Genomic DNA, 56391 nt, shown 5'->3' with positions numbered 1-56391 from the left:
TTCGATCGCCATCGCCGGCAGCTCTTGATCTCCGAGCTCGTCGACGGCCCGGGCCGCAGCTTCCAGCTCGCGCTGCAGCTCGGCTTTGCCGAATGCGGCGCGAGCATCGATGCGATCGTCGGCCGCGCCGGCCCGCTCGACGACACCGCGCGCAGGCTCTACCGCATCACGCTCGCCAATTATTTCGCGGCCGCCGCGATGATGCCCTACCAGGCATTCCATTCCGCGGCCGAGGCGCTCAGCTACGACGTCCATGTGCTGGCGCAGCGCTTCAACGCCGGTTTCGAGCAGGTCTGCCACCGCCTCACCACCTTGCAGCGGCCGAACGCGCGCGGCGTGCCGTTCTTCATGCTGCGCGTCGACAATGCCGGCAATGTCTCGAAGCGCTTCTCCTCGGGCACCTTCCCGTTTTCGAAATTCGGCGGCACCTGCCCGCTCTGGAACGTGCATTCGACCTTCGACATGCCCGACCGCCTGCTGAGCCAGGTGATCGAATTGCCCGACGGCACGCGCTATTTCTCGATCGCGCAGATGGTGCGCCGGCCGGTCGCCCCCTATCCGCAGCCGCAGCCGCGCTTTGCGATCGGATTGGGATGCGAAATCCGCCACGCGTCGAAGCTCGTCTACGCCGCCGGCATGGATCTTGAGAAGGTCGAGGGCACGCCGATCGGCGTCAACTGCCGGCTCTGCGAGCGCGAGAACTGCAGCCAGCGCGCCGAGCCGCCGATCACGCGCAGCCTGATCCTGGACGAAACCACGCGGCGGGTGTCGTCGTTCGCGTTCTCGAACGCGCGGGAGCTCTAGTCTGATCCTCCCCTGGACGGGTGAGATCAATCCACCGTCGCGAAGGCCTTGCACCAGCCGTCCTTGCTGATCTCGCCTTCGATCACCTTGCAAGCATTCGGCGCCACGAACAGTGTGCACAGGCCGCAGGAGTAGATGCCGTTCGGCGTGTCCTGATAGGCGACTTGCGGCTTGGTCATCTTGTCGGAGGCTGCGGCGGTTCGGCATAACATCGTCGTGGGGATCGCGACGATCGCCGCAACGATCTCGCGTCGAGAACGGCGCCCTTGTTGCTCGGTCATTGCGCCTCCATCTGCTGCCGCTCGCAATTGTAGCCGTCATTGCGCGCGAAGCGAAGCAATCCATTCCGCAACTTGCCGCGACAATGGATTGCCGCGGCGCTACGCGCCTCGCAATGACGGGGACAGCTCCGAGTTCACATTTCAAACAGCGCGCTGTCATGCCCCGCACATGCGGCGTATCCAGTACGCCGCGCTTCCCGGTTCAATCACTGACACTCTGGAATACTGGATCGCCCGCTTTCGCGGGCAATGACAGTTGATGAGGGTATGGCTTCGCGTTCTCGCGGCGCGCTGCGTCCGAGCTTTGCCTCTCGTTTCGCCCTCTCATCGAGCAGAGGGCGCAGGGAAAGCCGGGTGCCGATCGCACCCATGGGCCCGGTGCAACAAAAAAAGCACCGGGGTAGGACCACAGGTGAAACCGGAGCAATCCCGGCTTTCCCTGCGCGATGGTTTTACGGCTTATACGTGCTCTCCCCGGCGAGACTGGGCTTTGTTGTCACCGTCACCAGCGAGAGAATTTGACTCTCCTGCTGATGAGACACCTGCCACTAGGCAGTGTGGACACTTATCGCATCCATAGGACGATGGCAGCGAGAGTGACGACGGCTCGGTAATTTCGGGCGGTTTTTTCGAAGCGGGTAGCGACGCGACGGAACTGCTTGAGTTTGGAGAAGCAGCATTCCACGAGATGGCGCTGGGCATAGAGATGCTTGTCGAGCGGATATTTGAGCGCGCGTGACGGGTTGTTGGGGATGACGGCGAGCGCGTTTTTGGCGGCGATGTGTTTGCGCAAATGATCGGCGTCATAGGCCGTGTCGGCGATGACGACCTCGGCAGGCAGTCCCTCGATTAACGCAGCGGCTTGCGGTGCATCGCCCTTCTGGCCTGCGGTGAGCGTGAACCGGACAGGACATCCCAAGCCGCGAACGGCCATATGGATCTTCGTGCTCAGGCCGCCGCGCGAGCGGCCAAGCGCCTGATCTTCAGGCCCCCTTTTTTCGCGCCGGCGGCGTGCTGATGCGCCCGGACGATGGTGGAATCGACGATCAGGTATTCGAAGTCCGGATCATCGGACATCGCCTCGAAGATCCGCCACCAAACACCCTTGGCGCTCCATCGGCTGAAGCGCCGGAACACACTGTTCCAGTCCCCGAACACCTCCGGAAGATCACGCCAGGGAGAGCCCGTGCGCACGATCCAAAGCACACCTTCCACGAACATCCGGTTGTCTCGCCCGGTCGAGCCCTTCTGGTCGGGCCGGCCGATGATCAGCGGCGCCATGCGCTCCCAGGCCGCGTCGCTCAATACCAAACGATCCATCACACCCAAGACTGCCTCCCCAAAAGCAGACTTGAATCTGATTTGCTCTCAAAAGGGAATCCTTAGAGTCCACACTGCCTAGGGCGTCAGGCCTGTACGACTTCACCGTCCGCCTCACGCGCACTCGTCAGTTGCGCAATCGGCGTCCACCGCATCTCGACCCAGCACTCGTGACGATCGCGAAGCGCCCCTCAAGCGGGTGAGACAGGCCATTCATACACTGAGTTACAATTCCGATAAACAGAAATATTTTTGCTGCGAGGGCTTGCCACGTCGGGCAACTCAGTGATTGGCAAGTCAGGGACGCACCGGCGGAAGGGTTCCCTCTCCCCTTGCGGGAGAGGGTTAGGGAGAGGGGTGCCACACGACGTGCGGTCTCCGTATCGCTACGACGACAAGCAAACAAAATTGCGAGAGCAATGCGCTCATCGAACAACTCAATCCGCGGCTTACCCCTCTCCCCGCCCCTCCCCCGCAAGGGGGGAGGGAGCCTGAACAGTGTGCTCACCTTACCGTCAATCCGGGCTCGCGCTGCTTGCGTCACGAAAGGACGTGGAGAGACGAACACAGCAAACCGCCGCCTCTCACGCCGGATTGGGGACGGCGTCCCTCTCCGCTTGACCTTGCCCCTGCGGCTGCCTCCATAAGGGCAGCGGTCAGACGATGCGAGGTGATTCGATGAATGCTGCCGCAAGATTCCTGAGCCCGTCCGAAGCTGCGAGGCAGCTCGGCATTTCCGCAAAGGCGCTGCGCCTCTACGAGGAGCGCGGCCTGATCGCGCCTCACCGCACGCCGGCGGGATGGCGCGCCTATGGTCCGGCCGAGATCGCCCGCTGCACCGAGATCGTCGAGTTGCGCGCGCTCGGTCTCAGCATCAGCGAGGTGGCGCGGATCCTGAACGGCGATGCCGACATCCTCACCCGCGTGCTGACCGCGCACGAGGCCGCGCTGGAGGAGCGCATTCGTCAATCCGGCAGCAGCATCGTCAAGGTTCGCCGCCTGCGCGCCGAGCTTGGCCGCGGCAAGCTGCCGGCCACCCGCGACGTCATTGGCGCGGTCAGGCCGCGGCCGGCCGTCAGCATTGCGTTCGATCTGCCGTGGCCGTGGGGCGGCGAACGCTTCGAGCTGCGCGACATCAGGCTGCTGAACTACATCGTCGGGCCGCTCGGCAGCGGCAAGACACGCTTCGCGCAGCGTCTGGCCGAAGCGCTGCCCGATGCCGCTTTCGTGGGACTGGACCGTGCGGCAGACGGCGGTGCCGCAATTGCCGCGCGCCTCGATGCCGACGCGGCCCTGAAGGCGAAGGTCGACGAGATCCTGGCCGCGCTCGCGGATGACGGCGCCGCGGCATCGCCGGCACTGACCGCCCTGCTCGCCATGTTGCTGGCGGACGGCCCTGCGATCCTCGTGATCGACTTGCTGGAACAGGGGCTCGACGCGCCCACCCAGGAGGCCCTGATCGCCTATCTGCGCCGCCGCGGGCCATGCGCGCGGCCGCTGTTCCTCCTCACGCGGTCCAACGCGATCCTGGATCTCGACGCGGTCGGCGCGGACGAGGCGATCATCCTCTGCCCCGCCAATCACAGCCTGCCGACCTGCGTCACGCCCGTTGCCGGCGCCCCCGGCTACGAGGCGGTCGCGACCTGCCTCGCCTCGCCGGAGGTTCGCGCACGCACCGAGGGGGTGATCGCATGCCGGGCCTGACCACTTCAGGTTTCGTTTTCAACAATCTGCGACCTTAACGCCCGGTTCCGGTCGGATATATCGCTGGAAGTGTGCTATAAACCCGCCAAATGAGCGAGCTCCCCCGCACCCAGGCCTTGCGCTGCTTCATCACTGTTGCCCGTGAAGGCACCGTGTCGCGCGCGGCGTCGGTGCTGAAGCTGACCCAGCCGGCCGTCAGCCTGCAACTGAAGGCGCTGGAGGAAAGCACCGGCCTGCAGCTTTTCAACCGCACCCCGGGCGGCTTCACCCTGACGGAAGCCGGCGTCGCGCTGCTGCCCCTGGCGCACAAGGCCGTGGCTGCGGCCTCCGACTTCAAGGCGACGGCGGACTCGCTGAAGGAGACCCAGCGCGGAACGCTCCGCGTCGGCACTATCCTCGATGCCGAATTCACCAGGCTCGGACCGTTCGTGCGCACCCTCGCCACCTCGGCGCAGCGGACCGAGGTGTTCTTGCGCCATGGCGTGAGCGACGACGTGCTGGCGCAGATCGGCCGCAGCGAGCTCGACGTCGGCTACTATGTCGACGCGACGCCGGCGGACCAGATCGCACGCCACAGGTTCGCCGAGCGCACCATCGCCGATGGACGCTACCAGCTGGCGCCGCTGCTCTGCTACGACTACCGCGTCATCGCGCCGATCGGCTGGAGCGACCGGGTGATGGGCAGGGACTGGGCGGAGCTCGCTCGCCTGCCCTGGCTCGCGACACCGACGCATTCCGGCCACCGCCGGCTGCTCGACGACATCTTCCGCCCGCTCGGCGCATTGCCGAAACGTGTCGCCTATACCGATCAGGAAGAGGCGATGATCGACTTCGTCGAGTCAGGCATCTGCCTCAGCCTCGCGCGCGACAGCGTGCTCGCGCCGCGACTGTCGCGCCCACACAAGTTCGTGGTCGCCGACAAGGTGAAGCTCACCTGCGACTTGAGCTTCGCCTGCCTCGCCGCACGGCGCCAGGAACCCGCGATCGCGCGCGCCTTCACCGTCGTGCGGGCGCTGTGGGATATCAAGCCCACGATCGCGGGCGCCGGCCCGTCACGCTCGCGGAAGGTGGCGAAGAACGTCTAGCGGAGGGGAGCACGATCCGCGGTGATGGATCGAGGTGGCGGCCACCCCACGAAGCGCATGGACTACTCCGGACGCGCAATCAGTTGATGGTGGGCGTCGATGCCGATCCGGCCACGTTCGAGACCGTGTGGCTGGCCGCCGCTGTTGTAGATCAGAAGGACGGCGTTGGCGTGCGTCGGCATGCTGGGCATCGTCACCGAAACGCTCGCACTGCCATCCGGTTTGGTCGTGAAGCTGTTTGTCTTTCCGGTCCCGTCAACCGGAGTGAAGGAGATCGGTGTCGTGTCGAAGTGGTTTTCGAACAGACTGTAGCTCGCGTTCGGCTGCAATCCCTTGAAAGTCGCCTCGAGAGTCACTTTGCCGTCCTGATCAGCGATCGTGACGGTGCCGCTGGCCGAGAGCCAGGACTGCAGATCGAAACCGAGCGGCCTGTGATCAGCGCTGAACAGCTTGGACGTCTTGGCGTCCTGGTCGATCAGGGCCGGGCGGACCCCGGCATCATGCCTGATGCCCTGCGGGCCGGTGGCCGCTTGCGCGGAGGCGTCTTCGACGAAGACTTGCGGATCGATGGCCTTCGGTTGCTTGGTCTCGGCCGAGAAGAAGGCCGCATGCGTCATGAACGTCACCTTTAAGGGCGACGCCGAGAACCCGTTCTCGACCGAGGTAAGGAGCAATCCGGCGGCGGCCGCCAGGACCACGAGGCGTCGATTGAAGTGACTATTCATTTGAATATCCAGTTAGCTGTTGCGTGTGGTGTTCGCGGCGCGGGCAGCGGACAACGCCGATCGGGCTCGGAATCCCGAACACAAGTTCGCTCGAACCTGGCTCGATGTTACGTTCGGGTGCCAAATTTAGAACATCGGACGCCTGGAAAGCAGGGCCGAAGCTCGCTTGGACGGCGCCAACGGCGGAAACGTGCCGTTCGCGCTCTAACCGCCCTTCTTGGCCGTCACGATCGCATAGCCGAGCTTGCCCGCCTTCGCCGCGGCAAGAGCGTGCCGCACGATGTCCTTGACGATCGACAGGTCGACGCCCGGCAATTCGACCTTCTTCAATCCGACCATGATTTCCGCCGCGAAGAGCCGTGAGCGGATCCGCTCGACGAATTCGATCAGTGCATGGTCGTGTTCTTCCGTGATGCCCACGATCAGGCCGGCACCGGCGAGCAGCGCGAGATAGTCCTCGATGCGCCGCGCATCCGCGACGCAGGCGATCCAGGCCGCGAACCCCTCGAGTTCGCCAGCCAGGGGGCCTCGGCGCGTCAAGTCGCTCAGACCGACCCACCCGCCCGGTCTCAGCACGCGGGAGAATTCCGCGACCGCAGCCGGCTTGTCCGGAAACATGCACAACGCGCACTCGCAGACGATCGCGTCGAACTGCCCGTCGGCGAACGGCAGCCTCTCGGCGTCGCCGCAGTAGAACGCGACCCTGTCGGCGAGCCCTCGTTCCGCGGCCTGATGTCGCGCCGATTCTACGTTTCTGCGCCCGGAGTCGAGGCCGACCACTTGGCACCCGAAGCGCGCAGCCAGCTCCAGCGCGCTGGTGCCCTGACCTGCGGCGACATCCAGGACGCGCGTGCCCGGTCCCAGGTTCAGGATCCGGCCCAGTCGCTCCGTAAGCCGGGCGCCGCCGGGGTGAAGCTGATCGCCGGCCAGGATCCTCACGGCGTCATGGTCATAGGCGGCTGCGCAGCACCGCTTGATGATCGTCGGCGAAGCTTCGGGGTCGTCCGCGCGCATCGGCTTGGTCTCTCTCATCGAGCCCGTCGGTCTCCGAATTCGAAGATGACAGGCTTCGGTTCGTAGGGCCGCCCCTCCCTCCTGGCCTGCCGCCGTTCCGGCTCCATGGCGTTGAGCTGCTCGCGCGCCTGCTCCCGGTAGCCGACCGAATTGTAGGCGCAGAACGGGATCTGCTTGCCGCCCGGCAGCAAGAACTCCTTGCAACATTTCATGAGGTTCTTCTGGTTGAAGGTCCAGGGATCCATAAAATCCTGCAACATGATCATGATCATGCTCTTCGCGATGCTCTTGATCGCCAGACCGTCCGGAAGCTCGCAAGCCTGGCATGAGATCGCGACCTGGCGCTGTGCCGCATCTGAGCCGGCCACGGAGGACGAGGACCAGAGGCCTTCCAGCGCGGCCCTGACCTCTCGGCTGAAATCCGGAACGATGCGGTTCGTGATGTAGTCGAGGTAATCGCCGACATCGACGATGCGCGGCAAGGGGGTGACCTTGTCTCCCTCGATGAAGGCGTAGGTCACGGAATTGCACGTGGGAAAGCAGCACGGCACCGGCACGAAATCCGAGGCCACGAACTTGCCGCCGGTCTGTTGCTCGATCAGCCGCACGATCTCGGGGATCGTCATCCGCTTCATCGGGTCGTGAGAGAAGTGCCGGCCTGCATGAAACGCCGGTTGGAATGTGATGCCACGAACGGCCGGATGCTCAATCGCGAATTCGACGATCCGCCCGATCTCATGTTCGTTAACGCCGCGTTCGATCGCCGGAACGATGGTCACGTCCAGGCCGATTTCGGCGAGGCGGTCCAGGGCGAAGAGCTTCTCTTCAAGAAGGTCGGGCTCGCCGCGGATCACCCGATAGGTCTCGCGTTCGAAACCGTCGAACTGGAAGTACAGCGAAGGCCGCACCTGCTCAAGTTGCTTCAGGAACCCATCGTCGCGAGCGATGCGCTTGCCGTTGGTGTTGATCATCACGAAGCGGATATCGCGGGCGTGCGCGGCCCGGACGAAGTCGATGATCCGAGGATGCATCGTCGGTTCGCCGCCCGAGAACTGCACGACCTCGGGGCGCCCCTCAGTCCGGACGTAGTCGTCGAGCATCTGCTCGACTTCCTCCATGCTCAGACTGAAGCCGGGCGCCGCGTCCGCGAAACAAAGCGGGCAATCCATGTCGCACGCGCTGTTGACCTCGACGATGCCGAGGCAGGCGTGCTGTTCGTGGTCCGGGCAAAGGCCGCAATCGTGCGGGCAACCCCGATCGCGAGACGTGCCGTAAGCGAGAGGTATCGTGCCCGGCTTGTTGTAACGTGCGAACGACAAGTAGGCCTGCGCATCGTCGTACACAAGCGACATGAACGGTCCGCATTGCGGGCAGCGCTTGCTCATGTAGACCTTGTTGTCGCGAAACAGGATCTTGGCGTCGATCACGGCCTTGCACGAGGGACAGATGCTGCGGGTGAGTTCGTGGAACACGTAGTCCGAGTCGGCGCGCCGGCGGTCGTCGGGTCCATCCAGAGCCACCTCGCGGCCGGACGCGGCAGGGCTTTTGGTATCCATACTCGACTCCTGCATCTCACCCGAGCTTCCAGACCGACCAAAGCAGCACCGGAGACAGTACCGCGGTCGTCAAGCAATAGAAGCAATAACCGCCGAAGTTCATCATGTCGCGGAGGCCGAGGACGTTCGCCACAGTCGCCACGCCGGCAAGGGCGAGCAATGCGATCCAGATCCAGCGGGCGGGCGGCACGATCAACAGCACAAGGATCGTGATGTAGAGGACGGCGCCGATATAACCGTCGGGAATTCCGAAGGGACGCGCAAAGGGGGCGTCAGCGACCCCCTCGCACTCACGGCCGAAGAATGGGCAGATCAGGCGACCCACCAGGCGGCTCTGATAGAGCCCGACATAGATCATCGCGGCGGCGCTGGCCGCCGAGACGGCGAAGGCGAGGTAGCGAAAGGCATTCATCGTCGATGCGACCTTCTGATACCCTCTATCGCCGCCGCGGTTCGACGGATGGCGCGGCATTATATCCGACCGCGAGTGCCTGCAAGCAACGCTTATGAACAGTTCGATCCGGCGGCGAAAAGGTTACCGTCGCCGGCGCCGATTTCGCCCGTCTTCGGGCAGGCATTCCGGATCGCGTAGCCGATCTCGTCCACCGCAGCGTGCCAAGAGCGAAGCTGCGGCCCTACCTATCTCGCGCCTCAACCAGCCACAGATGGAAAAGGCCACCACGTGGGTGGCCCTTTTGTTTATTTCTTGAGGTCGGCGGCAAAGAACTTGGCAGCTTCGGCCTTCGATTCCTGATCAGCCTTGGCGTCGTATCTGAGCGGCAGGTTGAACTTCTTGCCGAGTTCGGTGGCCTCGGGGTTCGTGAACGCGTGCACGGCGCCGGGATACTCGATGATCCGGTAGTCGGCTTTCGCTGCGTCGAAATCCTTCTTGAGCGCATCGTACTGCTCGCGCTTCACGAAGGGGTCGTCCGCGCCGTTCAGAATGAGGATTTTCGCCTTGACCGTTCCCGGCGCCGGCGCGGGGGTGTTGAGACCGAGTGATGCGTGAAAGCCCGCAACGGCGGCGAGATCAGCGCCGGCGCGCGCCATGTTCAGCACCACCGCGCCGCCGAAGCAGTAGCCAACGGCGCCGATCCGCTGGGGATTGACCGAGGCCTGCTTGGCGAGTTGCTCGCGCGCCGCGTTGAAGCGCGACTCCATCGCCTTCGGGTTCTTCATCACTGCCCCCGAGAGCGCGCTGGCGTCCTTCGGGTTGTCGGCGGTCTTGGCGTCGCCATACATGTCGGCAATGAAGGCTGTGTAGCCCTGCTCTGCGAACTTCCGCGCCTCGTTATGCATATGCTTGGAGATGCCCCACCATTCGTGCACCATCACGATGCCGGGCCGCTTGACCTGGGTCGCGTCATCGTAGACGACGAAGCCCTTCATCGTGGTCTCGCCGTCCGTATAGGTGACCGGCTCTTCCTTGACCGCTGCGTTTGCGCTCGCGACCATCGCGATGGCGCAAAGTGCTCCCACTATGTTCGTTCGCATGCTGACCTCCTGCGGGTTTGGCACAACGTTACATTGGCATGCCGGTGGGTCCTGCGCTAGGCCGTGAAAGCGGTACCGGTGCCCGCGCAGGCTGCGCGTCATCCATTCTTCAAGTGCTCGGGCGTCGAGCACCTTCGCCCCGACTGCCACCGTCCTTCGCAGTTGCTCGATGTCCCCAATCAGGGGGACAGACACATGGTCCACAATCAATATGATGCGAAAGCCGACCGTGTTCCGGCTATCGTCGGTTACACATCATAAAAAGAGCTTTCCAGGGAGGTATTTGCAATGAAGCTGGCTCTTGCCGCACTTTGGATTTTCGCCGGCTCGGTTCTGATGGCCCCGGATGCCAACGCGGACATCAAGGTCGGGATCGTGGTCTCGGCGTCCGGACCTGGCTCGGCACTCGGCCAGCCGCAGATGCGGACGATCGCGGCGCTGCCGAAGGAGATCGACGGCGAGAAGGTCGTCTACATCGCGCTCGACGACGAATCGGACCCCACCAAGGGGACGCAGAACGCCCGGCGCCTCGTCATCCAGGACGGCGTCGACATCCTGATCGGCTCCTCGCTGACGCCCGTGACCATGCCGATGCTCGACGTCGCGCTGGAATCCAGGACGCCGATCATCTCGCTCGCGGCTGCAACCGCGATCGTGCAGCCGATCGACGACCGCCGCAGATGGGCGTTCAAGGTGGTGCCTAACGACGACCTGATGGCCGGAGCGATCCTCAAGCACATCGCGAAATCCGGGATCAAGACGCTCGGCTATATCGGCGTATCGGACGGCTATGGCGAAGGCTACTACAAGGAGATCAGCCGGCTCGCACCGACGCTGGGCTTGACCGTCACGACGCATGAGGTCTACGCGCGCGCCGACACCAGCGCCACCGGCCAGGCGCTGAAGGTGATCGCGACCAACCCGGAGGCCGTGTTCATCGCATCCGCCGGCACGCCCGCCGTGCTGCCGCAGGAGGCGCTGCGCGGGCGCGGCTATGCCGGCAAGATCTTCCAGACCCACGGCGTCGCGTCGGAGGAATTCATCAAGCTCGGCGGCGCCAATGTCGAGGGCGCGGTGTTTACCGGCGAGGCCTTCACCATCGCCGACGATCTGCCGGCGAACGATCCGTTCCGGCAGGTGCGTGACGCGTTCGTCTCGTCCTATGAGAAGGTGAACGGACAGAAGCCGAACATCTTCGGCGCGCATCTGTGGGACGCCATCGCCCTGTTGAAGCGGGCGGTGCCAAACGCATTGAAAGTGGCAAAACCCGGCACGCCGGAGTTTCGCGCCGCGCTGCGCGACGAGCTGGAGCGCGGCAAGGACGTCTACCTCAACAACGGCCTCTCGACCATGAGCGCGACCGACCACAATGGCTACGACGAACGGTCGGCGTTCCTCATCAAAGTGGAAGGCGGCAAATTCCGACTGATGAAGTAGGCGCGTCGGACCACGAGCCAGCCGTACGGGATTGACGCGCGGCCTCGTTCCTTTTGCCGGGGCTGCGCGTCACGCAATGCGTGGCGTGGCGGCGCTGCCTATTCACCGCCCCATCGCCATCGCGGCGGCTCGCCCTTCCACCAGCACACGCCGAAGAGCAGGCCGCTCAACACCAGAACATAGGTAATGAAGCCCGGCGGCGAGTGCCGAGGTATCAACACGGCCCCGATGGCAATGAGAACCAGGAAGGCTACGAAGACCGCCCAACCTTGCCAGGTGATCGGGAGCCCCCAACCCCAGCCGTAGCGCTTGGCGGGAAACCAGTATCCGGCATCACGCGGCATGGGGCTCCTCCAACAGCCGGTCTCGAAATGCTTGGCCTCAATGCTTGGCCTCGATCCTCGATCTCAAACCCTGGCCTCACACCTTCCCCGCCCGGCAAATCCCCTTCAGTGCCTGCCATTCGGTCGCCGACAGCAGCGGCGCGCCGGTGACCGCGGCGCCGCCGTCCGCCTTGCTCATGCGCGCGAGGCGGTCCTCGGTGAGCGGATGATTCGAAACGAGCGACAGCCCCTTGCCGCCTTCCTTGCCGGTGACGCGCAGCATCAATTCGCCCATCGGCTGCGCCGGACGGCCGAGCCGGTGCATGGTCTCGATCGCGAAGGTGTCGGCATTGCTCTCGGCGTCGCGCGAATAGGATGACGTCACCAGCGTGCGCGAGGTGAAGATCAGCGCGCCGGAGCCGGAGATGTCGCCGAACAACAGCCCGATCAGGAACGAGGTGCCACCATTGTGGATCAGTTCGCGCATGCTGTCGCGATGCCTGACATGGCCGAGCTCGTGGGCCAGCACACCGGCGACCTCGTCCGCGTTCTCGGCCTTCGCCAGCAATCCCTCGAACAGGTAGACCTTGCCGCCGGGTAGCGCGAAAGCGTTGGGGACCGACGTCGCCAGCACGGCGGACTGCACAGCATTGTCGAGGCCGGCGGACTGCCTGAGCGCGCCGACCAGCTTCTCGAACGCGGCCTGGCCCTCGGCATTGTCGCAATGCTTGGCCTTGAACATCACCTCGACCTGCGCGTCCGCGACGTCGCCAAGCCGCCGCTCGAAGGAATCCGGCACCAGCGGCGTCAGCCTTTCGGCGGCGCGCGGTACGCCGAACAGCACCACCAGCACGATCGACGCCGCGGCCGCGAGCGACCAGCCGACGATCGCGGCGACGCCCTTGCGGTTCGGCAGGTTCTCCTCCAGCCGGCCGCAGCGCGCGACGAGCTCGGCGGCGAGCTGCGGATCGCGGATCTCGAGCCGCGCCGGCGCGGCAAGGCAGCTCAGCCGCAACAAGCCCGACGGGCTGTCGGCACGGCGGATGTCGCCAAAGGCCCAGGTCGCGAGTACCGCGCCGTCTGCGACCAGCTCGAGCGCATCGCCGAGCCGCAGCATCACGCTATGCCGCTTGCTCGACGTCCCGTCGAAATAGATCGCCGTGACCCCCTGCGGGGGCCGCGCGGCGCCGGTTGCGTCATCGTTCATCGTCATGGTCAGAAGCCCGCGACATCGAGGCCGTCGGCGAAGCCTTCGCCGAGCGCGTTGGCGAGCCCGCCGCGCGCCGTGACATTGGCCGCCGCCTCGACATTGTGCACGATCGTCGACGACAGCACGCGGACCCAGAGATCGCGCAGCAGATAGACCCGCATCACCACATTCATCGCCAGCGCGAAGGCCAGGTAGCCGATGCCGGCGAAGGCGATCAGCGGAATGCTCTTGGCGAATGCCTCGGTCTTGAAGAAATCCTCGATCGAGGAGCCATCCATGCTGGCGACCAGGAACGCGCACAGCACCAGATAGGCCGAGAATGCGACGCCGAGCAGCATGATCCAGCCGATCACCTTCCAGTACAGCCCGATCAGCGCACTGCGCCGCAGGGTGGATTCCAGCCTGACCTCGCCGAAGCGGATGCCCGACAACCACCAGCGCCACTCGACCGCCTTGAACGCGCCGTAGACAAACGGTGCAAAGATCACCAGATACAGCGCAAACGGCGTCAGCAGCCACAGCCACCAGCCACGCTTGAAGAACTCCCAGCCGCTGCCTTCGAAGCTGCTCTGCAAATCGCCGTAATAGGAATGGCGCATCTTGTAGCGCTCGAGCGCCGCCTCGCGCCACGGCAGCGCAAGGCCGAGCGTGATCATGACCAGAAGCCCCCACAGCGAGGCCTTGAGCGCGTAGATCCAGCCCGAGCCGCTCATCCAGAACCCGACACCGCGCCACACCGTGCGGGTCAGCCGATAGCGCCGCGCGCGGTAGATCGCGAACTGGCCGAAGACATAGAAGAAGGCAACCAGCGGCAGCGAGGCGAACGCCTTGACATGCTCGGCCTCGAGACCCGCGAGGAAATAGGCGAGATAGACCGGCACCAGGATCGCGAGCGCGATCAGGAAGCCGATCAGGAGCTCCTTGCCGCGGCCGGTATATTCCGCCCCGTCGCCGTCGACCAGCGTGTTGGACCAGAGATGGCGGCGGATGTCGGTCGCGAGCCAGAACCGGTAGAAGCCGACGGTGACGAGCTCGAGCCCGGCGCCGCGGACGATCAAATGGAAGAACTCCCTCCGCTTCCCGGAGAACGCCACCGGCATCGGCGGCGGAATCGGCTCCGGTTGTGGCGGCCCAATCGGGGTCCAGCTCATGTCGTTCACGGATCAGCTCCAGGCGGGACAATCTCTGCGGATCAAAAGCACAGGTTAGTCGCACCGAGTGTGATCCAGGTTTCATAGAACGTCGAGAGCGCGGCATGGCTTCGGCACTGCGGCGAAAGCTTTGCATCAACGGGGGGTTGCCTGGAACGTGAAATCGACAGCCGCGATGGCGTTGTTGATGCCGTCGCGATGTCACATCCGCCATCGTCTGTCGCTTGCCCTCCTCACACCGTGTTCGCGAACAGCTCGCGGTCGCCATGCAGCGGATCTCGCTCTGTCGCTTCGTCCTGCAGATCGCGTCCGGGATTTGCGGACCTTGCCCTCCGCTTGCATCAAAACCGGCGCTAGCTTTTTGTTTTGACGCGCTTTCTTCGTACGAACCACAAAACGGGCCGTGATCAGTCCCTTATCCTCAGCCGTCGACAATGCGGCCAAATGCGCGTCGAGAGCTCTTGCCTAAACGTCAGAATGGGAATGTAATTCGGTAAAACATCACCGCGCCGGCAATGCCCCGGCGCGAACCTTTGAGGAGCCGCCCATGCACGGGACCATCGATCTCGTCAAAGACGTGAACCTGGATGCCGCGCGCGAGCGCGCTCAAACACTTTCCCTGTCAGACTACGATCCCGGCCATCCCGAACTGTTCAAGACCGATACCTTCTGGCCGTATTTCGACCGGCTGCGCAAGGAAGACCCGGTGCACTACTGCAAGGACTCGATGTTCGGGCCGTACTGGTCGATCACCAGGTACAACGACATCATGGACATCGAGACCAACCATTCGGTGTTCTCCTCGGCAGCAGCTCTCGGCGGCATCACCATCCGCGACGTGCCGCCCGACCTGCGCCGCGAGAGCTTCATCGCGATGGACCAGCCGCGCCACTCGGCGCAGCGCAAGACCGTGGCGCCGATGTTCACGCCGACCCATCTCGACGAGCTCGCGATCAACATCCGCAAGCGCTCGACCGAATGCCTCGACAATCTGCCGCGCGGCGAGGTGTTCGACTGGGTCGACAAGGTCTCGATCGAACTGACCACGCAGATGCTCGCGGTGCTGTTCGACTTCCCCTGGGAAGACCGCCGCAAGCTGACGCGCTGGTCCGATGTTGCGACCACCCTGCCCGGCGCCGGCGGCCTCGTCGCCACAGAGGACGAGCGGCAGGCCGAGCTGTTGGAATGCGCCAGCTATTTTGCGCATCTCTGGAAGGAGCGGAGCAATCAGCCGCCGAAGAGCGATCTGCTCTCGATGATGGCGCACAGCGACGCCACGCGGAACATGGACCCGAAGAACTTCCTCGGCAATCTGATCCTCTTGATCGTCGGCGGCAACGACACCACGCGCAACACACTGTCGGGCAGCATCTATGCGCTGAACAAGCATCCCGATCAGTACCGCAAGCTGAAGGAGAACCCGGCGCTGATCGACTCGTTCGTGCCCGAGGTGATCCGCTGGCAGACCCCGCTCGCCCACATGCGGCGCACCGCACTCGCCGATTACGAATTCCGCGGCCGGCAGATCAGGAAGGGCGACAAGGTCGTGATGTGGTACGTCTCGGGCAACCGCGACGAGGAGGCGATCGAGCGGCCTTACGAGTTCGACATCGAGCGCGCGCGGCCGCGCACCCACATCTCGTTCGGCTTCGGCATCCATCGCTGCGTCGGCCTGCGGCTTGCCGAGCTGCAGCTCAAGATCATCTGGGAGGAGATCCTCAAGCGCTTCGACACGATCGAGCTGGTGGAGGAACCGCAGCGGGTGTATTCCAGCTTCATCAAGGGCTACGAGACGCTGCCGGTGCGCATTGCCGCGTGACGTCTGCCGAGCCAACCGGGATCAACAGCGATGAACGTTCAGACCCCAATCCACGCAGACAAAGCCGAGCTGCTGCGTCAGGCGCGCGAGGAAGCCTATGCGACGCCGCTGAAGGATTTCCATCCGGGCGCGCCACGACTGTTCCAGAACGACACGCTGTGGCCGTGGTTCGAGCGGCTGCGCAAGGAAGAGCCGGTGCACTACTGCACCAACGCGCCGATCGAGCCCTATTGGTCGGTCGTCAAATACAACGACATCATGCATGTCGACACCAGCCACGGCATCTTCTCCTCCGACTCCACGCTCGGCGGCATCTCGATCCGCGACGTGCCGCCGGGCTACGACTATCCGAGCTTCATCGCGATGGATCAGCCGAAGCATGCCCATCAGCGCAAGACCGTGTCGCCGATGTTCACGCCGACGCATCTGGACGAGCTGGCGAAGCTGATCCGCCAGCGCTCGGCGAGCGTGCTGGACAATTTGCCGCGCAACGAGACCTTCAACTTCGTCGACCGCGTCTCGATCGAATTGACCACGCAGATGCTGGCAACGCTGTTCGACTTCCCCTGGGAAGAACGGCGCAAGCTGACGCGCTGGTCCGACGTCTCGACCGCGCTGCCGAAGAGCGGCATCGTGGAGTCGCCGGAGCAGCGGCGCCGCGAGATGGACGAATGCTACGCCTATTTCTCCAGGCTGTGGAACGAGCGCGTCAATGCGCCGCCGAAGAACGACCTGTTGTCGATGATGGCGCATAGCGACGCCACGCGGCATATGGATCCCGACAATCTGATGGGCAACATCATCCTGCTCATCGTCGGCGGCAACGACACCACCCGCAACACCATGAGCGGATCGGTGCTGGCACTCCACGAGCATCCGGATCAGTTCCGCAAGCTGAAGGAAAACCCGGCACTGATCGACACCATGGTGCCGGAGGTGATCCGCTGGCAGACGCCGTTGGCGCATATGCGGCGCACCGCGCTTGTCGATGCCGAGATCGGCGGCAAGAGGATCAGGAAGGGCGACCGCGTCGTGATGTGGTACGTCTCGGGCAACCGCGACGACGAGGTGATCGACCGGCCCAACGAGTTCATCATCGACCGCGCGCGGCCGCGCATCCATCTGTCGTTCGGCTTCGGCATCCATCGCTGCGTCGGCATGCGCCTCGCCGAGCTGCAGCTCAGGATCGTCTGGGAGGAGATGCTGAAGCGCTTCGACCGCATCGAGGTGGTCGGCGAGCCGAAGCGGGTCTATTCCAGCTTCGTCCGCGGCATCGAGAACTTGCCGGTGCGGATCCCGGGCTAGCAGTCAACCCCTATTGGACATTTTGCAAATCCGACCAAAGCGAAGACGCGTGCTACAAGGTAGGCGCCTTGTCGCTCAACTCGTGATACAAGATTCCGTGGATATTATTCTAACTCATTTTTCCAGGCCGGCCGCAGCTTGATCGCTCGCCTGACGAGGCTAGCCCGTGTCGCACCTTCCAAAGCCCAACCCCGTTCGTCCCGGCACAGGCCCCGAACGGCGGCTGCGTGACTTACAGCGTCGTTTTCGCGCGGTATCGGCGCGCCTTGATCGTGCTAGCAAGCTGCGCAGTGTTTTGAAGGCGGCGATCGCGATCGTTGCCGTTGCGGTTTCCTTCGCAATTGTGTGGGGCTTGGTATCAAGCCCCTGGCCCGTCACGACAATGATGCGGCATATAGCGTCCGTCCCGAACTGTGGGTTCGCCCGTCTGGTCGGCTTGGCACCCGCGAGACGGGGAGGACCCGGCTATTGGAAACATCACGATCGCGACGGGGATGGCATTGCCTGCGAGCAATGGCCGCACCGCCAGTGAGAAGTTTCGCCGCCACGTCGCGCAGCAGCAATGTCCAACTCAGATTGAGTGCCCGCCCTAAGGTTTGTACTCAATCAGATGTATAATTTTACGTGGAGATATGATTCAAGCTCTGCATTTGCGGGGCTTGGATCATGGCGGGCGAGTTTTGGTTGAATGATCGGCAGTGGGCAGCAATCGAGCCCTTGCTGCCGCAAAATCAGCCCGGCGCTCGTCGAGTCGATGATCGCCGCGTGATCAGTGGCATCATCCATGTGTTGAAGTCCGGCTGCCGCTGGCGCGATTGCCCGGCAGTGTTCGGCCCTTACACGACCGTCTACAATCGCTGGAACCGCTGGTCGCGGCGCGAGGTCTGGCGCAATCTGTTCGAAGCACTTCGGGGCCTGTCGCCCGATGACGACTTCCAGGCCATCGATTCCACGACCGCCAAGGCGCACCGTGCGGCGGCCGGTGGAAAAGGGGGGCGGAGGCTCAGGCCATCGGTCGTTCCCGCGGTGGCAGGACCACCAAGATCCACGCCGTCTGCGACAGTCTCGGACGCGCCATCGCGCTCGAAGTAACGCCAGGTCAGCGTGGTGACATCCGCGCGGCGCTGCCCCTGCTCAGCTCTCTGCCACCACCGCGTTGCTGTGCGGCCGACACGGCCTATGACGCGAACGAACTGCGGCAATTCCTCATCGAACGGGGAACAACCCCGGTCATCCCAAACAATCCCACCCGAAAACGCTTCCATCCGTTCGACCGCGCCGCATACAAGCGGCGCAACCTCGTCGAGCGCATGTTTTGCAGGCTCAAGGACTGGCGGCGCATTGCAACCCGCTATGACAAGCTCGCCAGAAACTTCCTCTCGGCCGTCAATCTTGCTGCCGCTATCATTTGGTGGACCTGATTGAGTCCGGACCTTAAAGCCAATGCGTGGAAGCGCGTTGTCTTGACTGCGCTTCCGAACTGATCGGTTTCTGCTGCGAAGCGCTTATCTGTATCTGACGTGCGGCCGGTCTTGGACCAAGTCGCTGAGTCGAAGCGCATCTAGCAACGGTGGGGCTATAAAATTCCGGCATAGCTGCGCGAGCCAGATGCGAAGAGAATAAAGCCTGCGCCTGCCCTAAGCCTCTCGGTGTGACGACGCGCCACTGCGCATCCCATAGCCGAGGCCATGATGGACCAGATTGCCGTTCACCACGACAATGCGACCGGCACCGACTGGCCGGTTGCGATCTACCGCACACTGAAGGATTTCGGCGTAGCGCAGGTGTCCTACGTCCCCGATGCGGGGCATTCCAAGCTGATCAAACTGTCGCACGCGGATGCCGACATCAAGACCACGGTGCTGACCACCGAGGAGGAAGGCGTGGCGCTGGCTGCCGGCGCCTGGCTCGGCGGCGAGCGCGCGGTGCTCTTGATGCAATCGAGCGGCGTCGGCAACTGCATCAACATGCTGTCGCTGATGGCAAGCTGCCGCTTTCCGTTGCTGACGCTGGTGACGATGCGCGGCGAGTGGGCCGAGTTCAATCCCTGGCAGATCCCCATGGGCAGGGCGACGCCGCAGACGCTCGAGGCCATGGGCGCCACCGTGCTGCGGCTGGAAAACCCTGACGACGCCGAGGAGGTGATCTCCGCCGCCGCATCGCTCGCGTTTGACGGCGACCAGCAGGTCGCGGTGCTGATCTCGCAGCGGATGATCGGCCGCAAGAAGTGGAAGGAGACGCACTGATGTCTGCTGCTGTCGGCACAATCGATCGCCGCGCCGCCGTGAAGGCCCTGCTTACCGATCGCGGCGACCTGCTCGTGATCTCCGGGCTCGGCTCCTCGACCTACGACGTGTTCGCTGCCGGCGAGCATCCCGGCAATTTCTATCTCTGGGGCGCGATGGGCGGCGCCGCGATGATCGGCCTCGGCCTCGCTTTGGCGCAGCCGAAGCGGCCCGTGCTCGTCGTCACCGGCGACGGCGAGCAGCTGATGGGGATCGGCAGCCTGCTGACAATCGCGGCCAAGCAACCCGGCAACCTTTCGATCGCCGTGCTCGACAACGGCCAGTACGGCGAGACCGGGATGCAGCTCAGCCATTCCGGCCTGGGGGCGAAGCTCGACGTGATCGCGCGCGGCGCGGGGATCGCTGATATCACCGAGATCGCTGATATGGCCGGGATCGAAAGCTTCCGCGCGAGCCTGCACGACCTCAATGGCGGCCCGCGGCTGGCACGGATCAGGATCGCGACCGGCGAGCTCGAACGCGCGCTGCCGCCGCGCGACGGCAGCTATCTCAAGAACCGTTTCCGCGGCCATCTCGGCTTCGCGGTGCCTTGATGCCAAAGACGCGCTCAGGTGAGCTGGATATCCCAGAGCCCTTCGGCGCGGCATGCGGCGACCTCGTCGCGCAACAGCTTCGCGATCAGCGTGATCGCGTTCGAGCCGGGATGCTCGACCGGCGAGGCCAGCGTCAGCTCGCGCCGCGGCGCGGGCCGTGCGATCGGCGCGGTCTCGAGCCGTCCGTCGGCGACCTCGCCGCGCACCGAAGACGGCGGCAACAGCGTGTATCCGAGCCCCTCCTCGACCAGGCTGGTCAGCACGCGGAACGAATCCGCCTCAAGCCTGACGTCGAGATCGAGCTTCCTCTTCGCCGCCGCATGCTCGATCAGCGCGCGGAGCCCGTGCGAATGACTTGGCAGCACCAGGCGCTGGCGCATCAGCCAGCCGAGCTCGACCTGCTTCTTCTGCTTCAGCCCGCTGCCGGGCGGCCCGACCGCGACGATCGAGTCACGGCCGAGGCTTTGCACCGCCAGATGCAGATCGACCGACGGGCCATAGATCACGGCAAGGTCCATCTCGCCGCGGTGCAGCCACTCGATCAGATGGCCGCTGTAGCTCTCGACGATGCAGAGCGAGATGCCGGGATAGCGCTCCATCGTGCGCCGCGCCAGCCGCGCCGACAGCACGCAGCTCACCGTCGGCACCAGCCCGAGCACCACGCGCCCCGACGGCGCGCCGCCGGCGGACTGGATGTCGTCTCGGATCTGATCGATCTGCCTCACGATACCGCTGGTGCGCGCCAGCAGCAGCCGGCCGGCATCGGTCAGCACCATGCCGCGGCCGTTGCGCGTGAACAATTCGGTGCGCAGCTCGTGCTCGAGCAGCTTGATCTGGCGGCTCAGCGCAGGCTGAGCGACCCGCAAAGTATCGGATGCTTTGCTCAGGCTCCCGAGTTCCGCTACGCATGCAAAGGTCCTAAGCTGGCGGAAATCCATACTTGCCAATCCTGGAAGGCAGGTTCATACGCTATAACAAAACAGCATAGGGAGTTTACCGGGGCCCCACAACAGCGGGCGCATTGCCCGCAGCTAGAGCCTTTTCCGTTCCGATTGAATCGAAATGGGACTCTAGATTCCAGTTCTGACGCGTTTTCTTCACGCGAACCGGTACCCACTTCGCTCGAAAACGCTCTGGCGCAACCTCTCGGCAAGACAACATCATGACCGCACACGACCCACAACTCGACGACCATTCCGACATCCGCGACGCGGTGGCAAAGCTCTGCGCGCAGTTCCCCGGCGAATATTGGCGCAAGCTCGATCGCCAGATGGCCTATCCGAAGGAGTTCGTCGATGCGCTGACGGAAGCCGGCTACCTCTCCGTGCTGATCCCCGAGGAATACGGCGGCGCCGGCCTGAAACTGTCGGCGGCCGCGGCGATCCTGGAGGAGATCCAGCGCGCCGGCTGCAACGGCGGCGGCTGCCACGCCCAGATGTACACGATGGGCACGGTGCTGCGGCACGGCAACGACGCGCAGAAGGCGAAGTACCTGCCGAAGGTCGCGACCGGCGAATTGCGGCTGCAGGCGTTCGGCGTCACCGAGCCGACCAGCGGCACCGATACCTCCTCGCTGAAGACTTTTGCGCGCCGCGAGGGCGACCACTACGTCGTCAACGGCCAGAAGATCTGGACCAGCCGCGCCGAATATTCCGACCTGATGATCCTGCTCGCGCGCACGACGCCGAAGGAGCAGTCCAGAAAGCGCACCGACGGCCTCTCGGTGTTCATCGTCGACATGCGCGAGGTGAAGGGCAAGGGGCTGGAGATCCGCCCCATCAGAACCATGATGAACCACGCCACCACTGAGGTGTTCTTCACCGACATGAAGGTGCCGGCGGAGAACCTGATCGGCGAGGAAGGCAAGGGCTTCCGCTACATCCTGTCCGGCATGAATGCCGAGCGCATCCTGATCGCGGCCGAATGCATCGGCGACGCCAAGTGGTTCATCGCGAAGGCGACCAGCTACGCCAAGGAGCGCAGCGTGTTCGGCCGGCCGATCGGCCAAAATCAAGGCATCCAGTTCCCGATCGCCAAGGCCTATGCCGCGATGCGCGCGGCGGAGCTGATGGTGAAGGAAGCCACCCGCAAATATGAAGCCGGCCTCGACTGCGGCGCGGAGGCCAACATGGCCAAGATGCTGGCGGCGGACGCCTCCTGGGAAGCGGCCAATGCCTGCGTGCAGACCCATGGCGGCTTCGGCTTCGCGGAAGAGTACGACGTCGAGCGCAAGTTCCGCGAGACGCGGCTGTACCAGGTGGCGCCGATCTCGACCAATCTGATCCTGTCCTATGTGGCCGAGCATGTGCTCGGCATGCCTCGCTCCTACTGAGTTCGCATCATGTTGCCGTTGGAAGGATTGACCGTCATCGCCGTCGAACAGGCGGTTGCCGCGCCGTTCTGCTCGTCGCGGCTGGCCGATGCCGGCGCTCATGTCATCAAGGTGGAGCGGCCCGAGGGCGATTTCGCCCGCGGCTACGATGCCGCCGCCAAAGGCCAGAGCAGCTATTTCGTCTGGCTCAACCGCGGCAAGGACTCGGTGGTGATCGATCTCGCCACCAAGGAAGGCCGCGCCGCGCTAGAGGAACTGATATCAGGCGCCGACGTGCTGCTGCAGAACCTCAAGCCGGGCTCGATGGACAAGCTCGGCTTTTCGCGCGAGCGACTGCGCAAGGCCTATCCGAAGCTCATCATGTGCACGATCACCGGCTACGGCGACACCGGGCCGTATGCCGACCGCAAGGCCTATGACTTGCTGATCCAGGCCGAGAGTGGCCTTGCCTCGATCACCGGCGGTCCGGAAGGCGCCTCGCGCGTCGGCATGTCGATCGTCGACGTCGCGACCGGCGCCACGGCGCATGCCTCGATCCTGGAAGCACTGATCGGGCGCGGCCGCACCGGCCAGGGCGCAGACATCCGCATCTCGATGTTCGACGTGATGGCCGACTGGCTCACGGTGCCGCTGCTCAATGCCGAGGACGGCAAGCCGCCGAAGCGGATCGGCCTCGCCCATCCCTCGATCGCGCCCTATGGCGTGTTCCGCTCCAAGGACGGCAAGGAGATCCTGATCTCGATCCAGAGCGAGCGCGAGTGGAAGAAGCTGTGCGCCGAGGTGCTCAGCCAGCCTGGCCTGCCCGACGATCCGCGCTTCGCCAACATGGTCGAGCGCGTGCGCAACCGCGCGCTGACCGACCAGATCGTCGCCGAAGCCTTCGGCAGACTGACGCGCGAGGAGCTGCTGGCGAAGCTCGCGGCGGCCGACATCGCCTTTGCCGAGGTCAACAGCATGGCCGACCTCGCCACCCACCCGCATCTCCGCCGCATCGCGGTCGACACGCCGAACGGCCGCGTCAGCTATCCGGCGCCGGCCGCGATCGTCGTCGGCGAGGATAGGCACTACGGCAAGGTGCCTGCGATCGGCGAGCGCACCAAACGTTAGGATGTGATGAGAAGGTCTAATCGCAACCGCGAGCGAGCTGCGCCCCCTCTCCCGCTTGCGGGGGAGGTGCACGGATCCTGCCGTCAGACCGACTCTGTCACGCTAAGATATCTCTCAGCCCGGGCAAGACAATCATGACCGACAAACTCGACCTCGATCATCTCCGCCAATGGATCGGCCGCACCCAAGAGGCCTCCGACGTCGTCACCGCCCATCTGGTGATGGGCCTGCGCGCGACGCTGTTCCAGGAGATCGGCGAGCCGAAGACAGGCGACGCCGCGCCGTGGACCACGCATTGGTGCCTGGCGCAGCCGGTGTTTCCGATGTCGCAGTTGAGCCAGGACGGCCACCCGACCCGCGGCGGCTTCCTGCCGCCGGTGCCGCTGCCGCGCCGGATGTGGGCCGGCGGCGAGCTGGAATTCTTCGATAGCTTGCGCGTCGGCGACGAACCGAAGCGGACGTCGCGCATATCGGATGTGACGGTGAAGTCTGGCTCGACCGGCACGCTGTGCTTTGTCTCGGTCAACCACGAGGTGACGACGTCGCGCGGACTGGCGATCCGTGAGCGGCAGGACATCGTCTATCGCGAGATGACGAGTACGCAGTCCTCGGCACCCGCCAAGGCGCCGCCACCTCGCCCGGTCGCGCAGCATCGCGAGAGCCACGTCTCCGATCCGGTGCTGCTGTTCCGCTACTCGGCGCTGACCTTCAACGGCCACCGCATCCACTATGATCGCGACTACGTCACCAAGGTCGAGGGCTATCCCGGCCTGATCTTCCACGGCCCGCTGCAGGCCGCCTTCATCGTCGAATTCGCCGCCAGGCTGCGTGGCGGCAAGCCGCCGAAGAAGCTGGTCTATCGCGGCGTGCAGCCGCTGTTCGAGGGCAGCGAGTTCTCGATCAATGCCAGCGAGAAGGACGGCGGCCTGGAGCTGTGGATCGCGAATGCGGAAGGGCAGCCGACCATGAAGGGCACGGCGACCTGGTAAGGCTCGGAGGAGGCCACGGCACCTCCGGCTTTCGCGAAGGCCGGACATCCCGTACTGTAGTGCGATCCATCCTGGAATATCGGTTCTGATTGAATCAGAACCAATGTTCCAGATTCCTGTCTTGACGCGTTTTCTTCACGCGCACCGGTATCCACTTCGCTCGAAAACGCTTTGGGTCCGCAGATCATGAGTCGCTTCTGGAGTTCGGTCGTCCACAATCTGTCGCCATACGTGCCCGGCGAGCAGCCGAAGATCGATGGCCTGATCAAGCTCAACACCAACGAGAACCCCTACGCACCGTCGCCGCACGCCTTGGCCGCGATCGCCGCCGCGACGGATCGGCTGCGGCTCTACCCCGATCCGCGCGCGACCGCACTGCGCGAGACGATCGCGGCCCGCTATGGCGTCGCGCCCGAGGAGGTGTTCGTCGGCAACGGCTCGGACGAGGTGCTGGCGCATACCTTCCAGGCCCTGCTGAAGCATGATGCGCCGCTGCTGTTCCCAGACGTCACCTACAGCTTCTACCCGGTCTATTGCCGCCTCTACGGCATCCGCCACGAGGCGGTGCCGCTCGATGTCGCGATGCGGGTGCAGCTTGCCGACTATCGGCGCCCGTGCAGCGCCATCCTGCTGTGCAACCCGAACGCACCAACCGGGATCGCGCTGCCGCGCGACGCAATCGAGGCGCTCGTCACCGAACATCCCGACCAGCTCGTGGTGGTCGACGAGGCCTATGTCGACTTCGGCGCCGAGAGCGCCGTGCCGCTGGTGGCGCGCCACGACAATCTGCTTGTGATCCAGACGCTCTCCAAGTCGCGCGCGCTGGCGGGCTTGCGCGTCGGCTTCGCCATTGGCCAGCGCCCGCTGATCGAGGCGCTGGAGCGGGTGAAGGACAGCTTCAACTCCTATCCGCTGGATTGCTTTGCACTCGCCGGCGCGGCTGCCGCCATCAAGGACGACGGCTGGTTTCAGGAGACGCGCCGACGCATCATCGCCAGCCGCGAGACGCTGGTTCACGGCCTGGCCGATCTGGGCTTCGAGGTGCTGCCGTCGCTCGCGAACTTCGTGTTCGCGCGCCATCCCGGCCATCGCGGTGCGGAGCTTGCGGCCCGGCTGCGCGAGCGCGGCGTCCTCGTCCGGCATTTTCAGAAACCACGGATCGAGGACTTCCTGCGCATCACCGTCGGAACCGACGAGCAGTGCAACCGCTTGATTGCCCTGCTGCGTGACATCATCTGATTCCGCATTGGGCCTCCGCAACGACGTCGATTGCGATCGATGGCGACACCACGCATAGTGCCGCGATCGAATAACAATAAGAACTGATAGGAAGGCAACCATGAGGACGCTCGCGGCCGCGCTGTGCGCGCTAACGCTGATCGCAACCGGTGCACAGGCACAGACGCTCAAGGATTTCATGGCTGTTGTCATGAAGAAGTGGACCGCGCCGTTCGAGCCGTTCCGGCTGATCGGCAATATCTATTACGTCGGCACCGACGGGATCGCGGTCTACATCATCAAGACGTCGCAGGGCCTGATCCTGATGGACACGGCGATGCAGCAGTCAACCGGCATGATCAAGGACAACATCAGCAAGCTCGGCTTCAAGGTCGGCGACATCAAATACATCCTCAACTCGCATGCCCATCTCGACCACACCGGCGGCTTCGCCGAGATCAAGAAGGAGACCGGCGCGCAATTGGTTGCCGGTGAGCGCGACAAGCCGTTGCTCGAGGGCGGCTACTATCCCGGCGACGAGAACAACGCCGATCTTGCCTTTGCGCCCGTAAAGGTGGACCGCACGGTCAAGGAAGGCGACAAGGTGACGCTCGGCGACGCCACTCTGACCGCGCACGCGACGCCCGGCCACTCGCCCGGCTGCACGAGCTGGGAGATGACGGTCAAGGACGGCGACCAGGAGCGCAACGTGCTGTTCTTCTGCAGCGGAACGGTCGCGCTGAACCGGCTGGTCGGCCATCCGACCTATCCAAGCATCGTCGACGACTACCGGTCGACCTTCGCCAAGGTCAAGGCCATGAAGGTCGACGTGCTGCTCGGGCCGCATCCCGAGGTCTACGGCATGCAGGCCAAGCGCGCGCAAATGAAGGATGGTGCGCCGAACCCATTCGTCAAGCCTGGCGAAAATGTGACCTATGTGGCAGGGCTCGAACAGGATTTCGACAGGCAGCTCGCCAAGCAGACGGCCGCATTGCAGAAGACCGACTAGACGCCGCACGTAATTTTAGCCGTTGCCTCGGCAACTATGAGTGCGGCGGCGGCTTGACTTCACCAGGCAATCCATCGACAGGTGGATTGCCTTTCCGCTTTTGCCCCTCGCAATGACGGAACGGAACAAACCGGAAATGGGAGCCGCCCGATGTCATCCCGCAAGCCCGCCGCCACGAAAGGCAAGGCCGTCACCGTCAAGGACGCCACCTTCGGCCTCCTCCGCGCGTGGGGCATCAGACGCGTGTTCGGCAATCCCGGCTCGACCGAGTTGCCGTTCCTGAGCGACTGGCCCGACGACATCGACTACGTGCTCGGCCTGCAGGAGGCCTCCGTCGTCGGCATGGCCGACGGCTATGCGCTGGCAACGCGCAATGCCGGCTTCGTCAATCTGCATTCGGCGGCCGGCGTCGGCAACGCGCTCGGCAACATCTACAACGCCTATCGCAACCAGACCCCGCTCGTGATCACCGCGGGACAGCAGGCGCGCTCGATCATGCCGCTGCAGGCGTTCCTCTATGCGGAGCGTGCAAGCGAATTTCCGCGGCCTTACGTGAAGTTCGCCGTCGAGCCGGCGCGCGCCGAGGACGTCCCGGCCGCGATCGCGCGCGCCTATTATGTCGCGATGCAGCCGCCGTGCGGGCCGACCTTCGTCTCGGTGCCGATCGACGACTGGACCCATGCGACGCAGCCGCTCGAGGCGCGCCAGGTCAGCCGCGAGATCGGCCCCGATCCCTCCGCGATGCAGGCGCTGGCGGCCGCGCTCGGCGACGCCAAGCGCCCTGCGCTCGTCGTCGGCCCTGCCGTCGACCGCGCAGAGGCCGTCGATCTGATGGTGAAGGTCGCCGAGAAGGCCAAGGCGGCGGTCTGGGTCAGCCCGTTTTCGGCGCGCTGCTCCTTCCCCGAGCGCCATCCGCAATTCGCCGGCTTCCTGCATGCCTCACCCGGCCAGCTGTCAGATGCGCTCCGCGATCATGATCTCGTGGTCGTGATCGGCGCGCCGGTGTTCACCTTCCATGTCGAGGGCCATGCCGCGATCTTCGACGGATCGACCACGATCTTCCAGGTCACCGACGATCCCGACGCCGCCGCGATGACGCCCACGGGTCGCAGCATCATCGCCACCATGAAGCCGGCGCTGTCGGCACTGCTCGACATGCTGCCCGAGACGAAGCGTGCCGCACCCGCGGGCCGCATCTTGCCGCCGGCGCCCGCCAGAAGCGACCCGATCCCCGCCGAATACGCGCTGCATGCGCTCTCGGCCGCGATGGGCCCTCAGGATGCGCTGGTCGAGGAAGTGCCGTCGCACCGTCCCCTGATGCAGAAGGTGATGCCGATGCGCGGTCAGGACAGCTTCTACACCATGGCGAGCGGCGGGCTCGGCTACAGCCTGCCCGCCGCGGTCGGCATGGCGCTCGGCCGCTGCGAGGGACGCACCGTCTGCCTGATCGGCGACGGCTCGGCGATGTATTCGATCCAGGCGCTGTGGACCGCGGCGCAACGCAAGCTGCCGCTGACGGTCGTGGTCATGAACAATTCCGGCTACGGCGCGATGCGCTCGTTCAGCCAGGTGATGCAGGTGCGCAACGTGCCGGGCCTGGAATTGCCCGGCATCGATTTCGTCAAGCTCGCCGAAGGCATGGGCTGCGACGCGGTGCGGGTGACGAAATCGGCCGACCTCGCCAGCGCCTACAAGCGCGGCCTCTCGCACCAGGGCGCGAGCCTCATTGAGGTGATGGTGGATTCCGCCGTGCCGCTGCTCTACGCGCAGAAGAATTGAGTGCAGCGGCGATAGTCCTCATCATTGGAACACAATGGAGCCGTGTTTAATCGATCTTGCGGCAGACTGCCTGCACCTCTCCCGCAAGCGGGAGAGGGAGCAGACCGCCATCGCAGCAGATATGCAACCCAACCTCGTCGCGCTTCAGTGCGAGGGCACAGGCTCCCGTTCCAACACCCGCGTAAACGGCTCCGGCACCTCGCAGCCAGTGGCGCAGCAGCGACCCGGCTGTTTTGACACCCGGCGTCCTTCGTCGACGAGGCCGCGGCCGAGCAGGTTCTCAACCAATTCGGCTTTCTCCATGACCGGATAATTGCGCCAGATCTCCCGCTTCATCGCTTCCGGCGAGCCGCCGCCGTGCAGCGAGATCACCGAATACCAGCCGGCTTCGTGGGACACGGTGAGGTCCTCGATCAGCCGCGCCACCTCGGCGCGCTGCTCGGCTGGAATATCGGGACGGCCGCCCATCACTGCGGCGAGCGAGGCGCGCGTCTCCGGATTGTGGTCCTCGTCCGGGCCGGGCAGCGCGACGATCAGCCCGCCGGACACGTAATGCGCCACGCGGTGCATGTCGTAGATCTTCGTCGCCAGCAGCAGCTTGCCGATGTTCGAGAACACCGCATCCGGCATCACCGAGCCGGCCGGGTCCTTCGTGCAATAGACCGAGGACGCGACGCCGCAGGCGTAAAAGCTCTCGGTGATGGTGATGAGTTCGACCATCGCCTCGCGGATATGCGCATGCTTCTCGGCATCGAGCCCATTCGCCTCGATCATCAGCGCACCCGCGCCGATCAGCAGATCGCCGAACCCGGCCCGCGCGCCGATGCAGGAATGCCTATGGTGCGTGGCGTAGGACGTAGTCAGGAAACCGCCCTCCTCGGTCTCGCCGGCGAGGAAGACGCGATCATGCGGCACGAACACGTCGTCGAAGACAACGACGCCGACGGATTGGCCATATTTCGCCGAAAATCTTGCCGACGCATCGCCGGGACGGCCGGCCGGACGCGCGATGATGGTGACGCCGGGCGCATCGATCGGCACCGCACAGCACACCGCAAAATCCTTGTCATCAGGCATATGGGTCCGGCACGGCATCACCAGGAATTCGTGCATGTAGGGCGCGCCTGTGACGATCGCCTTGGTGCCGCGGATCACGATGCCGTCTTTCCGGCGTTTCTTGATGTGGACATAGACATCCGGATTGGCCTGCAGGCCCGGGCGCTTCGAACGATCGCCCTTCGCATCTGTCATCGCGACGCCGAGCGTCAGGTCGCTGTCCTGGACCTCGTGCAGATAATTGAGGAAGCGCTGGCTGTAGTCGGTGCCGTGGCGATCGTCGGTCAGCCTGGTCGCCTGGTAGAGGCCGTTCAGCGCATCGTGGGTGAGGTAGCGCTGCGCGCAACCCGACGTTCTGCAGACCAGCCGCACCGCCTCGAGCTTGTAGAGCAAGTCCTGCGAGCTCTCGTTGATGTGGAGCATGCGATTGACGGTCTTGCCCGAGGTGCCCTGCCGCGCCGTCATGATCGGCGCATACTCGGCGCGATGGGCAAAATCGTAGGTCACGCCGACGCCCGCGATGCCGGGGGCCAACAAGGGCTCGTCCGCGACGCTCGCAACGGCACTGCCGTTGACGAACACGCGCGGCTTGTAGCGGCGCAAGGACTCCCGATAGTCGGCGGCCGTCATCAGCATAGCGCTCCTCCCTTGCTCATTTTTTCTAACGCTGTTAAATTATCTAACGACGTTAGAATCGAGTCAAGGATGGAATCGGCCGACGATGCAGACGCGCGAGAACAGGAAGGAAGCGGTCAGCCGGCACAAGCGGGAGCTGATTCTCGACGCGGCGCGCAGCGTGTTCGCGGAAGAAGGCCTCGAAGGCGCAAGCCTGCGGGCGATCGCGACGCGCGCCGGCTACACGCCGGCAGCGCTCTACTTCCACTTCGATTCCAAGGAAGCGATCTATGCCGAGGTCCTGCGGCAATCGCTGGCCTCGCTGGGCGAAGCCGTCAGCGCCGCTGTCGCGGCGACGCGAGGTGCCAGACAACGGCTGCAATCGGCAGGCATGGCTTTCTTCCGCTATTATGCTGACAATCCGCGCGACCTCGACCTCGGCTTCTATTTGTTCCGGGGCGGCATGAAACCGGCCGGGCTCGGCCACGATCGCGACCGGGAGCTGAACGCCGCACTCGAGGCTGCCTTGCATCCGATCGCGGAAGCCGCCGAAGCGCTCGGCGCATCACGGCAGAAGGCCAACACTGTGATGGTGGACTGCTTCGCTCACGCGACCGGCCTGCTGCTGTTGCTGCACACCGGCCGTATCAGGATGTTCGGCGCCTCGGCGCCCGATCTGATGGACGCCTATCTCCGCGACAAGATCGCGCAACTCGGCAAGGAGTGACGCCATGCTGACGATCGATCCACGACGATCGCTGCTCCTGATCGTCGACTTCCAGTCCCGCCTGACGCCGGCGATCCATGAGGGCGCCTCGGCGATCAGGAACGCCAGGCGGTTGATCGACATGGCGGAGCTGATGAACATTCCGACCGTCTTCACCGAGCAGAACGCGAGGGGTCTCGGCGCAACCGTCGCCGAACTGGCGGTCAACGAGGCCCGCCTGATCCACAAGATGACGTTCGATGCCGTCCGCGAGCCTGAATTCCTCGAGGCAGTCGCCGGCGAGAGGCATGTCATCGTCGCGGGCTGTGAGGCACACGTGTGCGTGCAGCAGACCGTGCTGGGTCTGCTCGACGCGAAGCGCAAGGTCTACGTGGTACGCGACGCGCTCGGCTCGCGCCGCCTCGAAGACAAGGAAACCGCAATCCGCCGCATGGAGCGGCATGGCGCCGAGATCGTGACCACCGAGATGGTCGTGTTCGAATGGCTGGAAACCGCGGAGCACATGCGGTTTCGCGAGGCGATCGCGCTGATCAAGTGACGGCAACAGACGCCGCGCGGCAGCCGCAAAGCGTTGCTTTCTCCGTGCCATGCAGCGAAGCGATCGACGCCTCCGCAAACACGTAAGGGACGCACCGGTGGCAGGCTCCCTCCCCCCTTGCGGGGGAGGGAGCCTGACCTGTGTGCTCACCTTACACGAACGGCCAGCGACACCTTCCCCCTCGCAATCACGGTGAGGCTGCAACGCACGCGCTCGCCACCCTTGCCTTCGATTACTTCCCGTGCGCCTCGCGCATCTTGGCCTGGATCTTGGCCATGCCGCCGATCCAGCGGTCGTAGTTCTCGGTCTTCTTGCGCATATAGCCGAGCACCTGCGGGTGCGGCAGGATCAGGAACGTCTCCTGCTCAATGCCTTTCAGCGCGTCCTGCGCGACCTGCTCCGGCGTCAGATCGCCGTCGCCGGATTGCGGGCCCTTCGGGATCGAGCGCAGCATGTTGGTGTCGACGCCCTGCGGGCAGAGAATCGAGACCTTGATGTTGTCGGCACGATGCGAGATTGCGAGGTTCTCGGCGAAACCGACCGCCGCGTGCTTGGTGGTCGAATAGGCCGGGCTGCCGACCTGCGACAGCAGGCCTGCGGCGGAAATCGTGTTCAGGAAATATCCGCCGCCGCGCGCCTTCATGCGTGGCACCAGATGCCGCGCGGCATAGACATGCGCCATGACGTGGATCGCCCAGCTCCGCGACCACGGCTCGTCCGAGGTGCCGCCGGCATTCACCGACAGCGGATCGAAGCCGCCGCCGATGCCGGCATTGGAGCAGAACAGTGCGATCGGGCCGAACATCCGCTCGGTCGCCTCGATCACATGCAGGACGTTCTTCTCCTGCCCGACATCGCATTTGAACGCGGCGCCGCCGACCGAGGCGGCGACCTTCTCGGCGGCCGCATGATCGAGATCGACCACCACGACCTTGGACGCGCCGGCGGCATGGAACGCCTCGCACAGCGCCTTGCCGATGCCATTGCCACCGCCGGTGACCACCACGATTTTACCAGCCACCTGCATGGCTATCCTCCCGATATCTTGATCCCAGAGCATGATCCGGAAAAATGGAAGCCGGTTTTCCGAACAGATGCTCCAACAAAGAGGGATCATGATAACCCAACTTTTGCCGATGCATGATCTTTTCGAAAGAGAGCGGCCGCGATTTTGCACGGACCCGTCGCCGGGTCCGGATGCCGATGTGGTCGGCCTGACGCTCAGCTCGCCAGCACGACGTCAACCACGGCCGTGTAGTGGCAGGCCGCGCCGAGCAGCACGAAGCAGTGCCAGATTGCGTTCTGGAAGCGCAGCCGTCGCCAGGTGTGGAAGATCATGCCAAGGCTGTACAGGATGCCGCCGGCGAGCACGAAGCCGAGCGCCATGCCCGGCAATGCCTTCACCACAGCGTCACGGAGCATGATGCCGCTCCAGCCCATCGCGAGATAGAGCCCGACCGAGAGGCGGTCGAAACGGCCGGGATAGGCAAGCTTCAGCCAGATGCCGACGATCGCCACGCACCAGACGCCGACGAGCAGCGCGATCGCGAAATAGCTGTTCTTCAGTTCCACGATGAACGGCGTGTAGGTCGCCGCGATCAATAGATAGATCGCCGAGTGATCGAAGCGCCGCAGCACCCATTTCGCGCGCGACACCGGCCAAAGATTATAGGTCGCCGACAGCCCCAGCATCGCGAGCAGGCCGGCGACATAGACCGACACCACGGCAATGTCGAAGCCGCTGGCATAGACCGCGGTCAGCACGATCAACGCGGTGGCGGCGACCAGCCCAAAGCAGACGCCGACGATATGAACGACGCCGTCCGCGATCAGCTCGGCGCGGTCATAGTTCCACAGCGCAGCGCCGGCCGCGTGGATCGAGGTCGATGCGAGTTGCTTCAGGCGGAAGATCGTCATTCCAGGACGCTTTCCTCAGTACCAATTAAACATCGGTATCACCGGAGCCGCAGCGCGCTCAACCCCTCGCCTGCAAAGGCGCCGGAAATGTGAAGCTTGATTTTGGCCCGATAATCGCCACCTTGCGGGTGACCGCCCGCCTTATTTGGCCTCTCCCGCCGGGTTTCTCCAGTCCTTCATGGCCCCCAGTTTTTCTGACATCGTCGAGGAAGCGCGTCTCTCGGCGCGGGCGCTGCTCGACTATGGCGAGGGCTTCTTCAACCCGACGGTCAGGCTCGGCGTCACCGGCCTGTCGCGCGCCGGCAAGACGGTGTTCATCACAGCCCTGGTGCATGGGTTGACGCGCGGCGGCCGCCTCCCGGTGTTCGAGGCCTATGCCTCGGGGCGGATCGCCCGCGCGCGTCTCGCGCCGCAGCCCGACGACGCAGTGCCGCGCTTCGCCTATGAGAACCATGTCCGCACCCTGATCGAGGAACGGCGCTGGCCGAGCTCGACCACCGACATTTCAGAGCTCAGACTTGTGATCGACTATCAGCGGCAAAATGGCGCGGATCGCACCCTCACCCTCGACATCGTCGATTATCCCGGCGAGTGGCTGCTCGATTTGCCGCTGCTCAACAAGAGCTATGAGCAATGGTCGGCAGAGAGCCTGGCGCTGTCGCGCGAGCCATTGCGCGCCGCCCTCGCCGCGCCGTGGCATGCGCATCTCGCAACGCTCGCGCCCGAGGGTAAAGAGGACGAGCAGGCCGCGCTCGCCCAAGCAAGACTGTTCACCGACTATCTGCGCGCCTGCCGCGATGAACGCTTCGCGATGAGCCTGCTGCCGCCCGGCCGCTTCCTGATGCCAGGCAATCTCGCCGGCACGCCGGCGCTGACCTTCGCGCCGCTCGAGGTGCCCGTGGGCCGGAGCGCACCCGACGGCTCGCTCTGGGCGATGATGCGGCGGCGCTTTGAAGCCTACAAGGATGTCGTGGTGCGCCCGTTCTTCCGCGACCATTTCGCGCGGCTGGACCGCCAGATCGTGCTGGCCGATGCTCTCGCCGCGTTCAATGCGGGACCGGAGGCGCTGCACGACCTCGAGGCCGCGCTCGCCGGCATCCTCGACTGCTTCCGTATCGGCCGCAGCACGATTCTGAGCGCGCTGTTCCGGCCGCGCATCGACCGCATCCTGTTCGCGGCCACCAAGGCCGACCATCTGCATCATCAGAGCCACGACCGGCTGGAGGCCGTGCTGCGGCGGATCGTGGCCAAGGCCGCCGAGCGCGCCGAATATGCCGGTGCCGCGATCGACGTGGTGGCGCTCGCCGCGGTGCGCGCCACCCGCGAGGCGCAGGTGCAGCGCGGCCGCGACACGTTGCCCTCGATCCTCGGCACGCCAGCGCCGGGCGAGGTCGCCAACGGCGAGACGCTGGACGGCGAGGCTGAGGTCGCGACCTTTCCGGGCGACTTGCCCGACAATCCCGAGGCCCTGTTCCGGGGCGAATTCCGCGGCCTCTCCAGCGCGGGTGCCGAGGCGGCCGATTACCGCTTCCTGCGTTTCCGCCCCCCGAAGCTGGAAAGAAACGGCGACGGAGAGCCCACGCTGCCTCACATCCGCCTTGACCGCGCCCTCCAGTTCCTGATCGGAGACAAACTGCGATGAACGAGAAGACGCCTTACCGGCGGCCGGCGACGTTCAAGCTCGACGATCCCGGCGTGGTCGTGATGGATCCGGAGGACCGCGGCCGCTTCGCCCGCGGCACGGTCCAGATCGTGCCCGAGGCCGAGCCGCCGCAACTGCCCGTTGCGATCGATGCACCGCTGCTGCCGGTGCGCCGCGGTTTCCGCTGGGGCGCACTGTTCTGGGGCGCCGTCGCAGGCCTCGTGCTGCTCGGCACCGGGCTCGGTGTCGTCAACCTGATCGAGGACCTGTTCGCACGCAATCGGGGCCTCGGCTTCCTCGGGCTGGCCTTTGCGATCGTCGCGGCGTTTGCGCTGGCGGTCGTGATCGCGCGCGAGGCGATCGGGCTGGCGCGGCTTGCGACCATCGAGAAGCTGCATCTGCGCGCGGCCGAGGTGCTCGCCAGCGACGACCGCGCCGCGAGCCGGACGATCGTCGCCGACCTGCTCAAGCTCGCGCACCAGACCCCGCAGCTCGCGCGCGCCCGCAACACACTGCGGAGCCACACCGACGACATCATCGATGGCGCCGACATGGTCCGACTGGCCGAGCGCGAATTAATGGCGCCACTCGACGAGGATGCACGACGGCTGGTCTCGGCGGCGGCGCAGCGCGTGTCCGTCGTCACCGCAGTCAGCCCACGCGCTGCGATCGATGTGCTGTTCGTGTTCGTGTCCGCGCTGCGGATGATCCGGCAATTGGCGCGGCTGTATGGCGGCCGGCTCGGCACACTCGGCATGATCAGCCTGATGCGCCGCGTGATCGCGCATCTGGCGATCACCGGCGGCATGGCTGCGAGCGACAGCCTGATCCAGCAGATGCTCGGCCACGGCATCGCCGCAAAGCTCTCGCAGCGGCTCGGTGAAGGTGTGCTCAACGGCCTGTTGACCGCGCGGCTCGGCCTTGCCGCGATCGACGTCACCCGCCCGCTTCCGTTCAACGCGCTGCCGCGCCCGGCCCTCGCCGACCTTGCCAAGGATCTGCTGCGCAAGCGCGAGGAAGAGGAGTAAGACCTTTGCCTCGCCGCGCTTGCGGGGAGAGGCCGGAACTTATGCGAAGCGCAAATTCCGGGTGAGGGGAGCCTCCGCAGACCTGACCGTCACTGTCTTTGCGGAGACTCCCCATCACCCCGCCGTCTCCCCGCAAGCGAGGCGAGGGAGACTCGACGCGGCGGCACCGGCTCCATCAGCATCACCAGCACGCGCCAACGGAAGAAGGTCGTGTCCGGCGGCGGCGACAAATCGGGTGTCCAGCCGCTGATCTTCTCCAGCGAATAGGTATCCATTACCGTGCCGCGCCAGCTCCGCACCACGCGCTCCAGCGGCTGCCGCACGGCGGTGGTCTCGTTCCACAGCGGCAGATTGTTCTCTGGCTCGCGCCCGACATAAAGGCCGACATGATCCCGGATCATGTTCATGCCGGGATCGGCAAAGCCCTGGTAGCGGCCGCGTTCGTTGATCTCGACCACGGGCACCCGCCCCCTCAGGAACCAGCGCAGCATCGCATAGGTGCGATAATCCGTGGTCGCGACCCAGGTCGCGCCGGTGGCCCGCAATTGCGCCTCGGTGCGCGCGGCGACCACGTCATAGCCGGCCTCGGTGCCGATCGGATCGGTATGGCCGGTCAGATTCCACGGCACCACCATGTAATAGAGGAACACGCAGACCACGAAGGCGATGCCCGACGTCACCGCGGTCCGCGCCCAGAACACGGTCGATTTGACCAAGCGGACCGACCAGCCCTCGAACGGCATCCGCGTGACGTTGATGGCAACGGCCGCAAAGCCGGCAGGCCACAGGAACATAGGCCAGGTATCGCCGACCCGCAGCGTCAGCGACTTCCAGAAGAAGTATGCGAACGGCACCAGCACCGCTGTCGACAGCAGGATCGCGACCGGCTCGCGACCGCGATAACCGCGCCATGCCGTCAATGCCGCGCCGAACAGCGTGACCGGCAACAGCACGAAGCCGACAAGGCCGACCTGCATGCCGACGAACTCGCCGACAGTGCGCAGCAGGAAGGAGCCTTCCGTCGTGGCGCGCACCGCCTGGAATCGGAACGAGGCCCAGTCGTGCTCGGCATTCCAGATCAGCACCGGCGAGAACACCGCGATCGCGATCATCGCGGCGAGATAGGGATACGGGCTGCGCAACCAGCGCCACCGCCAGTCCGGCACCAGCGCAAAGGCCAGCACCGCCGGCGCCAGCATGATCGCGGTGAATTTCGACAGCAGCGCCAGCCCGGCGAACAGCCCCGTGGCGAGCCACCAGCGCCCGTCATTGCTTTGCGCAAGCCGCACCAGCGACCACAGCATCGCCACCGCGAACGGGATCATCGCGGTGTCGGGCGCCACCTTGGCCATCAACAGTCCGTAATACAGCGCGGCTTCGGGGAGCAGCAGTGCCAGAATGACGGCACGGATATTGTTGCCGGTGACGCGGCGAACGATGTCGGCGAGCAACAGCTGCATCACCAGCATCGCCACGATGCCGCTGAAGCGCACGCCGAGATTGGTGTCGCCGAAGATCGCCGTGCCGAAACGGATGAACCAGGCGATCATGGGGGGATGGTCGAGGAACGAGAGCACGTGCTCCTTCGACCAGGTCCAGTAATAGGCCTCGTCGGTGCGCAGATCGAGCGCGGAGGCGTAGACCAGCCGCATCGCGGTCATGGCGATCATTACTGCGATGACCCCGCGCCACCGAGGCGCGTCAGAACGGACCGGCTTAACGCTGATGTTATCGGGAGGGGCTATCGTCACGGCGCGCTTTTTGTTCGACTCTTGTGGGGGTGTCAACGTGTTGCAGCGCCGGATATCACCTCTCGCGCCGGCCCGCGGTGGTGTTCACCGCGGGAATTAAACACTAGACTTGCCAATCATGACTCACATGGCCTCCCCCTCGCGTGAACATTTGCAGGAGATGGTCCGCGGCGTCGGCCTGCGGCAGGTCCGGCTGGTCAGCGGCGCGATCATGTTCGCCTACCTGGTCAGCCATTTCCTCAACCACGCGCTCGGCAATATTTCGATGCAGGCGCTGGCGATCGGCGTCCATTACCACACCGAGTTCTGGCAGTTCCTGCCTGTCGCGATCATATTCTACGGCGCCTGCCTGGTGCATACCGCGCTCGGCATCTGGGCGCTGTACCAGCGCCGCGAATTCCGCTGGAGGGCGATCGAACCGCTACAGCTCGTGCTCGGCCTGAGCATCCCGATGCTGATCATCGTCCACATCGTCGGCGTGCGGCTCGCCCAGACCGTGTTCGCGCAAGAGAAGCTCTACCCGCAGGAACTGTACACGTTCTTCGTCGCGTCACCGAACCGGCTGTGGACGATGCTCGCGGTGCTTGTGATCGCCTGGGTGCATGGCTGCATCGGCCTGCATTTCTGGTTCAGGCTGCGTCCGTTCTTCAAGCGCGCCGCGCCGTTCCTGCTCGCCGCCGCGGTGCTGATTCCGACGCTGGCAATGCTCGGCATCTATCAGGGCGGCCGCGCCACGATCGCCGACGCCAACGATCCCGCCTGGCGGCAACGGGAGCTGTCGGTCCGGAGTCTCGGGACGGCGGCCCAGGGCGAGGTGCTCGATAAGATCACAAATGGCCTGACGATCGGCTATCTCGGGCTGCTTGGCCTCGTCGTGATCGCACGCGGGGTGCGTGCCCTGCTCGAGCGTCGCGGCGGCATGATCGCACTGTCCTATGGCAATGGCCGCACCGTCCGGGTGCCGAAAGGCTGGAGCGTGCTGGAAGCGAGCCTGCGCAACAATGTGCCGCATGCCAGCGTCTGCGGCGGCCGCGCCCGCTGCTCGACCTGCCGCATCCGCATCGTCGGCGACCACGCAAATCTCCCGGAGCCCTCGCCGCGCGAGGCCTTCGTGCTGCACCGGGTCGGCAGCGACGATCCGTCGATCCGGCTGGCCTGCCAGTTGCGGCCGACCGCCGATCTGACCTTCTTCCAGCTCTTCCTGCCGCACACGATATCGGCGAATGCGCACGCGGCCAACCCGACGCGGATCGGCCAGGAACGCTATCTCGTCAGCATGTTCGTGGACATGCGCGGCTCGACGCAACTCGCCGAGAAGCGGCTGCCGTTCGACACCGTGTTCATCGTCAACCGCTTCCTCGGCGCGGTGTCGCAGGCGGTGCTGGAGGCCGGCGGGCGGCCGAACCAGTTCGTCGGCGACGGCATGCTGGCACTGTTCGGGCTCGCCGCCGGCCGACAGGAGGCCTGTCGCCAGGCGCTGCGCGCTGCGGCCCTGATCGCAACCCATGTCGACGAGCTGAACCAGTTCCTCAGCCACGATCTGCGTGAGCCGATCCGCTTCGGCATCGGCATCCATGGCGGCGAGGTGATCGTCGGCGACATCGGCTATCGCGACCACATGGTGTTCACGGCGCTCGGCGATGCCGTCAACGTCGCAGCAAGGCTGCAGGACATGACCAAGGCCCTCGCCTGCGAGGCCGTCATCTCCGACGAGGCGCGCATCACGGCGGGACTTGCCGACGATGCCCTGCCCGCGCAGCAGGTCGCGATCCGCGGCCGCAACGAGCCGATGGTCGTGCGCACGGTTGAATCCACGAGCGTCTTGTCGGCACTTGTCGCCGATCAGCGTGCGGTAGCGGCTTGAGAGCTTCGTTGCCGCAACACCGAATGTGATCTGCGGCACATACGAACGTCCGTTCATCAAACACTCTCGAACCGGCTCTTCGCAAGGCTCGACTGACAGGCGAGATCGAAATGCCCCGGTCGGCAACGATCGGGGCTTTTCGTTGCATCGCAACGCAGGTGGACGCTGCGAAAGCATCAATTGACTTCAGGTTCCCCGGTGCGACATTTGTTGCCTGTGCGCATTCCGCGAGATGGATGCGCTCAGGCAAGTTGAGCCTGGTGATGACCGGCTCACGACAGATGATGCTTCGGAGGAAGCGGAATGCTCGATCGACGAGACTTGATGAAGCGCGCCGGTATGGCCGCTTTGGTAACGGGGCTGGGATCACGGGGCGCGCTCGCGCTCGACACGGTGACGCTGCCCTTCGGCAATGGCGACCGGCCGCTGGTGCGCTATCCGCAGAAGCGTCCGATGATCGGCCTGACCCGCCGTCCACCGCAACTTGAGACGCCGTTTGCGATCTTCAATGACGGCCCGCTGACGCCGAACAACGCGTTCTTCGTGCGCTACCATCTCGCCGGCATCCCCTACAATCTCGATCCCGACACCTTCACGCTCGAGATCAAGGGCAAGGTCGACAAGCCGCTCAAATTGTCGCTGAAGGACATCAGGAAAATGAAGGCGACCGAGATCGTCGCCGTCAACCAGTGCTCCGGCAACAGCCGCGGCTTCTTCAACCCGCGGGTCGCCGGCGGCCAGCTTGCCAATGGCGCGATGGGCTGCGCGCGCTGGCGCGGCGTGCCGTTGAAGACCGTGCTCGACATGGCCGGCGTCCAGGCCGGCGCGAAGCAAGTCACCTTCAACGGCATGGACGGTCCGGTGATGGAGACGACGCCCGACTTCGTGAAGGCGCTCGACATCGACCACGCGCGTGACGGCGAGGTGATGCTGGCCTACGGCATGAACGGCGAAGACCTGCCGTTCCTCAACGGCTTCCCGCTCCGCCTCGTGGTGCCCGGCTATTACGGCACCTATTGGGTGAAGCACCTCAACGAGATCACCGTCATCGACAGCGTATTCGACGGCTTCTGGATGAAATCGGCCTACCGGATTCCGGATACGCCGAACAATGCGGTCGAGCCCGGCACCACGCCGAAAGCCACGATCCCGATCAACCGTTTCACGGTGCGCTCGTTCATCACCAGCGTCGCCGACGGCGCCAAGCTGAAGGCCGGCCGCACGCTGCTGCGGGGCATCGCCTTCGACGGCGGCAAGGGCATCAAGGAGGTCGCGGTGTCGACCGACGGCGGCAAGACCTGGACGCCGGCCAAGCTCGGCAAGGAGCTCGGCAAATACGCGTTCCGGGAATGGAAGCTGCGCGTGAGGCTCGCTGCCGGCTCCTATGATCTGAAGGTGCGCGCCACCAACAATGCCGGCGACACCCAGCCGATGGATCCGCTGTGGAATCCGGCCGGCTACCTGCGCAACGTCGTCGAAACCGTGCACGTCACCGCGGCGTGAGGAGAAGCATCATGAAGCGCAAGCTGCTCCCTGCCCTCGCCGCGATCGCGACGCTATCGATCGCCGCGGCCGCCGCCGCACCGGTCAACTACAAGGTCCCCGAGGAGACCGCGACCTTCAAGCCCGGCCCCAACCTCGAGATCGTGCAGAACAATTGCAGCGGCTGCCACTCGGCCGACTACGTCAACACGCAGCCGCCACAAGGCGACAAGAAGAAGGACTTCTGGAAGGCCGAGGTCACCAAGATGATCAAGGTCTACGGCGCGACGATCAACGACGCCGACGTCGGCAAGATCGTCGACTACCTCGCCGCGACCTATTGAGACGATCTCCGTTGGCCCCTCGGCGCGCAGGCCACGGCCTGCGCGCCGAGCATGCGTCTTTCGGCTCGGTCAGCCGGAACCGTTCGATTTTTGCAGCGCATCAATTGATCGCAAAACAGGCGATTCGGCGTCAAACCTTCGAAAAGCGGGTTGTTTCGGGGCAAAAACACACCTTCGTTTGATCTACCCAGCTTTTCGCAAACTGCTATCCTGTATGGCACGGACGAGCCGGTTTGTGCGGGGACCGGCGGTCTGTTTTCGATCGATTCCGCGGAGACGACTGGAAATGCCCAAAGGTACAGTGAAGTGGTTCAATCCGACCAAGGGTTATGGATTCATCCAGCCCGCAACGGGCGGCAAGGACATTTTCGTGCATATTTCTGCAGTTCAGAAGGCTGGTCTTCAGACGCTCAATGAAGGCCAGACGGTGGAGTACGAAGAGATCGCAAATCGCGGCAAGACTTCGGCCGAAAACCTGAAGGTCTAGCGCAACCACGCCAGGCGAAGCGGCGCACTCTCGGACCTCATCCGGGAGTGGGGGCCGATCCAGCACAACCAGACAACGTGACGTTCGGCGGGGCGGGCACGATGCCCGCGCGCCATAACGATGATCTCTCGCGACCTCATGCAGAGCGCGCAGATGCGCGCGATCGAGTCGGACAATGGCCGCCGTTGGCAGCGCCTGCCGCTGTTCCTGCATCTGCGCACACGCCGGCAATAAGCCGCAGAGACAGCTGCCGCTCTGCCGGGACCCGCACGGCACCTTCACGCGAACCTGTATCTGCCTCGCTTGAGGCTGCTGCAGCCGTTCAATCCTCAGTTACCCACTGACTGACGGTCATGACGTCGGGCGGCTGCAGATAGCCGCGCGGCCAGAGATCGACGGCCCACTCCACCTTGGTCGCGCGCTCGACCAGCACGGCGGTGTTGTGCGGCGTCTGCATCAGGTGAAACCCGCGATAGTGGGGATCACCGACATCGTGAAACTTGAACAAATTCCACGCCTGCATCACCAACATCAGGCTCGTGGTGTTGCGGGTCGTGTCCCAGCAATCGTAATTGTGCTTGTCGTCATTGGCGCGGAAATCCGCTTTCGCCACGCGCTTGTTTGTGCCGAGGATCGGTCCCATGCGGCGGTCGAACCAGATCACCGCCTTCTGCACGGCCGCGCGCTCGGCGGCGGCATTGGCGTGACCGGCAGCCATGATCCTGGTCAGTGCGGCCCGGTCGGCCGCCGTGAAATCAAGTATCTCGCGGCGACGGCAGACGAAGCCGTAGCAGACCGTCATCGATGATGCCGACGGCGGATAGATCGAGACCGAGGAATAGAGTTGCGAGATGCCCGCGCTCAGCTCAGCGGCTTGCGCTGGCGCCGCTGAGAGTAACAACAGCGTGATCGCAGTCAGCGCGCCGGCAAACGCGGTGCGCCTCGCTGATATCGGCTGATCGACGTATTTCATGATTGCTGCCCCAATTCGCGGCAAGATACCCGCGGGCAGGTCGCGATGCCAATACGCCGGGAGCATGGCTGTGGATCGCATCGAGACGAAATCAGCCGACCGGCAACGGCGCATCGCGCTTGACTTCTTCCATCACGGCGTAGGTTCGCGTCTCGCGCACGCCCGGCAACGCCAGCAGGCTTTCGCCGAGGAACCGACGATAGGCGGACATGTTGGCGACACGCGCCTTGACCAGAAAGTCGAAGCCGCCGGCCACCATGTGGCACTCCAGCACTTCCGGCGCGGTCTGCACCGCCTTGGCAAACCGTTCGAAGACATCAGGCGTGGTCTTGTCGAGCAGCACCTCGACGAACACCAGCAATCCAAGGCCGAGCCGGTGCGGGTTGAGCCGGGCACCGTAGCCCTCGACAAAGCCGTCGCGCTGCAGCCGTTTCAGCCGTTCGCCGACCGAAGTCGGCGACAGGCCGATCCTCTCAGCCAGTTCCACATTGGCAATCCGGCCATCCCCTTGCAAGATCGAGAGGATTTTGCGGTCGATCTTATCTATCTCTGCCATATCTCTGGTAAATTTGGCAATGTTCCTTATTTCATAAAGCAAATCTGCTAATTTGTCTATCGAACTACGGTTCGCTACCGCGTAGGTGTTCCCGTGAAAGCCGAAGGAACCCGCCATGCCCGACCCCGACCCGTTTCCCCCGTTCAGCGCCCCCTACGCACCCGACGATGCCGGTCTGGCCGCCCGCCTGCTGGCCGACGGCAGGCTCGGCACAGACCGGGAGGCGCGGATCGATCGCACCGCGACGCGCCTGATCGAGGCCATCCGCGCCAATGACGATCCGCTTGGCGGGGTCGAGGACATGCTGCGCGAGTTCGCGCTCTCGACCAAGGAAGGTTTGGCGCTGATGGTGCTGGCAGAGGCGCTGCTGCGCGTGCCTGACGCGCGCACCGCCGACCAGTTCATCGAGGACAAGCTCGGCCAGGGCGACTTCATCAACCACGAGACCAGGTCGAGCGCGTTCCTGGTCAACGCCTCGGCCTGGGCGCTCGGCGTGTCGGCGCGCGTGATCCAGCCCGGCGAGACGCCGCAGGGCACGATCGGACGATTGACAAAACGGCTCGGCGCGCCGGCGGTGCGCGCCGCCACGCGGCAAGCGATGCGGTTGATGGGCAGCCATTTCGTGCTCGGCGAGACCATCGAGGCGGCGCTGTCGCGCGCGCAATCGCATTCGGCGCGCGGCTCGCGCTACTCCTTCGACATGCTCGGCGAGGGCGCGCGCACCGCCGACGATGCGCACCGCTACTTCGAATCCTATGTGCGCGCGATCGAGGCGATCGGCAAGACCGCCGGTGCGCGTCCCCTGCCCGACCGTCCCGGCATCTCCGTCAAGCTCTCCGCGCTGCATCCGCGCTTCGAGGCGGTGAGCCGCGCCCGCGTGATGACCGAGCTGGTGCCGCAGTTGGTCGAACTCGCGCACCGCGCCAAGGCGTTCGACCTGAATTTCACCGTCGATGCCGAGGAGGCCGACCGGCTGGAACTGTCGCTCGACGTGATCGCCGCCGCGCTCGCGGATGCCTCGCTTGCGGGTTGGAACGGCTTCGGCCTCGCCATCCAGGCCTATCAGAAGCGCGCCGCCGACGTGATCGATTACGTCGATGCGCTCGCACGCAGGCTCGACCGCAAGATGATGGTGCGCCTGGTCAAGGGCGCCTATTGGGACACCGAGATCAAGCGCGCGCAGGAGCGCGGGCTCGACGGCTATCCGGTCTTCACCCGCAAGGCGATGACCGACCTGAACTACGTCGCCTGTGCGCGAAAGCTGCTGGCGTTGCGGCCGCGGCTGTTCCCGCAATTCGCCACCCACAACGCGCTCACGGTCGCGACCATCCTCGAACTCGCCGACGATCCCGAGAGCTTCGAATTCCAGCGGTTGCACGGCATGGGCGAAGCGCTGTATGCGCAGCTCGGGGAGGAGCGGCCCGAGATCGCCCATCGCACCTATGCTCCGGTCGGCAGCCACCGCGACCTGCTCGCCTATCTGGTGCGGCGGCTGCTCGAGAACGGCGCCAACTCCTCCTTCGTCGCCCTGGCCGCCGACGACAAGGTGCCGGCCGCGAGCCTCTTGCGCCGTCCCGCCGAGATCATCGGCATCGCGAGCAATGCCAGCCATCCGGAGATTCCGCGGCCTGCCGATCTCTATCGGCCGCAGCGCGAGAATTCGCGCGGCATCGAGTTCGGCGAGCGCGCGGTGCTCGGTCAGCTCACATCGGCGATTGCAGTCGAACGGAAGGGGCCGCCCGCTACGGTGAATTCGTTCACCGCGGAGCAGGCCAATGCGGCCGTCATCGCCGCACGCCGCGGCTTCACGACATGGAACGCCACGCCCGCACAAAAGCGCGCCGATATCCTGGACAAGGCCGCAAACCTCCTGGAGCAGCGCCGCGCGCATTTCGTCGCTTTGTTGCAGAGCGAGGGCGGCAAGACGCTGGACGACGCGCTCTCCGAGGTGCGCGAAGCGACGGATTTCTGCCGCTACTATGCAGCGCTCGGGCGCAAGCTGTTCGGCGATGGCGAAGCCATGCCGGGTCCGACCGGCGAAAGCAACGTGCTGGTGTTGCGCGGCCGCGGCGCCTTCGTCGCGATCTCGCCGTGGAATTTTCCGCTGGCGATCTTCCTCGGCCAGGTGTCGGCGGCGCTGATGGCAGGCAACGCGGTGGTCGCCAAGCCCGCCGAGCAGACGCCGCTGATCGCGGCCGAAGCTGTCCGGCTGCTGCATGAGGCCGGCGTGCCGGCGTCCGCGTTGCATCTCGTTCAGGGCGACGGCGCGATCGGCGCCGCGCTGGTTGGGCATCCGCAGATCGCCGGCGTCGTCTTCACCGGCTCGACCGAGGTGGCGCGATCGATCAACCGAACATTGGCGGCCAAGGATGGTCCGATCGTACCGCTGATAGCGGAGACCGGCGGCATCAATGCGATGATCGTCGACGCCACCGCGCTGCCCGAGCAGGTCGCCGATGACGTCGTGACCTCGGCGTTCCGCTCCGCCGGCCAGCGCTGCTCGGCGCTGCGGCTGTTGTTCGTGCAGGACGACGTCGCCGACCGCACGATCGAGATGATCGCGGGCGCGGCGCGCGAGTTGAAGATCGGCGATCCGTCTGATCCGTCAACGCATGTCGGGCCGGTGATCGATGCGGAGGCAAAGCAACGGCTGGATGCGCATATCGCGCGCATGAAAAGGCAGGCGCGCACCCATCTCGCCGGCGAGGCGCCCGCCGGCAATTTCGTCGCGCCGCATATCTTCGAACTGTCCGACGCCGGCCAGCTCACCGAGGAGGTGTTCGGCCCGATCCTGCATGTCGTGCGCTACCGCGCCGAGCGCCTCGGCGAGGTGTTGGCCGCGATTGAGGCGACGGGCTTCGGGCTGACGCTCGGCATCCATTCCCGCATCGAGGACACGGTCGAGGACGTGATCGATCGTCTTCAGGTTGGCAACATCTATGTCAACCGCAACATGATCGGCGCCGTGGTCGGCGTGCAGCCGTTCGGCGGCAGCGGGCTCTCCGGCACCGGCCCCAAAGCCGGCGGACCGCATTACCTCGCGCGCTTCGCGACTGAGCAGACAGTGACCATCAATACCGCCGCCGCGGGCGGCAATGCCGCGCTGATGGCAGGGATGGAGTAGGTTCACCGTCATTGCGAGGAGCGGAGCGACGAAGCAATCCATCTATCCCTGCCCGAGGCATGGATTGCTTCGTGGAGCCTGTCGTCGGGCGCGCGTTCGCGCAACCCGTTGGCTTTGCTCACCCCGCGTTTTGCGCCGTATCGCCCTGAAATGACTTGGGTTGCAACGTGCCCCCGACATGGGTCAAATGGCGGCCCGATCGGGGATCATCGCATTCGATATTCCAGCCACCGGAAAAACATCAACAAGCGCCACGGGAGCGACGGCACGATGGAAAAAGGCATTTTTGACGGGCTCAAGGTTCTTGATTGCGCGAGCTTCATCGCCGCGCCCGCGGCCGCCACCGTGCTGTCCGACTTCGGCGCCGACGTCATCAAGATCGAGCCGCCGGGTGCCGGCGATCCCTACCGGAATCTGCCGAACCTGCCCGGCTATCCCGCGAGCGAGCACAATTTCGCGTGGCTGCTCGAGGCCCGCAACAAGAAGAGCCTGGCGCTCGACCTCACCAAGCCGGAGGCGCAGCAGGTGCTCTACAAGCTCGTCGCGGGGGCCGACGTCTTCATCACCAACATGCCGCTGCAGGTCCGCGCGAAACTCGGCATCACCTACGATCATCTCGCCCATCTCAACGACCGGCTGATCTACGCCTCCTTCACCGGCTATGGCGAGAAGGGCGAAGAGGCCAACAAGCCCGGCTTCGACTCCAACGCCTATTGGGCGCGATCCGGCCTGATGGACCTGGTGCGCGCCGACGAGGAGACCACCCCGGCCCGCTCGGTCGCCGGCATGGGCGACCACCCCTGTGCGATGGCGTTCTATGGCGCGATCGTGACCGCGCTGTTCAAACGCGAGAAGACCGGCAAGGGCTCGCACGTCTCGACCAACCTGATGGCCAACGGCGTCTGGGCCAACGGCGTGCTGGCGCAGGCCAAGCTCTCGGGCGCCAAGTTCAAGAAGCGCAAGCCGCGCGAAGAGGCGCTGAACGCCGTCACCAACCACTACAAGTGCAAGGACGGTCGCTGGATCATCCTGTCGCTGCTCAACGAAGACCGGCAATGGCCGACGCTGGCGCGCTGCCTCGGCCGCGAGGATCTCGTCGCCGATCCGCGCTTCGTCACCAAGGCGGACCGCCACGCGCGCTCGGTCGAGCTGATCAAGATCTTCGACGAGGTGTTCGCGAGCAAGGACCTCGCCGAATGGCGCAAGATCCTCGACGGCAACGGCCTGGTGTTCGGCGTCGTCGGCATTCTCGACGACATCCCGAACGACAAGCAGATGATCGAGAACGAGGTGCTGGTGCGCTTCGAGAACGACACCATGCTGACGGTCAACAGCCCGATCTTCATCGACGGCGCCAAGAAGGTGCAGCCGCGCAAGCCACCCGGGGTCGGCGAGCACTCCGACGAGATCCTGCGCCAGGCCGGCTACGACGAGGCGACGATCAAGCAGCTGCGCGCCTCCGGCGCGGTGGCGTAGAGAACGCGCCATTCCGGATCGTCATTGCGAGCGGCGCGAAGCAATCCATAGCACCGCTGCGGAGGCATGGATTGCTTCGCCGCTGACGCTTCCTGCAATGACGCAGTAGCCCGGATGGAGCGAAGCGAAATCCAGGACAAGTCTCGCAACCGGATCATGCAATCCCGGATTGCGCTTCGCTTCATCCGGGCTACGTAGTCCGCGAGTTTTCCATCATAGGAAGGCCCCCGACGCTATCGCCTGCACTACTTCCCGGAATCCGGCAACAGCTACAAGCTCGCGCTGATGCTCACACTGTGCGGGGAAAGCTTCGAACCGCTATGGACCGATTTCGGCGGCGGCGTCACGCGAACCCCAGAGTGGCGCACGACAGTGAACGAGATGGGCGAGATCCCGGTGCTGGAGGTCGACGGCGAGCGACGTACCCAAACCGCGCCGATCCTGCTGCAGCTCGCCGAGCAGTACGGGAAGTTCGGTGGCGAGACGCCGGCCGAGACGTTCGAGCTGCTACGTTGGCTGTTCTGGGACGCGTAAGAACGAGCCGGGCCCGGACCGCGCGCGCATCAATCCGATGGAAGCGACCGTTACCGCCCCTTCACGAAACACATGCCGATGCGCGACGCTTGGCCTGCAAGCTGGCAGGCGAGCCCCTCGGCGCAAGTCCAGCCCTGAAAACTGCGGTCGGCCTCGGCGGGCTTCGCCGGCGGCAGGTAGCAATGCGCGCCCCAGCCGTCGCTGTATTCGGTGCCGGCGAGTTCGGTGCTGCCGCGCAATTGCGGGCGGCTGGAGAAGCCGCGCGAAAAGTCCGGCGCCTTGCCGTCGCGGAAGCTGGCAAGGATGTCGCGGCGGCGGACCTGATCGCCGAAGAAATGCGGCGAGGCCGGCACGACGGTGGAGTTCGACGGTTTCGCCGCCATCCAGTCGACGCCGGGGAAATGAAAACCGCCGATGCCGCGAGTCTGGTGGCAACCCGCGCAGGTCACGTCGTTGAGGCGCCGCTCGAAGCCGGCGACCGACTGAATGTTCTGCAACCTGGTCCCGTCAGCGGCAGCCTGCTTCAAGGCACCGACGATATCGCCTTCTTCGGAGAACACGGCCTTGCCGGCCGCACCCTCACCCTCCACCAGCCCGAATTCGGGCTGCAGATCGCTGACATCGAAACCGGTCGGGGTCGGCGCAACGGCGCGCCTCGCAAGGAAGCGCTCGGGGATCAGCAGCGCGCCCCGATCGAGCTCTGCGAAGTGCCCGGGATCAAGCAGCCATGCCTTGAAGTCGCGCTTGAGCCCCTCGTCGGCCAGAATGCGGTCGCGATCGATCTGGTTCTCCAGCGACGCTTCCACAAAGCGCTTCGCCTCGCCGTCATAATCGAACACCTTCAAAAGATAGTCGGTGCGGAAATCGCGCACCGCCGATTTCGGCGCATGCGCGATCTGCAGGTTGGTCTCGATGCGATCGATGTTCCGGTCAACGATCAGGTCGAGCGGGCCATCCTTGCCGAATAGCCTGTCCATCGTCGGCGGCGCGCCGGCGGTCGCCAGCCAGCGTCGCGCGATCTCGCGACAAGTGAGCGACGCGTCGGCGCCGTCGCCCTTCGCCTTCAGCACCAGGTTCAAGGTCATCGGCAAGCGCTGCGAGACCGCGTTCTCGCCGATCAGCGGCACGTCGGTGCGGGTCAGGCGGTAGATCAGCCGGATCTCGCCGCAACTTGCCGGCGCCACATAGGCGCGGTCCATGCGGTTGACGATGCCCGACAGCACGAAGCGGACGTCTGGCGATTCAAACAGGTTGCGATCAAACAGCTGGAAGGCGAAGCCGTCGCCAACGCCGATGCTCTCGTTCGGCAGGCTCGCTTTGTGGTTCGTCACATAACGATCGAACTCACGCGCGAGCGCCTCGCGCACCGGCACCATCGACGGCAGGCTGAACAGCTCGCGGTTCGACAGCGGCGCGTCGGCCGATCGCTCCGGCGACAGCATGCGGCCGAGGTCGAAGCGGCCATGATCAAGCTCGCGCAGGATGGCGGGATCGATGACCGCGAGACCCCGCTCGAGTGGGCGATCCTCGCCTGCGCGCGCCTGTCCGGCGCCGCCGAGCAGAACAGACACGATCAGCAGGCATCGCAGCGCGCGGCTCATGCCTCCACTAACACCGCGCGGCGAAGCCTATTCAAGAAAAAAGCGCTTCACGTCGCGGTGAAGCGCCCTGGTTTTGTCTGAGATCCGCGATCAGCGCGCGACGATCAGGCCTCTGCTGGTGACGACCACCCAGCGCCCATCCTGCCTGCGGATGGCATCGACGCGTCCGAGACCCGGGACGGGATCGCCGGCATAGACCTCATAGATGCCCCCGCGGCCTTCGATCAGTGCACTGCCATTGCCGACATCGCGCAGCGCCCAGCCTTCGACGACGGGCAGGCGGCCGACCTCGACCTTGGGTGCGGAAGCGGTTGCGGCCGTCGGCGGCGTGACCGTGCCGGCGACTTCCCGGGCTGCCGCAGGCGTCGCGGCGGCGGTGACCTGCGGCGTGGTGCGAAGCTTCTCGACCGTCTCGCTGAGCTTGGCGAGCTTGGCCATCGGCTCGGCCTGCGCCTTCTCGACCTTCTCGAGGCGGTCATTGGTCTTGTTGAGTTGAGCCGAGCCGTTCCTGGCGGTCTGGTCGATGCTGGACTTCAGGGCGGCGATTTCGCCGTCGATCCGGGCGATCGAGGCGTCGAGCGCTTCCTTCGTCGGCGTATCCTTTGCGGCCGCGACATCCGTGCGGGCGAAATGGCCGAGTGCCGTCGTCGCGAAGGCGCCACCGATGGCGCCGGCCACGGCGGCGAGCGCGATCACCGCGGCCATCGCCGCGACCCGGCGGGTGCCGGCCGGCTTGGCGGCCTGCTCCGAGGCCGGCTTCGAGGCCGATGCCTCGTGGTCCCAAGTCCGGTCATTCCAGGTCCGGTCGCCCGGCGCCATGATCATCATCTTGCCCGGGAAATGCGGCTCGGCGCGCTTTCCGGCCTCGACACGGGGCGCGTCCATCTTCGGCGGCTCGACCCGGGCCGGCTCAATCTTCGGAGGTTCGATCTTGGGCGCTTCGATCCTGGGGGCGTCCGCCTTCGGCGACGTCTCTTCCTGGTCGGGCGAGAGCCTGACAGCCCCGGCATCGGCCGCGGCCAGCACCGGCTCGGTCTTCGCCGCCATTTCGGCGCCGATTTCACCGCCAAGCGACTCGCTCTGCTGCTCACTCACGTTCAAAATCTCCAGACCAGGTTGACAATTTGGTAACTTTTATTGCTTGCGAAATCGTTACCCAGGCTCGCCATTACCCAAATTTTAGGAACTCTTCCGGGCCGGATTTAGGCGATGCTGCCCTGCGGCAATCTGCGTTAGCTCCGTTTGCGCGCGGCGCTTTCCCGATTAACATACCGCCATCTTCCAGCCAGAAGGCAGGGGAGTGCCATGACGATCGAGAAATGCATCAATGAATTTGATGTCGATGACGTCATTTTTGAGGAAGGCTCGACCGGCCGCGAGCTCTTCGTCGTGCTCGAGGGCCAGGTCGACATCACGAAGATCAACGGCGGAAACAGAACGACCATCGTCAGCCTCGGCAAGGGTGAGTTCTTCGGCGAAATGGCCGTGATCGACGGCTCGTCGCGGTCCGCGACCGCGATCGCCGCCGCGCCCGGCACGAGGGTGATGCGGATCAACCACGCCCGCTTCGTCTATCTGGTCAGCCAGCAGCCGGCCTTCGCGCTGATGGTGATGGACGCGCTCTCGAAGCGGCTGCGCGCGTCCAATGCCGTCACCTACCAAGGAGCGGCCATCCCATGAGCGAGCGCCGGCCCAGTCCGTTCAAGACACTGTTCGAAGCTGACGTGGCGACGCTGATCCAGGCCGCCGACGACGTCTACCAGATCCGCTTCAAGAACCGCGCGGCGAACGCCTATCTCGTGCGCGGCAGCAAGCGGACCATCATGATCGACGTCGGACTGTCAACCAACTATCCGTCCCTCCTCGCCTGCCTCGAGCACCTCGGGGTGACGCCCGAGATGATCGACATGGTGGTGCTGAGCCACGAGCATCTCGACCATATCGGCGCGGCCTATCATTTCCATGGCCTTGCCTATATCGCCGCGCACCGGCTCGCCGCCAACAAGATCATGCTGCGCGACGACTTCTCGATGCTGCGCAAGATGTTCAACGAGCCGAACGTGCCGATCGATATCGACCTCTGGCTCGAGGAAGGCAACCTGATCGACCTCGGCAATTTCCGCCTCAACGTGATGTACACGCCGGGCCATACGTCGGCCTGCATTACGCTGTTCGACCAGGACAAGGGCCTGTTGTTCGCGGCCGACACGCTGATGCCGGGCGGCGTGATGGGCGGCGTGTTCGGCTCTGGCTCGATCGCCGATTACATCCAGTCGCTGGAGCGGCTGAAGGGTCTCAATTCGAAAATCCTGCTGTCGGGTCATGGCCGCCTGTCCGACACGCCGCAGGACGACGTGCGGATCGCGCTGCAGCGCTCGCACGCGCTGCTCGAAGATACCGCGCAATTGTTCGATGCACTCGATGCGCGCGCGAATTTCGAGCCGATCATGCAGTCGGTGCGCGACCTCAACAAGCTCGACGATTGACTGTGCTCCTTCACATTTGACAAATCCGCGCGCGGCCTGTTCAAGAGAAACAACAACGCCGAAAAACAGGGAGCGAGGACCATGAAGCTTTACGACTCGATCGGGCCGAACCCGCGCATTGTGCGCATGTTCATGGCCGAGAAGGGCATCGAGATGCCCAAGCAGACCGTCGATCTGCGCGGCGGCGAGAACCGCGAGGCGGCGCACCTGAAGCGCAATCCGCACGGCCAGATGCCGACGCTGGAGCTCGACGACGGCAGCTATCTCTCCGAGATCACGGCAATCTGCGAATATCTCGAGGAGAAGCACCCCTCGCCCGCGATGATCGGTGCGACGCCGGAACAGCGCGCCGAGTGCCGGATGTGGACGCGCCGGCTCGATCTCAACATCGCCGAGCCGCTCGCCAACGGCTACCGTTTCGGCGAGGCGTTGAAGTTCTTCGAGAAGCGCATTCCGGTCGCACCCGAGGCTTCGCCGGGGCTGAAGATGATCGCCGCCAACCGCATCAAATGGCTGAACGACCAGATGGCCGACGGACGCGAATACATCTGCGGCAAGCGCTTCACGCTCGCCGACATGCTGCTCTATTGCTGGCTCGATTTCGGCAACCAGGTCGGCCAGCCGCTGGACAAGTCGAACACCAACATCGTGGCCTGGTTCAACCGCGTGGGCGAACGGGCTTCGGTGAAGGCCTGAGCGCCGCCGCCGTCATTGCGGGAGCGACAGCGACGAAGCAAGCCATGCCTCCGCAAATCGTGGGATGGATTGCTTTGCGGAGTCTGTCATCGGGCGCGCATGGCGCGACCCGTTGACTGGCAATGACGGGGAGAGAGCAGCGCTTCAAATCACCACCGGCTTGTCCGGCAGCTCATTCGGACCGCCGGCCACGTGCGGGAAGTGTTTTGCGAGTTCCCGCGACACGGCCTCGATCCCTTTGATCACGCCCTGCTCGAACCGGCCGGCCCGAAAATCCACCTCCATCGCGCGGCAGATGGCTTCCCAGCCCGCAGCGCCCACCTTTGCGTCGATGCCGCGGTCGGCGACGATCTCGACGTCGCGATCGGCCAGCAGGAGATAGATCAACACGCCGTTGTTGTGATGGGTGTCCCAGATCCGCAGGTGCGAGAATACGTCGAGGGCCCGCTCCCGCGCCGGCTGGTCGCGGAACAGCGGCACGCCGTCAAGCGCGCCCTCGACCACGAAACGGATCTGGCCTGAATGCGTGGCTTCGCCGGCCTTGATCGCCCGCTCGATGGCCTCGAGCACGCGCGGCGGAAAATCACGCCGCACCCGCCAGCGGTGTTCGAGCAGATGCTTGCCGATGCGCTTGATGCCCATGAGCGTGATGCCTCTTGCTTACCAGCTTCCCGACGCGCCGCCGCCGCCGAAGCTGCCGCCTCCACCGCTGAAGCCGCCGCTGCCGCTCGAGCCCGAACCACCGCTCCAGCCACCGCCGCCAGACCAACCTCCCGGATAGCCGCCGCTTCGCCGGTACGGGCCTGAGCCGACCACCGGACCGCCGAAATTCAAGCCGCCGAAGATGAGCGCCGCGACGAAGGTAAACAGGCCGACCAGAATGGCCGTGGCAAGGGAGCCGGCCATCATCCAGACAAAGACACCGACGATGCCACCGGTCGCGGCCGAGCCGAGCAGCCGTCCCAAAATGCCGCGCAAGACACCCGCCACGATGATGACGACAAAGATCGCGACTGGATTGGCGAAATCGACGACGCTTGGTGCCTGCCAATGTTCGGGCTGCGGTGCCGGCAGTTGCTCGCCATTGATCAGGCCGATCATCCGGTTGACGCCGGCCGAGATGCCGCCGGCGAAATCGCCGGTCTTGAATTTCGGCGTGATATCCTCGTCGATGATGCGGTGGGTGACGACGTCGCTCAGCACACCTTCGAGGCCGTAGCCGACCTCGATACGCAGGTGCCGGTCGTTCTTGGCGACGACGAGCAACGCGCCGTCATCGATCTTCTTGCGCCCGATCTTCCAGGCTTCCGCAACGCGGATCGAGAACTGCTCGATGGTCTCCTCGCCCGTGGTGGGCACGATCAGGACCGCGATCTGGCTGCCCTTGCGGGTCTCGAGGTCCTTCAGCTTGTCGGCGAGCGACGCGATATCGCCCGATGACAGCGTTCCGGTCTGATCGACGACGCGGCCGGTGAGCTGCGGCACCGCGACCTCGGCCAGCGCCGGGCAGACCCAGCCGAGCAGGAAGGCAAGCAGGATGACGCGTGCGGCGGCCATCGCGGTCGGATCGGCTGCCGCTACTTCGACGGCGCAGGAGCCGGCGATGGGTTGAAATCGACCTTCGGCGCGGTCGAGATCTCCTTCTCATTATCCACCGTGAAGTTGGGCTTGTCCTTGTAGCCGAACACCATGGCGGTCAGATTGTTCGGGAAGGTGCGGATGCCGACGTTGTAGTCCTGCACCGCCTTGATGTAGCGGTTGCGCGCCACGGTGATGCGGTTCTCGGTGCCTTCGAGCTGCGCCATGAGGTCGCGGAACAGCGCGTCCGATTTGAGCTGCGGATAGTTTTCGGTCACGACCAGCAGCCGCGACAGCGCGCTAGTGAGCTCACCCTGCGCCTGCGTGAACTTCTGGAATGCGTTGGGGTCATTGAGCACCTCGGGCGTCGCCTGGATGCTGCCGACCTTGGCGCGTGCGTTGGTGACGCCGAGCAGCACGTCCTTCTCCTGCTGCGCAAAGCCCTTCACCGAGTTGACCAGGTTCGGCACGAGGTCGGCCCGCCGCTGGTACTGGTTCACCACCTCCGACCAGGCCGACTTGACCTGTTCGTCATTGGTCTGGATCGCGTTGTAGCCGCAATTGGTCAGGCTCAATGTCGCCAGCGCTGCCAACACGGTCCAAAACTTGCGCATGAAAGTTCTCCCGGTGGAATTCTCGATCACCGTAACAGATCGTTTTCGCCTGGTAATCCCGCGCGACGGCTTTCGCCCGCATTTTTGCGGCTGATGGCTCTTGCCTATCCCTCCCCGCGCCGTTCATCATGCTGAAAAAATCGATCCTGGGAGGATCCATGACAACGTCTGAACAATACGAGACAATTGTCGTCGAACGGCCGGAGCCCGCGATCGTGCGGGTCGTGATAAACCGCCCCGAGGCGCGCAACGCCCAGAACCTGCAGATGACCTACGACCTCAACACCGCCTTCGACCGGGCGGTGCAGGACGACGCGGTCAAGGTCATCATCCTCGCCGGCAATGGTCCGCATTTCTCGGCCGGCCACGACCTGCGGCCTGCGGGGAAGAATCAGGCGGGCGTGGATTTCCCGCCGGTCGGAAATTGGGGCGGCTTCGCCGAGCCGAACGCGCACGGCCGCTTTGCGCGCGAGCAGGAGATCTACCTGCAGATCACCCGGCGCTGGCGCAATCTCGCCAAGCCCACCATCGCCGAAGTACACGGCAAGTGTATCGCCGGCGGGCTGATGCTGGCCTGGGCCTGCGATCTGATCGTCGCGAGCCATGACGCCGAGTTCTGCGATCCCGTGGTGACGATGGGCGTCTGCGGCGTCGAATGGTTCGTGCATCCCTGGGAGCTGGGTGCGCGCAAGGCCAAGGAGATGCTGTTCACCGCGGACGTCTGGAGCGCCGACGAGGCGCATCGCCTCGGCATGGTCAATCACGTGGTGCCGCGCGGCGATCTCTCATCCTTCACGCTAG

At 64.8% G+C, this 56391-nt stretch carries 51 protein-coding genes and 2 pseudogenes (2 of these 53 running past the window's edge); 31 read left to right on the top strand and 22 right to left on the bottom strand.

The genetic code is table 11. The annotated features are described in order from the left end of the window. Positions 1-804, top strand: partial view of a short-chain fatty acyl-CoA regulator family protein gene (locus MTX23_RS07805; RefSeq protein WP_280976031.1) — the 3' portion only. It extends 639 nt beyond the left edge of the window; only the last 804 of its 1443 coding nucleotides appear in the window; its start codon lies beyond the left edge, outside the window; its stop codon occupies positions 802-804. Between the two features lie 26 nt (positions 805-830). Here the strand turns inward: MTX23_RS07805 and MTX23_RS07800 are convergent, their stop codons facing one another. Then, positions 831-1085 (bottom strand): hypothetical protein, encoded by a 255-nt coding sequence (locus MTX23_RS07800; protein WP_280976030.1) that lies wholly within the window; start codon positions 1083-1085, stop codon positions 831-833. 565 nt (positions 1086-1650) lie between these two features. Beyond that, positions 1651-2366: pseudogene (locus MTX23_RS07795) on the bottom strand (IS5 family transposase). Positions 2367-3083: 717 nt separating this feature from the next. On the opposite strand from MTX23_RS07795, the gene MTX23_RS07790 reads away from it, so the two are divergent. Both MTX23_RS07790 and MTX23_RS07785 read left to right on the top strand, forming a co-directional pair. Further along, positions 3084-4109 carry a MerR family transcriptional regulator gene (locus MTX23_RS07790; RefSeq protein ID WP_280976029.1) on the top strand — a complete coding sequence of 342 codons (1026 nt, stop codon included), beginning with the start codon at positions 3084-3086 and terminating at the stop codon, positions 4107-4109. Between the two features lie 89 nt (positions 4110-4198). Next, positions 4199-5194, top strand: coding sequence for a LysR family transcriptional regulator (locus MTX23_RS07785; RefSeq protein WP_280976028.1), 996 nt, complete (start codon positions 4199-4201; stop codon positions 5192-5194). A gap of 62 nt (positions 5195-5256) precedes the next feature. On the opposite strand, the gene MTX23_RS07780 is transcribed toward MTX23_RS07785, so the two are convergent. From MTX23_RS07780 to MTX23_RS07760, 5 genes are all read right to left on the bottom strand, one after another. Further along, on the bottom strand, positions 5257-5919 hold the full coding sequence (locus tag MTX23_RS07780) for a hypothetical protein (protein ID WP_280976027.1): 663 nt from the start codon (positions 5917-5919) through the stop codon (positions 5257-5259). Positions 5920-6123: 204 nt separating this feature from the next. Beyond that, the gene (locus MTX23_RS07775) at positions 6124-6933 is read right to left on the bottom strand and encodes a class I SAM-dependent methyltransferase (protein WP_280976026.1); all 810 of its coding nucleotides are present in this window, start codon (positions 6931-6933) and stop codon (positions 6124-6126) included. Positions 6934-6947: 14 nt separating this feature from the next. Beyond that, the gene (locus MTX23_RS07770) at positions 6948-8489 is read right to left on the bottom strand and encodes a radical SAM protein (protein ID WP_280976025.1); all 1542 of its coding nucleotides are present in this window, start codon (positions 8487-8489) and stop codon (positions 6948-6950) included. Between the two features lie 16 nt (positions 8490-8505). Further along, positions 8506-8901, bottom strand: a complete 396-nt coding sequence (locus MTX23_RS07765) for a vitamin K epoxide reductase family protein (RefSeq protein WP_280976024.1) — start codon at positions 8899-8901, stop codon at positions 8506-8508. 287 nt (positions 8902-9188) lie between these two features. Beyond that, entirely contained in the window at positions 9189-9983 is a 795-nt protein-coding gene (locus tag MTX23_RS07760; RefSeq protein WP_280976023.1) for a dienelactone hydrolase family protein, read from the bottom strand. A 288-nt stretch (positions 9984-10271) separates the two neighbouring features. Between MTX23_RS07760 and MTX23_RS07755 the strand changes: the two genes are divergently transcribed. Beyond that, positions 10272-11420 (top strand): ABC transporter substrate-binding protein, encoded by a 1149-nt coding sequence (locus tag MTX23_RS07755; RefSeq protein WP_280976022.1) that lies wholly within the window; start codon positions 10272-10274, stop codon positions 11418-11420. A 98-nt stretch (positions 11421-11518) separates the two neighbouring features. On the opposite strand, the gene MTX23_RS07750 is transcribed toward MTX23_RS07755, so the two are convergent. The 3 genes from MTX23_RS07750 to MTX23_RS07740 form a co-directional block, all read right to left on the bottom strand. After that, positions 11519-11764 (bottom strand): hypothetical protein, encoded by a 246-nt coding sequence (locus tag MTX23_RS07750; protein ID WP_280976021.1) that lies wholly within the window; start codon positions 11762-11764, stop codon positions 11519-11521. Between the two features lie 76 nt (positions 11765-11840). Further along, positions 11841-12950 (bottom strand): M48 family metallopeptidase, encoded by a 1110-nt coding sequence (locus MTX23_RS07745; RefSeq protein ID WP_280977998.1) that lies wholly within the window; start codon positions 12948-12950, stop codon positions 11841-11843. A gap of 8 nt (positions 12951-12958) precedes the next feature. Then, entirely contained in the window at positions 12959-14104 is a 1146-nt protein-coding gene (locus tag MTX23_RS07740) for a DUF898 family protein (protein ID WP_280977997.1), read from the bottom strand. A gap of 547 nt (positions 14105-14651) precedes the next feature. Here MTX23_RS07740 and MTX23_RS07735 point away from each other — a divergent pair. The 6 genes from MTX23_RS07735 to MTX23_RS07710 all read left to right on the top strand — a co-directional run bounded on the left by MTX23_RS07735 (position 14652) and on the right by MTX23_RS07710 (position 20067). Beyond that, positions 14652-15923 carry a cytochrome P450 gene (locus MTX23_RS07735; protein ID WP_280976020.1) on the top strand — a complete coding sequence of 424 codons (1272 nt, stop codon included), beginning with the start codon at positions 14652-14654 and terminating at the stop codon, positions 15921-15923. Positions 15924-15953: 30 nt separating this feature from the next. After that, on the top strand, positions 15954-17228 hold the full coding sequence (locus MTX23_RS07730; RefSeq protein ID WP_280976019.1) for a cytochrome P450: 1275 nt from the start codon (positions 15954-15956) through the stop codon (positions 17226-17228). Between the two features lie 382 nt (positions 17229-17610). Beyond that, the gene (locus MTX23_RS07725; protein ID WP_348637567.1) at positions 17611-17760 is read left to right on the top strand and encodes an excalibur calcium-binding domain-containing protein; all 150 of its coding nucleotides are present in this window, start codon (positions 17611-17613) and stop codon (positions 17758-17760) included. A gap of 134 nt (positions 17761-17894) precedes the next feature. Beyond that, positions 17895-18649 (top strand): IS5 family transposase gene (locus MTX23_RS07720; protein ID WP_280972604.1). Its coding sequence is split into 2 segments (ribosomal slippage): positions 17895-18228 and positions 18228-18649, totalling 756 coding nucleotides; the frame shifts between segments, so codons are not numbered across the junction. A gap of 267 nt (positions 18650-18916) precedes the next feature. After that, complete coding sequence (locus MTX23_RS07715) at positions 18917-19474, top strand: thiamine pyrophosphate-binding protein (protein WP_280976018.1); 558 nt, start codon at positions 18917-18919, stop codon at positions 19472-19474. After that, positions 19474-20067, top strand: coding sequence for a thiamine pyrophosphate-dependent enzyme (locus MTX23_RS07710; protein WP_280976017.1), 594 nt, complete (start codon positions 19474-19476; stop codon positions 20065-20067). The genes MTX23_RS07715 and MTX23_RS07710 overlap by 1 nt, the downstream gene beginning before the upstream one ends. A gap of 14 nt (positions 20068-20081) precedes the next feature. Here MTX23_RS07710 and MTX23_RS07705 read toward each other — a convergent pair whose 3' ends face one another. After that, the gene (locus MTX23_RS07705) at positions 20082-21005 is read right to left on the bottom strand and encodes a LysR substrate-binding domain-containing protein (RefSeq protein WP_280976016.1); all 924 of its coding nucleotides are present in this window, start codon (positions 21003-21005) and stop codon (positions 20082-20084) included. A gap of 224 nt (positions 21006-21229) precedes the next feature. Here MTX23_RS07705 and MTX23_RS07700 point away from each other — a divergent pair, with 224 nt between their 5' ends. The 6 genes from MTX23_RS07700 (at position 21230) to mdlC (ending at position 28501) form a co-directional block, all read left to right on the top strand. Next, on the top strand, positions 21230-22399 hold the full coding sequence (locus MTX23_RS07700) for an acyl-CoA dehydrogenase family protein (RefSeq protein WP_280976015.1): 1170 nt from the start codon (positions 21230-21232) through the stop codon (positions 22397-22399). Between the two features lie 9 nt (positions 22400-22408). Further along, a complete protein-coding gene (locus MTX23_RS07695; RefSeq protein WP_280976014.1) occupies positions 22409-23506 on the top strand; it encodes a CaiB/BaiF CoA-transferase family protein in 1098 nt (365 codons plus the stop codon). Positions 23507-23640: 134 nt separating this feature from the next. Continuing rightward, entirely contained in the window at positions 23641-24495 is an 855-nt protein-coding gene (locus MTX23_RS07690; RefSeq protein WP_280976013.1) for a MaoC family dehydratase N-terminal domain-containing protein, read from the top strand. Positions 24496-24681: 186 nt separating this feature from the next. Beyond that, positions 24682-25734 (top strand): histidinol-phosphate transaminase, encoded by a 1053-nt coding sequence (hisC, locus tag MTX23_RS07685; RefSeq protein WP_280976012.1) that lies wholly within the window; start codon positions 24682-24684, stop codon positions 25732-25734. A 100-nt stretch (positions 25735-25834) separates the two neighbouring features. Next, on the top strand, positions 25835-26722 hold the full coding sequence (gene blaBJP, locus MTX23_RS07680) for a BJP family subclass B3 metallo-beta-lactamase (RefSeq protein WP_280976011.1): 888 nt from the start codon (positions 25835-25837) through the stop codon (positions 26720-26722). Between the two features lie 150 nt (positions 26723-26872). Further along, on the top strand, positions 26873-28501 hold the full coding sequence (gene mdlC, locus MTX23_RS07675) for a benzoylformate decarboxylase (RefSeq protein ID WP_280976010.1): 1629 nt from the start codon (positions 26873-26875) through the stop codon (positions 28499-28501). Positions 28502-28645: 144 nt separating this feature from the next. On the opposite strand, the gene MTX23_RS07670 is transcribed toward mdlC, so the two are convergent. After that, positions 28646-30193 (bottom strand): 4-hydroxyphenylacetate 3-hydroxylase N-terminal domain-containing protein, encoded by a 1548-nt coding sequence (locus MTX23_RS07670; protein WP_280976009.1) that lies wholly within the window; start codon positions 30191-30193, stop codon positions 28646-28648. An 85-nt stretch (positions 30194-30278) separates the two neighbouring features. On the opposite strand from MTX23_RS07670, the gene MTX23_RS07665 reads away from it, so the two are divergent. Both MTX23_RS07665 and MTX23_RS07660 read left to right on the top strand, forming a co-directional pair. After that, positions 30279-30899 carry a TetR/AcrR family transcriptional regulator gene (locus tag MTX23_RS07665; RefSeq protein ID WP_280976008.1) on the top strand — a complete coding sequence of 207 codons (621 nt, stop codon included), beginning with the start codon at positions 30279-30281 and terminating at the stop codon, positions 30897-30899. Positions 30900-30903: 4 nt separating this feature from the next. After that, a complete protein-coding gene (locus MTX23_RS07660; protein ID WP_280976007.1) occupies positions 30904-31437 on the top strand; it encodes an isochorismatase family protein in 534 nt (177 codons plus the stop codon). Positions 31438-31669: 232 nt separating this feature from the next. On the opposite strand, the gene MTX23_RS07655 is transcribed toward MTX23_RS07660, so the two are convergent. Both MTX23_RS07655 and MTX23_RS07650 read right to left on the bottom strand, forming a co-directional pair. Beyond that, complete coding sequence (locus MTX23_RS07655; protein ID WP_280976006.1) at positions 31670-32464, bottom strand: SDR family oxidoreductase; 795 nt, start codon at positions 32462-32464, stop codon at positions 31670-31672. A 194-nt stretch (positions 32465-32658) separates the two neighbouring features. Continuing rightward, the gene (locus tag MTX23_RS07650; RefSeq protein WP_280976005.1) at positions 32659-33354 is read right to left on the bottom strand and encodes a hemolysin III family protein; all 696 of its coding nucleotides are present in this window, start codon (positions 33352-33354) and stop codon (positions 32659-32661) included. 178 nt (positions 33355-33532) lie between these two features. Here MTX23_RS07650 and MTX23_RS07645 point away from each other — a divergent pair, with 178 nt between their 5' ends. Together MTX23_RS07645 and MTX23_RS07640 are read left to right on the top strand one after the other, a co-directional pair. Further along, positions 33533-34996, top strand: coding sequence for a YcjX family protein (locus MTX23_RS07645; protein ID WP_280976004.1), 1464 nt, complete (start codon positions 33533-33535; stop codon positions 34994-34996). Beyond that, the gene (locus tag MTX23_RS07640; protein ID WP_280976003.1) at positions 34993-36024 is read left to right on the top strand and encodes a TIGR01620 family protein; all 1032 of its coding nucleotides are present in this window, start codon (positions 34993-34995) and stop codon (positions 36022-36024) included. The genes MTX23_RS07645 and MTX23_RS07640 overlap by 4 nt, the downstream gene beginning before the upstream one ends. 89 nt (positions 36025-36113) lie before the next feature. Here the strand turns inward: MTX23_RS07640 and MTX23_RS07635 are convergent, their stop codons facing one another. Next, a complete protein-coding gene (locus MTX23_RS07635) occupies positions 36114-37694 on the bottom strand; it encodes a glycosyltransferase family 39 protein (RefSeq protein WP_280976002.1) in 1581 nt (526 codons plus the stop codon). A gap of 208 nt (positions 37695-37902) precedes the next feature. Here MTX23_RS07635 and MTX23_RS07630 point away from each other — a divergent pair, with 208 nt between their 5' ends. The 4 genes from MTX23_RS07630 (at position 37903) to MTX23_RS07615 (ending at position 41952) form a co-directional block, all read left to right on the top strand. Further along, positions 37903-39639, top strand: a complete 1737-nt coding sequence (locus MTX23_RS07630; protein WP_280976001.1) for an adenylate/guanylate cyclase domain-containing protein — start codon at positions 37903-37905, stop codon at positions 39637-39639. A 303-nt stretch (positions 39640-39942) separates the two neighbouring features. Then, positions 39943-41142 (top strand): molybdopterin-dependent oxidoreductase, encoded by a 1200-nt coding sequence (locus tag MTX23_RS07625; protein ID WP_280976000.1) that lies wholly within the window; start codon positions 39943-39945, stop codon positions 41140-41142. Between the two features lie 11 nt (positions 41143-41153). Beyond that, positions 41154-41465: a cytochrome c gene (locus MTX23_RS07620; RefSeq protein ID WP_280975999.1), complete on the top strand. Its 312-nt coding sequence runs from the start codon at positions 41154-41156 to the stop codon at positions 41463-41465. 286 nt (positions 41466-41751) lie between these two features. Further along, positions 41752-41952, top strand: a complete 201-nt coding sequence (locus MTX23_RS07615; protein ID WP_212499768.1) for a cold-shock protein — start codon at positions 41752-41754, stop codon at positions 41950-41952. A gap of 322 nt (positions 41953-42274) precedes the next feature. On the opposite strand, the gene MTX23_RS07610 is transcribed toward MTX23_RS07615, so the two are convergent. Together MTX23_RS07610 and MTX23_RS07605 are read right to left on the bottom strand one after the other, a co-directional pair. After that, positions 42275-42925, bottom strand: a complete 651-nt coding sequence (locus MTX23_RS07610) for a hypothetical protein (protein ID WP_280975998.1) — start codon at positions 42923-42925, stop codon at positions 42275-42277. Between the two features lie 91 nt (positions 42926-43016). Then, entirely contained in the window at positions 43017-43481 is a 465-nt protein-coding gene (locus tag MTX23_RS07605) for an Lrp/AsnC ligand binding domain-containing protein (RefSeq protein WP_280977995.1), read from the bottom strand. A 115-nt stretch (positions 43482-43596) separates the two neighbouring features. Here MTX23_RS07605 and putA point away from each other — a divergent pair, with 115 nt between their 5' ends. The 3 genes and pseudogenes from putA to MTX23_RS07590 form a co-directional block, all read left to right on the top strand. Next, positions 43597-46605, top strand: coding sequence for a bifunctional proline dehydrogenase/L-glutamate gamma-semialdehyde dehydrogenase PutA (gene putA / locus MTX23_RS07600; protein WP_280975997.1), 3009 nt, complete (start codon positions 43597-43599; stop codon positions 46603-46605). 270 nt (positions 46606-46875) lie between these two features. After that, positions 46876-48081, top strand: a complete 1206-nt coding sequence (locus MTX23_RS07595) for a CoA transferase (protein WP_280975996.1) — start codon at positions 46876-46878, stop codon at positions 48079-48081. Positions 48082-48366: 285 nt separating this feature from the next. Next, positions 48367-48609 (top strand): annotated as a pseudogene (locus MTX23_RS07590) (glutathione S-transferase); the annotation flags it as partial. A gap of 56 nt (positions 48610-48665) precedes the next feature. Here MTX23_RS07590 and MTX23_RS07585 read toward each other — a convergent pair. Both MTX23_RS07585 and MTX23_RS07580 read right to left on the bottom strand, forming a co-directional pair. Then, positions 48666-50216, bottom strand: a complete 1551-nt coding sequence (locus tag MTX23_RS07585) for a hypothetical protein (RefSeq protein WP_280975995.1) — start codon at positions 50214-50216, stop codon at positions 48666-48668. A gap of 90 nt (positions 50217-50306) precedes the next feature. Then, positions 50307-51311, bottom strand: coding sequence for a hypothetical protein (locus MTX23_RS07580; protein ID WP_280975994.1), 1005 nt, complete (start codon positions 51309-51311; stop codon positions 50307-50309). Between the two features lie 210 nt (positions 51312-51521). On the opposite strand from MTX23_RS07580, the gene MTX23_RS07575 reads away from it, so the two are divergent. The 3 genes from MTX23_RS07575 (at position 51522) to MTX23_RS07565 (ending at position 53398) form a co-directional block, all read left to right on the top strand. Beyond that, on the top strand, positions 51522-51896 hold the full coding sequence (locus MTX23_RS07575) for a cyclic nucleotide-binding domain-containing protein (RefSeq protein WP_280975993.1): 375 nt from the start codon (positions 51522-51524) through the stop codon (positions 51894-51896). Continuing rightward, entirely contained in the window at positions 51893-52702 is an 810-nt protein-coding gene (locus MTX23_RS07570) for an MBL fold metallo-hydrolase (RefSeq protein WP_280975992.1), read from the top strand. The genes MTX23_RS07575 and MTX23_RS07570 overlap by 4 nt, the downstream gene beginning before the upstream one ends. An 81-nt stretch (positions 52703-52783) precedes the next feature. Further along, on the top strand, positions 52784-53398 hold the full coding sequence (locus tag MTX23_RS07565; RefSeq protein WP_280975991.1) for a glutathione S-transferase family protein: 615 nt from the start codon (positions 52784-52786) through the stop codon (positions 53396-53398). Positions 53399-53542: 144 nt separating this feature from the next. Here MTX23_RS07565 and MTX23_RS07560 read toward each other — a convergent pair whose 3' ends face one another. From MTX23_RS07560 to MTX23_RS07550, 3 genes are read right to left on the bottom strand one after another with little or no spacing between them, the layout of a single operon-like run. Continuing rightward, positions 53543-54040, bottom strand: coding sequence for a TPM domain-containing protein (locus MTX23_RS07560; RefSeq protein ID WP_280975990.1), 498 nt, complete (start codon positions 54038-54040; stop codon positions 53543-53545). An 18-nt stretch (positions 54041-54058) separates the two neighbouring features. Next, positions 54059-54955, bottom strand: coding sequence for a YgcG family protein (locus MTX23_RS07555; protein WP_280975989.1), 897 nt, complete (start codon positions 54953-54955; stop codon positions 54059-54061). Positions 54956-54975: 20 nt separating this feature from the next. Next, positions 54976-55590 carry a LemA family protein gene (locus MTX23_RS07550; protein WP_280975988.1) on the bottom strand — a complete coding sequence of 205 codons (615 nt, stop codon included), beginning with the start codon at positions 55588-55590 and terminating at the stop codon, positions 54976-54978. Positions 55591-55748: 158 nt separating this feature from the next. Between MTX23_RS07550 and MTX23_RS07545 the strand changes: the two genes are divergently transcribed. Continuing rightward, positions 55749-56391, top strand: the 5' portion of a protein-coding gene (locus MTX23_RS07545; RefSeq protein ID WP_280975987.1) for an enoyl-CoA hydratase. The gene runs 218 nt beyond the window's last position; only the first 643 of its 861 coding nucleotides appear in the window; its start codon is at positions 55749-55751; the stop codon falls past the right edge of the window.

It is taken from the genome of Bradyrhizobium sp. ISRA436, assembly GCF_029910015.1.
Lineage (GTDB): Bacteria > Pseudomonadota > Alphaproteobacteria > Rhizobiales > Xanthobacteraceae > Bradyrhizobium.
The sequence above is the reverse complement of the archived record's forward strand: the minus strand, read 5'-3'. Positions and strand labels throughout refer to the sequence as shown.

What these genes read in the sequence shown, in the direction of transcription:
- MTX23_RS07800 (WP_280976030.1), bottom strand. Translation starts at nt 1,085, where the DNA reads ATGACCGAGCAACAAGGGCGCCGTTCTCGACGCGAGATCGTTGCGGCG.
- MTX23_RS07790 (WP_280976029.1), top strand. Translation starts at nt 3,084, where the DNA reads ATGAATGCTGCCGCAAGATTCCTGAGCCCGTCCGAAGCTGCGAGGCAG.
- MTX23_RS07785 (WP_280976028.1), top strand. Translation starts at nt 4,199, where the DNA reads ATGAGCGAGCTCCCCCGCACCCAGGCCTTGCGCTGCTTCATCACTGTT.
- MTX23_RS07780 (WP_280976027.1), bottom strand. Translation starts at nt 5,919, where the DNA reads ATGAATAGTCACTTCAATCGACGCCTCGTGGTCCTGGCGGCCGCCGCC.
- MTX23_RS07775 (WP_280976026.1), bottom strand. Translation starts at nt 6,933, where the DNA reads ATGCGCGCGGACGACCCCGAAGCTTCGCCGACGATCATCAAGCGGTGC.
- MTX23_RS07770 (WP_280976025.1), bottom strand. Translation starts at nt 8,489, where the DNA reads ATGGATACCAAAAGCCCTGCCGCGTCCGGCCGCGAGGTGGCTCTGGAT.
- MTX23_RS07765 (WP_280976024.1), bottom strand. Translation starts at nt 8,901, where the DNA reads ATGAATGCCTTTCGCTACCTCGCCTTCGCCGTCTCGGCGGCCAGCGCC.
- MTX23_RS07760 (WP_280976023.1), bottom strand. Translation starts at nt 9,983, where the DNA reads ATGCGAACGAACATAGTGGGAGCACTTTGCGCCATCGCGATGGTCGCG.
- MTX23_RS07755 (WP_280976022.1), top strand. Translation starts at nt 10,272, where the DNA reads ATGAAGCTGGCTCTTGCCGCACTTTGGATTTTCGCCGGCTCGGTTCTG.
- MTX23_RS07750 (WP_280976021.1), bottom strand. Translation starts at nt 11,764, where the DNA reads ATGCCGCGTGATGCCGGATACTGGTTTCCCGCCAAGCGCTACGGCTGG.
- MTX23_RS07745 (WP_280977998.1), bottom strand. Translation starts at nt 12,950, where the DNA reads ATGAACGATGACGCAACCGGCGCCGCGCGGCCCCCGCAGGGGGTCACG.
- MTX23_RS07740 (WP_280977997.1), bottom strand. Translation starts at nt 14,104, where the DNA reads ATGAGCTGGACCCCGATTGGGCCGCCACAACCGGAGCCGATTCCGCCG.
- MTX23_RS07735 (WP_280976020.1), top strand. Translation starts at nt 14,652, where the DNA reads ATGCACGGGACCATCGATCTCGTCAAAGACGTGAACCTGGATGCCGCG.
- MTX23_RS07730 (WP_280976019.1), top strand. Translation starts at nt 15,954, where the DNA reads ATGAACGTTCAGACCCCAATCCACGCAGACAAAGCCGAGCTGCTGCGT.
- MTX23_RS07725 (WP_348637567.1), top strand. Translation starts at nt 17,611, where the DNA reads ATGATGCGGCATATAGCGTCCGTCCCGAACTGTGGGTTCGCCCGTCTG.
- MTX23_RS07715 (WP_280976018.1), top strand. Translation starts at nt 18,917, where the DNA reads ATGATGGACCAGATTGCCGTTCACCACGACAATGCGACCGGCACCGAC.
- MTX23_RS07710 (WP_280976017.1), top strand. Translation starts at nt 19,474, where the DNA reads ATGTCTGCTGCTGTCGGCACAATCGATCGCCGCGCCGCCGTGAAGGCC.
- MTX23_RS07705 (WP_280976016.1), bottom strand. Translation starts at nt 21,005, where the DNA reads ATGGATTTCCGCCAGCTTAGGACCTTTGCATGCGTAGCGGAACTCGGG.
- MTX23_RS07700 (WP_280976015.1), top strand. Translation starts at nt 21,230, where the DNA reads ATGACCGCACACGACCCACAACTCGACGACCATTCCGACATCCGCGAC.
- MTX23_RS07695 (WP_280976014.1), top strand. Translation starts at nt 22,409, where the DNA reads ATGTTGCCGTTGGAAGGATTGACCGTCATCGCCGTCGAACAGGCGGTT.
- MTX23_RS07690 (WP_280976013.1), top strand. Translation starts at nt 23,641, where the DNA reads ATGACCGACAAACTCGACCTCGATCATCTCCGCCAATGGATCGGCCGC.
- hisC (WP_280976012.1), top strand. Translation starts at nt 24,682, where the DNA reads ATGAGTCGCTTCTGGAGTTCGGTCGTCCACAATCTGTCGCCATACGTG.
- blaBJP (WP_280976011.1), top strand. Translation starts at nt 25,835, where the DNA reads ATGAGGACGCTCGCGGCCGCGCTGTGCGCGCTAACGCTGATCGCAACC.
- mdlC (WP_280976010.1), top strand. Translation starts at nt 26,873, where the DNA reads ATGTCATCCCGCAAGCCCGCCGCCACGAAAGGCAAGGCCGTCACCGTC.
- MTX23_RS07670 (WP_280976009.1), bottom strand. Translation starts at nt 30,193, where the DNA reads ATGCTGATGACGGCCGCCGACTATCGGGAGTCCTTGCGCCGCTACAAG.
- MTX23_RS07665 (WP_280976008.1), top strand. Translation starts at nt 30,279, where the DNA reads ATGCAGACGCGCGAGAACAGGAAGGAAGCGGTCAGCCGGCACAAGCGG.
- MTX23_RS07660 (WP_280976007.1), top strand. Translation starts at nt 30,904, where the DNA reads ATGCTGACGATCGATCCACGACGATCGCTGCTCCTGATCGTCGACTTC.
- MTX23_RS07655 (WP_280976006.1), bottom strand. Translation starts at nt 32,464, where the DNA reads ATGCAGGTGGCTGGTAAAATCGTGGTGGTCACCGGCGGTGGCAATGGC.
- MTX23_RS07650 (WP_280976005.1), bottom strand. Translation starts at nt 33,354, where the DNA reads ATGACGATCTTCCGCCTGAAGCAACTCGCATCGACCTCGATCCACGCG.
- MTX23_RS07645 (WP_280976004.1), top strand. Translation starts at nt 33,533, where the DNA reads ATGGCCCCCAGTTTTTCTGACATCGTCGAGGAAGCGCGTCTCTCGGCG.
- MTX23_RS07640 (WP_280976003.1), top strand. Translation starts at nt 34,993, where the DNA reads ATGAACGAGAAGACGCCTTACCGGCGGCCGGCGACGTTCAAGCTCGAC.
- MTX23_RS07635 (WP_280976002.1), bottom strand. Translation starts at nt 37,694, where the DNA reads ATGATCGCCATGACCGCGATGCGGCTGGTCTACGCCTCCGCGCTCGAT.
- MTX23_RS07630 (WP_280976001.1), top strand. Translation starts at nt 37,903, where the DNA reads ATGGCCTCCCCCTCGCGTGAACATTTGCAGGAGATGGTCCGCGGCGTC.
- MTX23_RS07625 (WP_280976000.1), top strand. Translation starts at nt 39,943, where the DNA reads ATGCTCGATCGACGAGACTTGATGAAGCGCGCCGGTATGGCCGCTTTG.
- MTX23_RS07620 (WP_280975999.1), top strand. Translation starts at nt 41,154, where the DNA reads ATGAAGCGCAAGCTGCTCCCTGCCCTCGCCGCGATCGCGACGCTATCG.
- MTX23_RS07615 (WP_212499768.1), top strand. Translation starts at nt 41,752, where the DNA reads ATGCCCAAAGGTACAGTGAAGTGGTTCAATCCGACCAAGGGTTATGGA.
- MTX23_RS07610 (WP_280975998.1), bottom strand. Translation starts at nt 42,925, where the DNA reads ATGAAATACGTCGATCAGCCGATATCAGCGAGGCGCACCGCGTTTGCC.
- MTX23_RS07605 (WP_280977995.1), bottom strand. Translation starts at nt 43,481, where the DNA reads ATGGCAGAGATAGATAAGATCGACCGCAAAATCCTCTCGATCTTGCAA.
- putA (WP_280975997.1), top strand. Translation starts at nt 43,597, where the DNA reads ATGCCCGACCCCGACCCGTTTCCCCCGTTCAGCGCCCCCTACGCACCC.
- MTX23_RS07595 (WP_280975996.1), top strand. Translation starts at nt 46,876, where the DNA reads ATGGAAAAAGGCATTTTTGACGGGCTCAAGGTTCTTGATTGCGCGAGC.
- MTX23_RS07585 (WP_280975995.1), bottom strand. Translation starts at nt 50,216, where the DNA reads ATGAGCCGCGCGCTGCGATGCCTGCTGATCGTGTCTGTTCTGCTCGGC.
- MTX23_RS07575 (WP_280975993.1), top strand. Translation starts at nt 51,522, where the DNA reads ATGACGATCGAGAAATGCATCAATGAATTTGATGTCGATGACGTCATT.
- MTX23_RS07570 (WP_280975992.1), top strand. Translation starts at nt 51,893, where the DNA reads ATGAGCGAGCGCCGGCCCAGTCCGTTCAAGACACTGTTCGAAGCTGAC.
- MTX23_RS07565 (WP_280975991.1), top strand. Translation starts at nt 52,784, where the DNA reads ATGAAGCTTTACGACTCGATCGGGCCGAACCCGCGCATTGTGCGCATG.
- MTX23_RS07560 (WP_280975990.1), bottom strand. Translation starts at nt 54,040, where the DNA reads ATGGGCATCAAGCGCATCGGCAAGCATCTGCTCGAACACCGCTGGCGG.
- MTX23_RS07555 (WP_280975989.1), bottom strand. Translation starts at nt 54,955, where the DNA reads ATGGCCGCCGCACGCGTCATCCTGCTTGCCTTCCTGCTCGGCTGGGTC.
- MTX23_RS07550 (WP_280975988.1), bottom strand. Translation starts at nt 55,590, where the DNA reads ATGCGCAAGTTTTGGACCGTGTTGGCAGCGCTGGCGACATTGAGCCTG.